Below are 57,671 nucleotides of genomic sequence, written 5' to 3'. Positions count from 1 at the left end.
CCATAATAAGTCGCTCAAAGCCATCTCTGTTTTTATGTTTAATAGTATTAAAATCATTTTCTAAACCAACGATATCACCACTATCAGCCACGCCAAGAATCAGTGTGCCACCTTTGTGATTCATAAACCCTGCAATCGATTTTGTGATAATGGGTTCTAAATCCTTGTTAATGCAATCGCGCCGAATATCCCATCGCACAGAAGATTTAAATTCCAAAAATTCACTTTCTCCAGAAGAAATAAGACTTGGAGTATCAGTCGACAGCATCTGCTCCATGAGCTGAATTTGACGACTTTGATTAAGGATTTTTTGATTATAGTAGGTAAAAATCATGCTGATACCTATGCCTATCGTTGCAAAAATAAAATTGATTAACCACTGATCATAAGAAAGAGATTGTTGAAATTGGTTTAATAAAAAACTCTGTAAGTTGCTCGCATCGCCAGTCAAACTTTCTTTAATTTCAAGCCAATAGATAACTTTTGTTATGGGGTGAAGGATGATCACACCAAACATTGACCCAATAAATATATGAGCAAAGATCATACGAAACCGACTATGGTACCATTGAATACGACGTTGACTCATTAATTTGAACTCACATTTAAAATATTTAGGTAAGCCATGCCAGCGAATGGAATGGATTACCGGTTTAAGCTCCTTGATCGGGACAGCTAGGAGTCTATCGGACTTATGAGCAAGCTACTCGGAAGCTTCTCCTGCGTTGCTCTACCTCCTGCATCCATGCAGCCGTGTGCCGTGGGCATAGCGACCAAAAGCACCCCGGTTTATCGTCACATAGTTACTACTATGCTCCTTAAACCATCGCGCAGCGGGAGCACCGCTGCTTGCTCCTGCTCGCTACAATCACCCTAAGTCCGATAGATTCCTAGTCAATATGGAAAAATGATTCGATATCATCAACCAGATCAAGCTCTATATTGGATAGTGAGACAAGTTTACCGGCATCAGATTCTTCCAGCAATAATTGAATTGTGGGATCAATTTTTTTAACCAGCTCAACACCACCTTTTTTACTATTGAGCAGTAGCTTGATGCTTTCCCATGTTGTATTAAGCTCTGCTTTTCTGACTTTTATTAACGCCTCATGGTGGGCTGACGCTGAAGGGAATTTATTCAGCAATAGCAATTCACGCCCCAGATAATCCATCCAGGCAATGTCCTTCTGATATCCATGCTCAAAGTCTGTAGCTACAATCAACTGTCCTGAAAATTGGTTGATTGCATTGGCAAGGGCTGGAAAATCGTCCATCTCTGCCATTTCGAGCGAGATCAGATCAAACCATGAGTTTTGCAGTGCGACCTGCCTGTCCTGTGCATTATCTTTGGCAGGGGTATTGTTTAGCTGCTGCATTGAAACGCTGAGATCATGATACAATGCATTCAATTTACTCATGTCTTTATGATCAATGGCATCCAGCATGTCTTCTGCCGGAGATTCCATCTGCATTAGAACACCTTTAACTTGCGACGTCGCCATAGGCATCGTATATACTGAGACAATGGAAACTCCAGCAATAAGAATGGTCGTAATAGCAATTTTTGCACCCGTTTTTATCATTTTATTCTCCTTTTTTTGAAACTTATTATTTCTAATGAAGCGCTTATTTTGTCATCTCATTTTCTTCTTTTATAAAGCCCTTTCTTTTTGATAGGTCGCTTATTTCTGGCGGGCTATAGAAAGGAGATATTCGTTGCAGGATCGGCTCACCACCTCGCGCATGCGCCAAGGTCATACATACATGCCCAATCACATATACCCACAGAAGGTTGGATAGCAGTGAATGCACTTGCATTAAAAAATCCGTATCTTCCGGAATAACAGCCAAGCTTGTGTCAGGCAGTCCGACCCAAATAGCCATACCTGTTCCTGCCATTGAAACCATCACCAGCAATCCCAGCATTTCAACAATCTTTGCCAGGCTGTTGTCCGGTGATGGCAGTTTGGCCTTGCCGATGAGCCCGGCTGGAAGCGTTCTGATTAGTGCAAAAGCTTCTTTCCACTGCTTACAACTCACTAGCACAGACAAACCTGGGTTATACTCAGACCGAACTAGGAGAGACCAGATAAAATGGCTGGCGACGATTGCAGCAATTAGCAACCCTCCCAGTTCGTGCGCCTCCATCATGGTATGACCAAAAACACCACCTTTTTCGTCAGGAGGCAATAAAACCAGACTGGTTACCAATTGATATACTGCCCCTAAAGCAACCCCGGCATGAAGCCAACGCAACAGTAGTGAATGGTCAGCCATACTTGTGTTTTGGTTTAATCCCAAAACTGCCACCATGCTTCTTCCTCTTTCTGTTCGGCGGCCAGTAGTTTTCCATTGCCAGCGTCTATTTTTAACTCCATCGGGGATCCTTTTTCAGGTATTACTTCTACCTCCCAAACAAGATAATCCTCTGCTTCTTCTAACTCGGATTTAATGATCTTCCCTTGCAGGGTTTGGTGGGCAATGGCGATGGCACGTTCGATGCCAACAGTAGCTAATTGGGATAATTGTGTTTTAGGAGTGTCTTCATCCACTGCAATCGATCCGTTCTCTACATCTTCAGGAATACCTTTAAGGCTATCAGTAAGTTTGCTTTCTATTTCATTCAAATTACCTGCATCATGTGCTATCGCAGAGATTGGCGAGGCTGCGATTAATCCTGAAATTACACATATCATCAGTGTTTTGTTTTTCATTTTCCCTCCAGATATTGAGATTATAATTGTTTGCGAAACTCTTTCTGCTGTAATAGTTCTTTTTTCAGGCCGTCTTCAACCGGATTTTTCCCCAACCAAATAGCAAGTAAGGCTTGCTGGAATTCCGAGCCATGAATAACACCTTGTACGTGTTCGTCAAAACGTATTCGAGTATCCCCATCTGAGAGGAAATCAAAAAAAAACACATCACCTTTGTTTACATCGCCAAACAGATCACTGAACTGTTCCAACCTGCCTTTTAACCGAATCATCATGGCTGCTGATTGATTGCGTTCAAAGCCTTTACGCCACCCTTTGGCCAACATGTCATGACCCGCGCCGCCATGTAAAAAATCAATCCGCAGTTGCGCTGGTCGACCCGCTTGAATAATCGATGCCGCATCATGGGATGGACTATTGAGGTAGAGTGATATCAGGTAGATATCCAACAGAAACACTGAACGTACGCCTGTACCGTTCAATATCAGTGTTTGTCCATCAACGACAGACTTGCCCGGAATTGTCATGCCCCCCATCTGCACACCGGTCCATACAGTAGTTGGCATACTTAATAATAGAATGGCCGTTATATGTATAGGATCAACCCAAAAACCGAAATAATTTTTTTATTCAACTTGTTTAATCTCATCAATTAATTGCAATAATTTTTTGGCTGTTTTCATGGTTACTTTGGAATCATGTTCACCTTGAAGAAGAGTAATAAGGTTATTCCCATGGATGGCTAATGTTTTATTCCGAAAATCTTTTTTACTGAGTTCTATTCTCAACCTGAACCATGTATCTATAAGATCAATACGTCGAGCATCCAATAATTGCCTATTCATACTGTCTCCCTCGATATTTAACAACAGTAATTCCCGGCAAAGATACCCCATCCATGCGGTATCTCTTTGAAACAAGGTGGGATAGTTTAATGATCGGATCATCGAAGCACTTAATTGATTAGCAGCTATTGCTACCCCAATGCGTGACCCTTGATTCATATCAACCGCAATAACACGCAACCATGAATATGCTAAGAGTAGTTCCCGTGATTTACGTTCATCAAAAGCATCTCCACTAAATATACGATGCAGCTGATCTAAATTTTGTTGGATATTTTCGTACAGTTTTTTGGAGTCCACTGTGTCTTTCGCGAGAATAGAATCAACCAGATTTTCTGAGTAATATTCTATATTTGAAAGCTTTTCTGTGACCTCTTGAGCATTTCCGTTTGCATATGCAGTTGAAAAAGAAAAAAGAAACACCCAACTGAACATCAGTAAAACATAACACCGCTGAACCATCATCAGCACCTCCTTCAGAGTGGGGCTACCCTATCAAAGTTACATTACCGTAAGCTACCCCCCAACATGACCATTTGGTCATGTTGGGTCAGACTGAGAAACTGACCGTAATGGTTGTTCCTTGTCCGGGGTGACTGTCGATATGAATATCGCCGCCGTGTGCTCTGGCAATGCTTTGCGCATAACTTAACCCCAGGCCGTTGCCGGGCGTGCTGCGGCTGTTATCTGCACGGTAAAATCGCTCGAAAATATGCGGCAGTGCTTCAGCCGAGACGCCTATACCCGTATCCGAAACAGTGAGTGTAATGGTGTCTTTGACCCGTTGAACGGCGCAGCGGATACGCCCTCCGGCAGGTGTGAATTTAATGGCATTATCCAACAGGTTGGCAATCAACCGCTGCAGGCGGGCAGCATCGCCCGTCAATACCATCGGCGCATCTTCAGTTTTCAGCACCATCGTAATTCCTGCATCTTCGCTAACGGGCAAAAACAGTTCATGTGCTTCGCGCAATAAACCTGCAATATCCACCCAAGCTGTCTCCATCTGCATTACACCGGAATCAGTCTGAGCGATCTCCAGCATCGTATTGATCATGGCGGATAAACGATCACTTTCCTCTACAATCGCAGCCAGTGACTCCTCTGTTGCCGCCGCTTCTTGCCCCTGTTTCATCAGGCTGCTTTCAGCCAGACCGCGAATACGCGCCACCGGAGTACGCAGATCATGGGCAATATGGTCACTGACATCCCGCATTTCACCCAACAGCCCCTGAATGCGATCCAGCATCGTATTAAACACACCGGCCAGTTCGACCAACTCCCGCCCATGCCCATCCAGTACCAGTCTGCGATCCAGATCACCCTCACCGATTTCCTTGGCGGTACGACGCACCTGATCCACACCGGCCAGCACATGCCGCACCTGCCACCAGCCAGTCAGCACACCGACGATCACCACCAGAATAAGCGACCAGCCAAACAGGCGGATAATCTGTGCTAACTGCGTATGATAACCCTGCAAGGACATACCTACCTGAATCCAGCCGCCACCCTCAATGCGGACAGTCAGAATGCGGGCGCTATCCCCACCGGCATTGACTACGACATCGAACCACTGCCGCGCACCTCCATTCATGTCCGGATCAGGCAACGGCGCCAGCCATGTTTCAGGCCGACTGATCACTGCTACATCTCCTTCTTTATTAATATAACGAGCGAAGAACTGGCCACTGTCGTGAGATAAGGACTCACTGGCCACCTCTTCCCGCAAGGAACTCACACCACCACTTCGATACAGATCAGAAAACTCCACAGCAGTATCTTCCAGGTCGGCACTCAGAGAGGCCAGCAATTGACTCGCTGCCGTCTGATAGGCAATAGCAAAAATGACCAGTGCCATGCCGGAAAAAATCAGTGTATGCCACAGAGTCGAGCGAAATCGCAGGGTCTGGAACATCAGGATTGATCTTCCAACATGTAACCGATGCCACGAACCGTATGAATCAATGGCTGTGTGAAGGGACGATCCACCTTCTCTCGCAATCTGGAAATACGCGCTTCCACCACATTGGTCTGCGGATCAAAATTATAATCCCAGACATGCTCCATAATCATTGTTTTGGAAACCACTCGGCCCGCATTACGCATCAGATATTCGAGCAGAGCGAACTCCTTAGGCTGCAAATCCAACACCTGTTCACCGCGCCATGCCTTACGCCGTTGCAGATCCAGTTGCAGAGACCCCTGTGCCAACTGCGTCGGTTCGCTCATACCTGTAGCACGCCGGTAGAGTGCTTGGACACGCGCCAATAACTCTGAAAATGCAAACGGCTTGACAAGATAATCATCGCCGCCTGCCTGCAAACCTTTAACACGGTCATCCACTGAATTGCGCGCGCTAAGCACCAGAATCGGCGTTGTAATACCTCTAGCTCTCACTTCATGGATCAATGATAGTCCATCCCGGACCGGTAACATCAAATCAAACACATAGACATCGTAAGGAGCGGCCAATGCCTGACATAGCCCGTCCTCACCATCACCTGCATGATCTACGCTTACACCTGCCTGCTTTAGTCCCTGAACAATAAATTCCGCTTGTCTGTCATCATCTTCCACCAATAAGATACGCATGTCTCAATAGTGCGCGCAGAGCTTATTCAATACAAATGGTTGCATAGCATCGATCTTTTTTCATTTTTTATGACGTAGATCACATTATGAATAAAAATTCCCACTAGATTCAGCCCATCTGAAACTACTTGGCTGCAAATGCTAAAGTAAATACGCTATCTTCCGATAGATTGTATTACAGAATTGGCCCGGCTGGATATGTTATCTCCCCCCCCCTCCCCTGATGCATATCCTCCGGGCCTAAATCTGTCTTTTGTCATTAAATATTCTGCCTGAACGCACTGCTCTGTTTTTCTTTCTTAAGCATCCATGTGCTCCGTGTTACATTGCGGCCATGACAAAAAAGTCGGTTGAACAAACCCACACACCCATGATGAAACAGTACCTGAAGATCAAATCCGAATATTCGGATTGTCTGCTGTTTTATCGCATGGGTGATTTTTACGAAATGTTTTTCGAGGATGCTGTAGAAGCATCAAAAATTCTGGATATCACACTGACCAAACGCGGCAAAGCCAATGGTGATGATATTCCCATGGCCGGTGTCCCCTGGCATCAGGCGGAGAACTATCTGGCACGTTTGGTTGCTGCTGGAAAACGTGTTGCCGTATGTGAGCAGATGGAAGCCCCGGACGGTTCCAAAGGACCGGTACGGCGTGATGTTGTGCGGGTAGTCACTGCCGGTACGATTACTGAATCAGAACTACTCGATCAAGCCAGCTCAGCTTCTCTGGTAGCCTGCTATAAAAAGAATGAACGCTGGGGTCTGGCTTCAATAGATCTATCGTGCGGCCACTGGCATCTGCTTGAAGGCAGTGGTGATGTCGCACTGGAAGAGCAACTTACCGTACTAAATCCCGCCGAGTTACTGTTGATGCATAACGAAGACTCCCCCATCCAGGCTACCCAGACATGCCCCGGTGACTGGAGCTTTTCTGCCAGCGTAGCCCGTGAGCAGTTAGAACAGCATTTCGGTGTCTCAGATTGGCAATCATTGAATCTGGATGATCATCAACAAGCCGCCGCCGCCGTTGGCGCAGTGCTGGTCTATCTGGGCCAGACGCAGAAATGCGCCTTAGAACATCTCTCTCTACCCGTATTCATTGAACAGGCCGATGGTATGCGCATTGATATGCGTTCACGCCGCAATCTGGAACTGTACAGTTCACTCAGTGGAGATCCGAAAGCAGGCATGATTGCCGTGTTAGATGAAACATCGACCCCCATGGGGGCGCGTCTGTTGCGCAACTGGATTGATCGACCACTTACCGATCTGGATGCACTGCGTGAACGCCAGAGTGCAGTAAAAAGTTTAATGGACGATAGTGAAACACTGGATGCACTACGTCAGCATTTGAATGGCGTGCGTGATATGGAGCGCATGCTTACCCGTATTGTGCTGGGGCGGGCGATCCCACGCGATTATCGTGGATTAGCTGATGCCCTGTTGGCTCTGCCAGAATTATCACACACACTTGGTGATCGCAGTGGTTTGTTTGCCAGCATCACGGCTTCACTGCATGGACTTGAAGCATTAGCCGATACATTATGCAAAGCTATTGTTGATATCACACCGCAAAATTTTCGTGATGGCGGTATGATTCGCCAGGGTTTCGATGCCGAACTGGATCGTTTGCGCGGCTTAGCCAACGATGCCAATGCCTGGTTACGTGATTATGAAACCCGTGAACGCGAGCGTACAGGCCTGCCAAACCTGCGGGTGAAATATAATAAGGTTTTCGGCTATTTTATTGAAATTTCCAAAGCTCAGGCCAAAGATGCTCCGGTAGAATATGTCCGCAAACAGACACTGGTAAATGCAGAACGCTTTATTACAGATGAGTTACACAGTTTTGAATCCGAGATTCTTGGCGCCCAAGATGCAGCCATGCAAACCGAAGCTGGGCTGATTGAAGCACTCCGCTTGCAATTATGTCAGCAGGCCACAGCGATTCAAATGGCCGCCCGTGCAGTAGCAACACTGGATGTACTGGCCTGTTTTGCACATCTGGCCCGCACTTATCATTATATACAACCTGAAATGCATACTGGCCGCGCCTTAAAACTGGTAGCAGGCCGTCACCCGGTTGTAGAACGGCATCTAAGCAGTGATGAACCGTTTGTCGCGAATGATACGCACATGGACTTAAAGTCACGTCGATTCATGCTGCTCACAGGTCCGAACATGGGTGGTAAATCCACCTATATGCGCCAGGTAGCATGGATCGTATGGCTCGCACACACAGGCTGTTTTGTACCTGCTGAAGAGGCGCGCATCCCATTAACCAAACGCATCTTTACCCGTGTTGGTGCCGGTGATGAGCTGGCCAGTGGTCGCTCCACCTTCATGGTCGAAATGATGGAAACAGCCACTATTCTCAACCAACTAGAACCACGTTCACTGGTCATTATTGATGAAATCGGACGTGGTACCAGCACTTGGGATGGTCTGGCTATTGCCTGGTCTGTAGCTGAATCATTGATCAAATCCGATGATGTACTGACGTTGTTCGCCACCCACTATCATGAACTGACTGAACTGCCCGATGAGTACAAACCAGCCTTTAATGCTTCTGTAACGGTGCGCGAATGGAATGGAACCGTGATATTTATGCATCAGGTCATCGAGGATGCAGCTGATCAATCCTATGGTATTGCGGTAGCGCAACTGGCTGGCCTGCCAAGAGAAGTTATCAAACGCGCCCGTGAACATCTATTTCGTCTGGAACATGGTTCAGAGCTAGCTGCTGAATCAGGAAAGTCACAACTTGGTCTGTTCGCTGTGGCAGAAAAGCGACAGCAGGAAGCGGAATTGCAGAGTTTACGTGCTTTGCGTGATAAACTGGCTGGCGTTGACGTGGAACATATGCGGCCACTGGATGCTTTAATGCTGCTCGATAGTTTAAAAAATGAGGTTACTGGGAAATGAGAAACTTAACATGGATTATATTGGCCACAGCTCTTCTGGCAAGCTGCACATGGGTGAAAACTACACCTGAAGCTGTACAGGTGCGTATTCTTTACCACAATCAAATTGAGCAATGTACACGCATCGGCCAAACAACGGTATCTGTGTTGGACAGCATCGCGTTTATCCCCCGCTCTGAGCAACAAGTCAGTGAAGAGCTGGAAACACTGGCACGCAACTCAGCGGCCGAAATTCATGGTGATAGCGCTGTCGCCATCAGCAAAGTGATTGATGGAGAGCAGGTTTTTAATATCTACCGATGTAAGGAGAAATAATGGCCGCAAACGCCCCTGTTGCTCTTCCGGAAAAAGAACAGATACAAGCACTCTATGAGGCTGTAGGCGATGCCTTTGATGCCGGCGCTAATGGGGCTGCTTTAAGCCAGCAGATGTGTGCAGGAGTAGATGCCTTATTGATTGAGTTATGGCAAAAACAGGCTCCGATGGCCTCGGCTTGCGTTGATCTGGTAGCTGTAGGCGGGTACGGCCGTGGTGAATTGGCGCCACATTCTGATTGGGACTTATGGTTCCTGGTACCTGAGTCACTCTCATCCGAAGTAGAAGAGGAGATGCAATCCTTTTTACGTGCTTTATGGGACATGGGAGCACATATTGGCTATGCGGTGCGTAACATCAAAGAGACCATGCAACATCTCAATGAGGACTGGGCTTCGGCAACAGCGGCGCTGGAGTCCCGTCTGTTAATGGGCTCCGGTTATTATTACAATGCATTGAATGACAATCTGAAAACCTTTTTCAAAAAAAACCGTAAGGCCTTTATTGATGCCAAACTTATTGAGCTGGAAGCGCGTTATGATCGCACGGGCCGCTCTGCTTTTATGATGGAACCGGACATCAAAGAGGCCCGTGGTGGTTTGCGTGATGTACAGACGGTATTCTGGCTCGCCAAGGCATGGTACGGCCGCGATAATGTTCATGATCTGGTACAACATGGCGCAATTTCCGAGTTAGAACGGGATCAATTATTAGAAGCTCAGGAATTTCTCTGGCGCTGCCGTGCTGCTCTGCATCTGGAAGTCAAACGTGCTTCAGATCGTTTGGGTTTCGAACAGCAAATCATATTGGCCGAACGCATGCATTATGAATCTGTAATTAAACATCTACCTGGTGTAGATGCATTTATGAAAGAATATTTCCGCCATGTCGGACGCATATCTCGCATCACCGGCATGATGCGTCTGCATTTTCAAGAGCTGCTCAACCCTCAATATTTTACATTCAAACGTGATATTGGAGATGGGTTTACACTAGAAGGTAACAGGGTTGGCATTCGTGATGCGGATGTATTCAAAGAAGACCCACTACGCTTGTTGAGAGTATTTCTTATCTCTCAGGAGGATCGTAGGCTTCTGTCCAGCCAAGTCTTGCGTCAAATTCGCGCAGATGTAGGACTAATCGATAATAAATTTCGTGACAACCCTGAAGCACACGCTCTGTTTTTGCAGATTCTGAGACATAAACGCAATGTGCACTGGACCTTACGCGGCATGAATATTACAGGGGTTCTAGGCCGTTTTATCCCGGAATTCCGCGATGTTGTTGGTCTTGGCCAGTTCAACCGTTACCACGCGTGTACCGTGGATGAGCACACCTTGCGTGCGCTTGGCGAAGCGCGTAATTTCTGGCATCGCAATCGCGATGCCCGCCTACCGTTAGCACATGATATTTGCCTGAAAATCAAGCGCCCTGAACTGCTTTATATAGCACTTATTTTTCATGATATCGCCAAAGGCATGGAAGGCGACCACTCGCAAAACGGAGCTATCATTGCGCGTCGTTTTTGCCAGCGCATTGGATTAAATCGTGATGCTACGGATCTGGTAAGCTGGCTTGTAGAAGAGCATCTGTTAATGGCCGTGAAAAGTCAGCGGTTTGATCTCTCCGATCCGGATGTGATCAATGCTTTTGCACAGCGTGTTGGTGATTCGGAACGGCTTGATTATTTGCTACTGTTAAGTGTTGCCGACATTGCAGCTGTTGGCCCGAATGTCTGGAACGATTGGAAAGGTTCGCTACTTCAAGAACTTTATCATGCTACCTCTGACTGTCTGCTCGGTGAAGATGCCGGTGGTGAAGCCGCCAAAGAACGCTACCGCACCCGCATTGAAACCGTACTTGAGCAAGATAAAAATGACACACATAGATCAAGGCTGCAAGCAGCTATGGCACTGATTCCGAAATCGTGTGTCATGCATTTTCCACCCGGTCAGTTAACTGAAATTGCATCCCTGCTGATTAAAAATAGTGGTAGCGCTATACATCTGTGGGTGGATAAAAAACGCGCGGAAACGCTGGCCATTGTAGTAGCTAAACCTCGTACTGGCCTGTTTGCAACACTTGCAGCCACGCTCACTTCAGGGCCAGCCAATATTATTTCGGCTCAGGCTTATAAACTTGCCGATGAACGCATTTTGGATGTCTTTCATTTGCAAGGTAATGAAGGAGCCCCTTTTAACATTGATTCTGATCTACAGCGCTTGCAATCACGGGTCTCCAAAGTGCTCGATCAGGATCAACTCGACAAACTCGATATCCATAAAAAGTTCAAAGTGAATGTGCTTATGAAACGTGTTCCTGTTCGTGTACGGGAACTGCCCAAAGCATCATATAGAGAAACAGCAATCGAAGTTTCAGCTGCAGATCAGCCAAGATTATTAGCTAGATTGGCGGATGCCATCAGCCGCGAAGGATACAGCCTGCATGGTGCATCTGTATCTACCTTTGGTGAGCGCGCAGTGGATGTTTTTTTCCTTGAGAGTAAGCAATCTGAACCACTATCGACGGATGATATAACAGCTTTATGCGAAAAACTTGCTCGCGTTGCAACATTACCTAAAAAATAGTCTCGTTGAGTATGTATCATGAAACATAGGTAAAGGTAAGCTGATATGAATCTACTTGAACGTATAACGGCAGCACGAAGAGTTAAAAAGAATGGCTTCATACTTGCTCTTGGTGGCGGTGGCGGCAGAGGACTTGCACACTTGGGTGTACTTGATGTGTTGGAAGCGCATCATCTTAAACCCGATGCTATTATCGGCAGCAGTATCGGAGCTCTGTTTGGTTCGATGTATGCAGTCAATCCCGATGCCAAAGCTGTCATTGCACGCGCGCAAACCATTTTAGCATCGGAACATTTTACCAATCTGTCTCTGCCAGCAGTGGATGAACCGGACAGAAATGATAAGAACTGGTTCACCAAGCTATCCACAGCAGCCCGTCAAACCGTTTTATTAGCCCGTGCCTCAACCGGACTTTCTATTGCAGATACCACTGCTCTCATCGATATCGCCCATGAATTTTGTGGAGAAAGCTGTTTTAACGACACTGACATTCCCATGTATATCACCGCCGTAGAGTTCCCCAATGGTGAATGCCATTTGTTTTCTGCTAATTCTGATATTAAACTGCCCTGCGCGATTGCTGCCAGTATGGCCATCCCCGGTGTATTTGACCCGGTAGGCATCAACAATAAAAAATACGTTGATGGTGGTTTGGGTTCAGATATTCCAGCTCAGGAGGCGCGAATGCTTGCAGCCCCTGATCAACTGGTATTAGCCGTGAATGTAGGGGCAAGGCCAGTTAAAGATATCGAACCGGGCAATGTATATGAGATGCTGGATTGGGCGACACAAATCAAGTCCTTGTATTTACGCAAATACAATAAAGACTTTGCAGATGTGTTGATTGAACCTCTGGTTGGATTTACACAATGGAATGATTTTTCTCATCCCGAGCAGGAAATCGAGATGGGACGTCAGGCTGCACTTGAAAAAATGCCTGAGCTAATGGACAAACTGGGGATTGGATAGGATTGTAGTGAATTGGAAGTCACTACGTTTTGACATGGATGTTATAGGGGACTTCAATGAGGCATATAGATCGGGCTGTAATTCTGGCCGCAGGATTAGGAACGCGTTTAAAATGGATGACGGATCACAAACCCAAGGCGTTGATGCAAATAGCTGGTGAACCGGCTATTGCTCATGTCATTCGCTCACTAGCATCTCAGGGTATTCATGAGATTGCCGTTAACGCACACCACCAGGCCGAACAGTTGGCAGACTATCTTGGTAATGGTTCACAATTTGGTTGCAATATATCTATCAGTTACGAAGAAGAGTTGCTCAATTCTGGTGGCGGTGTCAAAAAAGCACTCTCACTCCTGCCCGGTAATGGCGCTGTACTGGTTTACAATTCCGACGTGTTAGCCAATATTGATGTACAACGTCTGGCACACATGCTGCCCGAAAAAGGCGCATCTATTGCACTAGTGAATAACCCACGCCATAACCCGCTGGGTGATTTTGTCCTGCATAATGAGCTGGTGACAATGAATGGTTATGATCGCTATACTTTTTCAGGTGTATCTGTGTGGGATGATGCAGTATTTCAACATTATAAAGACCACGAACCTTTTTCGCTGGCTCGCACCCTCAGAGAGTGCATGGCCAAAAACCGCTGTTCAGGGTTCTTACATCACGGCTACTGGTATGATATTGGTCGCCCGGTGGATTTAATGCGGGCAAACAAGGAAATCAACTAGCATGCATGCACTAAAAAGAACTTCGTTTTGACTGGCGTTTCGATTGTTTAGAATCTGGATAGATGCTGATGCCTGCCCTAATGTCATCAAAGAGATTCTGTTTCGCGCCGCAGACCGCGTTCAACTGCCTTTAACGCTGGTCGCCAATAGTAAAATTCAACACCCCAGATCTGAATATATCAATGCGATTAAAGTGGCCGCCGGTGCAGATGTAGCAGATGCCTACATTATTGATCATGCCGAACCGGGTGATCTGGCAATTACGGCTGATATTCCGTTAGCAGCCGGGCTGATTGAAAAAGGTGGTTTTGCGCTGAATCCAAGGGGTGAAATGTACACATCAGAAAATATACGCAGCGCCTTAAGTATGCGTAATTTCATGGATGACCTGCGAGGGAATGGAGTAATCACCGGAGGTCCTGCTGCATTTAGTCAAACAGACCGCCAAAACTTCGCCAATCAACTGGATCGTTTCCTGACCCGTCATATCATGAGAAACAAATAATGAACAAGGTATGAGGTAGCCATATGATTCTGCACCCGCAACTGGAAAAAGACTGTGTTACTGTCGGTCGCTTCCCTCTCAGCCTGTTACTGCTGATCAATGATTCCAATTACCCATGGTTTATTCTCGTTCCACAACGTGAGCACATCCGTGAAATTCATCAATTGAGCGAAATAGACCAGCAACAATTGATGCATGAATCAAGCGTACTGGCTGAATGTATCGAACAGGCATTCAACGCCGATAAAATCAATATTGCGGCTCTAGGTAATATGGTGCCACAACTACATGTGCATCATATTGTCCGTTACACCACAGATAAATCCTGGCCAGCCCCAGTCTGGGGAAATGTACCTGCTAGCCCCTATAGTGCTGATGATAGCAACAATTTATGTATAAAAATGCGTTTACTGCTTAAAGAGAAACAACTGCAATGAATTCAAATCACAGCCCCACGGTACTACTGGTAGATGATGATGAGATGCTACGCGAAATTGGCACATTGATTCTTGAAGAGATCGATATCAACGTGATCACTGCTATCAATGGTATAGATGCGATAGAACTCTTTCAACAACATCAGGATCACATTGATATGGTTTTATTGGATTTAACCATGCCCAAAATGGGTGGGATCGAGTGTCTCAAGCGACTGCGTGCTCTTGCTCCTGAACTGGAGGTGTTGATCTGTTCCGGATATACAGAGGCCGAAGTCAAAGCCTTATTCTATAACGATAGCAGACTCAGTTTTATCCAAAAGCCTTATCAACTAAATGCGATGGAAGATAAAGTAAGACATATTTTAACCGGGCAACAGTCCTAGCCATAGCAGTCAATTAGTTTTATATCGACCATAGCTACAATCAAAAGGGGATTTTGATGACATTATCTTTTCATCCACCACAACGCACCTTAATGGGCCCCGGCCCATCGGATGTAAACCCGCGCATTTTAGAAGCTATGGCCAGGCCAACGATTGGCCACCTGGACCCCATGTTTGTCGCAATGATGGATGAAATAAAAATACTGCTTCATAGTGCCTTTCAGACCAAAAACGAGCTGACCATTCCTGTTTCCGCACCGGGTTCTGCCGGCATGGAGACTTGCTTTGTCAACTTGCTTGAAATCGGTGACACCGTAATCATCTGTCAAAATGGTGTGTTTGGTGGCCGTATGAAAGAGAATGCGGAGCGTTGCGGTGCCAAAGCTGTGATGGTGCAGGATACTTGGGGAACAGCGTGTGACCCTCAAAAACTCGAAGATGCATTAAGACAACACCCTGAAGCAAAAGTAGTAGCGTTTGTGCATGCCGAAACCTCAACAGGCGTTTCTTCCGATGTAAAAACGCTGGTAAAGCTTGCCCATCAATACGATTGTCTGGCTATTGTGGATGCAGTGACCTCGCTTGGTGGCACAGAGCTGCGGGTAGATGATTGGGAGATTGATGCCGTCTATGCCGGCACACAAAAATGCCTATCCTGCACACCGGGTTTGTCTCCTATCTCACTCAGTGCACGCGCTATCGATGTCATCACAAACCGTAAGTCCCCTGTTCAAAGCTGGTTTCTTGATCTGAATCTGGTCATGGGTTACTGGGGATCAAGCGGGGGGTCTGGCAGTAAACGCGCCTACCACCATACCGCACCAGTGAATGCCCTTTACGCTCTGCATGAATCACTACTCATGCTTAAAGAGGAAGGGCTGGAACAGGCATGGGCTCGTCATGCTCTGCATCATCACGCCTTAAAAGCAGGCATTGAAGCGATGGGACTATCCTTTGTGGTTGCAGAGAATGAGCGCTTACCTCAGCTTAATGCTATACATATCCCGGCAGGCATAGATGATGCTGCTCTGCGCACTACCTTACTCAATGATTACAATCTTGAGATTGGTGCAGGCTTGGGCCCGATGGCTGGCAACGTGTGGCGCATCGGCTTGATGGGTTATGCAGCACGCAAAGACAATGTACTGCTCTGTCTCTCAGCACTCGATGATGTGCTTAGCCGTATGCACGCCCCCATCAATCACGGTGTAGCCATTGCAGCAGCTACGGCCTTCTATGCACAGTAACGGCATTTATCACCCTTTTAAGCGGCAATACTTACCATGAAAACATGTGTCAATTTGCAACATTAGTCATAAAAAAAACACCTCTGAAATACTATTTACCCATATTTTCCAATAATCCCCTTCATTTAAAAGTGAGTCATTAAGTCACATAACGTGACTGGTTTCATTGATGCTTAATACTTACAAGGCTATCGTTCTGAAGATATAAGCAATACCAAAAACAACGGAGGTCAAACATGCCATATAAATCAACAACATTGACCACCTCCGTATTGAAAGCCATGCAGATATGTTTCTGTCTGATGCTGCTTCAGTTTACGCCAGCGCTGACTGCCTCTGCAGCCAGTGAAAGCGCAGTTGTTAGCGGAGATTTTGTTTATGTTCAGGAAGGTGATGGCAGCCTTCTGCAATATCATGTCAATATAGTTGATTATCATGGCACCGAAGCCTGGCAAATTTCATGGCAATGTGACCAATTGACCGCCACCCATTATTTACGCACCAGCGATGGCAAACCGCTGTATATAAAACGTATTAACCACGCTTTAAAACGTACCGTAGAAATCACTTACAGTCAGAATGCCGACACCCCTACGATCTATCGCAAAATAAGTGCTAATGAAACGATTGAACGCAAGATCTGGGATACCGATTTGCAAGATCTGGGCGCACTGCCACAAATTCTTATTCGTCTTGTACAGTCTCAACCCGGCTCAGATAACAATATCGAAAACATTGAATTTTCTGCCATCAATTATGATGATGGCAAAGTATATAAACTGCTCGCCGAACAGATGGGGTTCCGCCGCGTTTCAACAACCGGTAATGAGAGCATTCGCTGTGCGATTTACGATGTGAAACTCAATTCATGGTTATCCTCTTTTGTAACAAAAACACGTTTACTTATCCCGTTACAAAAAGGCAGCAGCAACTTTGTCACCTATAACGGTCCCGGCTTGGATAGCGTTGCCGATGCATGGTCACTTCGACTGGTTGGCAAAGGTCAAGCGTTGGCCATGTTGAAAAAACAAAGCAAAACACAGTAACCCCCCCCCCTTTCCAATACGTTTCGCAAACAGTTTCACACGCAGTCGATGATCTAAGCATCGATGCATGCAATAAATTTATTAGTGAGTTTTTATGAAAAAAATAATGTTGTTCATCCTGCTATTTTCTTTGAATGGATGCATAGGAACTATTGTCGGTACAGCTGTAGATGTCACAGCAGAAGTTGTCAAAGCTCCATTCAAAATTGGCGGTGCAGTAATTGATGCGGTATCGGATGATGACGATGAAATAAGCAGTGAAGAGACAAAAGATTAAACAGAATAGCATCATCCCTGTTTCATATTCACGATGTGAATCAATTCACCCTTGATCCTACCGAGGGTGCTTACTATAGAGAACAAGCACCCTCGGATCATGCATCATAAGCGGATACTATTGCCGAAACGTTGCATGGCATTGTACACAAGCATTCATAGTTCTATGCAAAGCTTTGAGTGAAAGACGCATATCGCCGGTTTTCAGTGTGTCCCCTAATACATCGGCACTTTGATGAAAAGCCAAACCCATTTTCGTAAAATCTTCATTGCCCATCATATTGCACATCTTTCTCATTTCCGGCGTTAATCCCAGTTGATTATGCGCAACCGCTGATGCCTCATCAAATTTATTCTCTGCCAACATGCCGATAATACTTTGCACCGCAACAACATGAGACCGCATATTCGCCAGTTGATGCTGTTTCATTTGTGGTGTTAACTGAAGTGAAATTCTCCCATCAACATTTGTATCCTGCATCATCTGATGATGTGACATATTGCCCATTGTTGCATCATGCTCTTTGGCATAAATCGTAACCGACACCCCCACAGCGCATAACACCCCAAATACAATCATACTTGTTTTCATCTCAATCTCCGATTTCATTAATGATCTCTGGTTCTATTTGCACAGAACGGAGAAATTATATGGCAAGGTGAATAATCGATATATGATTCAAATCATATCCACTGTATTATAATAGCTTCAAGTAACCATCCCCGCGTTGCAGCACCCCGGCCTGTTCCAGCTTTTTCAGTTCACGGTAAAATGTCTCATGTGTCATGCCAATTTTATAAGCGACATCTTTCAGAGGCATTGATAAACAGAGCTCATTATCTTCATTCATCTCGTTGCTGACAAACGTTACAATACGCTCTTTTGCAGAACGAATATTCTTTATTTCATTGACTGTACGTAAGTCCCGCACCTGTTGTGCAAACATTCTTAACAGTCCTTTCATCGCGGCAGGCTTTTGCTCCAAATAGCTCAGCAGGTCGGACTTTTTATAACGCATGATTTCAGATGCTGAAACAGCGATAGCAGAACAGTGAAACGCATTTGAAAACAGTGACGCCTCTGCAAATGTTTCCCCAGCCAGCGCGACATGGATAAGTGCCTGGCCACCCTCGACGGTATGCCTTATCAGCTTTATTTTTCCCGTTTTCAAAAAACAGAAATACTCAACCTGATCACCCTGTAGAAATAGATGCTCTCCTTTCATCAAGGATAACCCGGAAGGCTTCAAATCAGTTAAAAATTGGTCTAATAGATGTTTATTCATTGCTTACTTAAAGTGTAACGCCGCAATGGCAGGAAGCAATATCATTGGCTAATGCTATGAACCATTCATCTCAAAAACCACTTATATGCTTGTGTTTCCATAGCTCTTTTTTCATTCTGTTTATATTTCTTCACATCAGCTTGTAATAACTTATATACGCTACAGACTAATCGCGGTGAGCCACCTGACCCCTGATAATTCTATCATGAAATCATCGCCTAGCCTTGCAGTAAGAACACTCTTTTTTACTGCCATCGCATTAATTGCGTTTGCTGCAAATTCTGTCCTGTGTCGTTTAGCACTCGGGGATGGGTTGATTGACGCTTCCGGCTTCACAATCATACGCCTGCTGTCCGGAGCCATTGTCCTGTTGATTATTTTACAATTCAGCAGCGTTAAAAACAGCGTTTCAAGTAAAGGTAGTTGGTCGGCCAGTGCATTACTGTTTATATACGCGGCAGCATTTTCATTTGCTTATGTGTCACTCGATACAGCCACCGGTGCACTTGTGCTATTTGGTGCAGTACAGCTAACCATGATACTACTCTCAATGATGGCAGGAAATCGCCTGCACCCCTCTGAATGGATAGGTGCATCTATCGCATTTATCGGTTTTGTGTTTCTGATATTACCGGACATCACCACCCCCTCGGTGACGGGTTTCATGCTGATGCTTATCGCCGGCATCGCCTGGGGTATATACAGCATTAAAGGGCGTGCATCACTCAACCCATTGATGGATACAGCCTATAATTTTTTTCGAAGTATGCCGCTGATTATTATTCTGGCTGTTGTTACGCTGCAAGAGATTCAGCTCTCCACAGAAGGAATATTATTGGCCGTACTCTCAGGAGGTATCGCTTCAGGCATTGGTTATACCATCTGGTATTTAGCCCTAGCAGGCCTCTCTTCCACTCAAGCCGCAGTTGTACAGTTGCTGGTTCCAATCATTGCAGCAATCGGTGGTGTGATCTTTGTATTCGAACCGATCACCTCCCGTTTGCTGATGTCAGGGATCATGATACTTGGTGGTATTTTTATTGTGGTGATCGGCAACTACTATTTCGCTCGCCACGCAACACAATCGTCAGAGTGACCGATAACCTTCATCCAAAAAAATGAGCGTAGCAGGGAGCTGAAAAGTATTTTTTAGGATAATGGTAGAATTCAGAGATCAGTTGACGCTATTACATGATCAAATTGACTGCTCAAGAATGAACTGCTCTTTCGCTGCTTTTGATAGCTTCTTTATCTGTACTTCTTTTTTTAATGCTTCGGAGTGCGAGCCGACCTGCATCTGAAACTGCAATGCCAATGGCCCTTTTCCACGTAAAAATTTCGCACCTTTGCCTGCTTCATGGGCTGCGAAACGGCGTGCTACATCGGTGGTGATACCGGTATAAAGTTGCCCGCTATGGCAGCGAACCATGTACAAAAACCAGGTTTTGGTTTCATTGATTTTCTCTGCTTCTGATTCAGTTGGCATCGGCTTCTTCCAGCTCTTCACTGGCCAGCATCCAGCTCTCTTCCACCTCACCAAGACGCTGATGCACATCACGGTGTTGAAGGCTCAACGTTTTAAGCGCTTCTGAGGATGCATCTTCATACAGTGCAGGGTCAGCCAGTGCGGCATCCAGTTCGGATTGTTTCAAATGCAACTGCTCCAGCTCAGCTTCCAGCTTCTTCACTTTGTTTCTCAGTGGTTGCAGGGCTTTACGCTTGTCTGCTTTCAGACGACGCTCATCTTTTTTCGATGGTTTGGAGTCTGTTTTCTTTTCATCTTTCTCTTCATTGGCATCACGTTGTTGCAATAACCATGTAGAATAATCGTCCAAATCGCCATTAAACTCATCTACTGAGCCATTGGATACCAGCATCAAAGAATCACACACCGTACGCAGCAGATGCCTATCATGCGAAACCAACACCATCGCCCCTTCAAAGCTCTGCAGCGCGACAGAGAGCGCATGCCGCATCTCCAGATCAAGATGGTTGGTCGGCTCATCCAGCAGCAACAAATTCGGTTGCTGATAAACAAGCAGAGCCAGTACCAGACGGGCTTTTTCACCACCAGAAAATGGTGCCACCGGTGCCAGCGCCATATCACCCTGAAAATCAAAACCACCGAGAAACTGGCGTGCCTCCTTCTCTGAAATATCTTCATTAAGCATTTTAAGATGTTGAACAGGCGATAGCTCCCCATGCAATTGCTCCAGCTGATGCTGAGCAAAATAACCGATGGAGAGCTCCTTGGCAGCCACCCTATCACCCTTCTGAGGTATCAATGTATCCGCCATCACTTTGATCAGGGTCGATTTTCCTTCGCCGTTCGGGCCCAACAGACCAATGCGATCACCCGGCAACAAACTGAACGAGAGATCATGCAAGATCGTCACATCCCCATAGCCTGCCGATGCTTTGTTGATTCTTAATAACGGATTGGGAATTTCACCGGGATGTTTGAAACTGAATGAAAATGGTGAATCCACATGCGCTGGCGCAATCAGCTGCATGCGTTCCAGCGCTTTGATGCGACTCTGAGCCTGAGTGGCCTTGGTAGCCTTAGCCTTGAATCGGGTCACGAAGCTCATCATATGATCTCTCTGCTTTTGCTGCTTTTCGTGCGATGCCTGTTGCAGGGCCAGCTTTTCAGCGCGGATACGTTCAAAATCGCTGTAATTGCCGGTATAAACCGTGAGCTTTTCCTGCTCGATATGGGCAATGCGGTTCATGCATTTATCCAAAAAATCACGATCATGAGAGATCAACAGCAGTGCACCGCGATATTGCAGCAACCACTTCTCCAACCAGACTACAGCCTCAAGATCAAGATGGTTGGTTGGCTCATCCAACAACAGTAGATCGGAGCGACACATCAGAGCATGCGCAAGATTCAATCGCATACGCCAGCCTCCGGAAAAACTGGAAACTGGATTTTCTTCCGAACCAATGGCAAAACCCAGACCATGCATCAACCGCGCTGCCCGCGCCCGCGCTGCATAACCATCTATTGCAGCAAAACGTTCATGCAATTCAGCCACACGCACACCATTACCATCCGTTTCGGCCTGATCGATCTGCTCTTGCAGTAAGGTAAGTTCAGCATCGCCCTGCATAATATAGCTGATCGCAGCGGTCGCTAAAGCCGGTGTCTCCTGCGCCACATGCGCGATAGTGATACCCTTGTCGTGATGAAAACTACCGGCATCCTCCTCAATACCGCCTTGCACCAAGGCAAACAGCGATGATTTACCGCAGCCGTTTGCACCGGTTAAACCAACCCGGTGGCCAGCATGAATTGTCATGGTTGCATCACTGAACAATAGCTTATTACCACGGCGCAGGGATATACGGTCAAAATAGAGCATGCGCCATATTAAATCGAAATTGAAAAACTGCATCCATGCATTTTAAAACAGCGCAATGCTTGGCATCATATGGTTCGAAAAATACGTACAGGGAGTCGCAGATGTGGAAACAGCTAGCCATTCAATTACAGCCCAGAAGCAGAGGTTTTCATCTGATCACCAATGAAATCATACAACAACTGCCTGAGCTGGCCGATTTTTCTATAGGGTTGATTCATATCTTCATCCAGCACAGCAGTGCCAGCCTGACCATCAATGAAAACGCCGACCCTGATGTACGCAGTGATATGGAGAAGCATTTCAACCATTTCGTTCCGCAAAATCAGCCCTATTACGATCATGTGCTGGAAGGAGCCGATGATATGCCCGCCCATATCAAAGCCAGCACACTCGGTAGCTCAGTTAGCATACCTATCCGCGCAGGCCGTTTAGATCTGGGGACATGGCAAGGTATCTATCTTGGCGAACACAGGGACTATGGTGGCCCAAGAAAATTAGTTATCACCCTGAACGGAGAATAAAGCGATGAACATCGCAGTCTATATTTCTGGCCATGGTTTTGGTCACCTGGCCCAAATGGCTCCCGTGCTAAATCGGCTGCATCGCATCAGACCTGATATTTCATTCCTCCTGCGTTGCGCATTACCTGAACAAGAGATGCGCTCACGCTTACATTTTCCATTTGAACGGGAAGCTTCCCCTGTCGATGTTGGCGTAGTTCAAAAAAATGCCGTTGAAGAAGATCGCCATGCTTCAATCAAGCTAATGCGTGCATGGATTGAGCAGATGGATGCTCAGATTGATAAGGAAATTGCACTGCTGCGTGCTTTTAACCCTGCTTTGATTCTCTCTGATATTTCTCCATTGGCATTCCCTGTGGCAAAAGCGCTGGGCATTCCCGGCATTGGACTGGCAACACTGGACTGGCATAGCATCTACTCCTATTGGCTGGATGCTGATGACCCCATCATCACAACACTGGCAAGCGCATATGCTCAATGTGATCTGCTACTGACGCCCCCCATGGCTATGCATATGCCGGTGTTTGCAACGCAGCAACAGATCCCGCTGATTTTCACACAGGCCAACAGCGTAGCAAACCCTGTTGCGACAGATACACGTAAAAAAGCACTGGTGCTGTTTGGTGGCTGCGGCAACCCTCCTTATCATTTACACGCCCTTCAAGAAATGCATGAGTGGCTGTTTCTAGTCCCTGATATGGAGCAAGACCCCTCCACTAATCTGCCGGGCAATGTTCAGCCTGTTCGATTTGCCTCTGATCTGCGCCCTGTTGATCTGATGCCGCATGTAGATGTGGTACTATGCAAACCCGGTTACGGCATTCTGTCTGAATGCTGGACAACAGAAACGCCCATTGCCTGGGTGGAACGCCCTGATTTTCCTGAGTTCCCCATGCTTAAAGAATGGTTAGACAATGCATTCCCCGCCTGCGGCATGAGCCGTGCTGATTTTCAACAGGGGCACTGGCAAGTCGCACTCGATGCAGCACGCATTCACCCCACCCCTTTTCCTGAGTATGAAGACGGTGCGATTAAAGCCGCCGATATCATCCTCTCTTACGGATCGTAATGCAGGGCAATCACATGTAGCACATAAGCTGTTCAAAAGGCATTCACCGCAACACCCCAGGGTGGCTTCTCTCGCTTCGCGATTCACCTTCAATACGCTAAGTAGTTATTGAGAGGATTCACTCGGGGGCCGGAGGTGCGGCTTTATCCATACCAAATGGAGAGTCAGGTAGCTACTAAAGCCGATTCCTATCTATTGAACTGAAGTTAGTTTTGTTTTTCCTTTGCGTAACTCTGCGTACTTCGCGGTGAAAGGTTCTTCTGAAAGGTTTTTCTTTCCTAAGCGTCTTCACCGCGATATTGCAGGGCTTCAGCAATATGCGTGGAATTCACGGATTCTGAATCAGCCAGATCGGCAATGGTGCGTGCTACCTTGAGAATACGGTGATAACTGCGTGCAGAGAGTGAAAAATGCTGCATAGCCTGATCAAGCATTTTAGCTGATTCCGCATCAGGTCTGGCGTACTGCTCAATTTCAACATTTATCATACGCGCATTCACACGGCCTTCACCTAAGCGATCATATTGGCGTTGGCGAGCTTTCTGAACGCGCTCTGCAATTACACAAGATGCTTCACCCGGCTGCATATTCGCCAACTCTTCGCGCTCTACCGGTGGCACATGCACGCGTAGATCAAACCTATCCAACAAAGGCCCCGAAATACGTCCTGTGTAACGCCGCACTTCAGAAGGTGAACATTTACACGGTTTAGTGGGGTGGCCCAGATACCCACACGGGCAGGGATTCATTGCAGCAACGAGTTGAAAACGAGCCGGGTATTCTGCCGATTCAGCCGCACGCGCAATGCATACACGCCCCTCCTCTAATGGCTGGCGCAGCGTTTCCAGCACCGCACGTTTATGTTCCTACTGGGAAGATCCAATAATGGTGGAATCTTCCAATAATACCCTAAGAGCCTTCCAATATCGCCGTATGAGCTGCTTTTAAACATAAGCGAACCTCTCTGACAATAATATGTAAGATAGCAGGATTTCTTGTTGTATCAATTACAGATAGCTGGACTACCCTCAAAATAATAGACATAAATCAAGTTCCAAAGTTGATTTTATATAATGTTCTGAATGTCCTAAGTTGGCTGCTTTGAAATCTTAGAGGTCTCCGTAATTTGCGAAGCGTGCGGAATTGCTTTCTCGGAATTAACCAAGCGTACCGAAATAGCCTTTAAGAGATTCAAACAATAGAGTGAATCTCGACGATGGAGGAGGCGTGCACAGCTGACACTCTTCTGAGGTGGCCTTACTATGGAACAAGAATCAATACAGCTCTCCAGAACCCCTGTTTATCTCGACAGTAACGTCATTATTGATATGGCTGATGGCCGAGAGGATGAACTGATTGGACTTATCCTCAGAAGCATATATAACGGGCCATACTGTTACCCGTTTTCAGCTGAGCAAATTTCAGAAATCACCCAGCAGGAAAAACCAGAGAGAAATCAACAAAGACTGGTCTTCCTGGCCGATATAAGCAGAAGCTTATACCTTGAAAACAGCCTGAATTATCTCGGGTTCAAGCTGGAAACTACCGTTTCAGTGCATGCAACATTAAATGAGGCTCCCATGGCTCTGGAGGCAGACACTTTGTTTGCGAACATGGTTACTCATGAACAGCAAAGAGAAGCTAGGAATGCATACGGATTATCATCCGAGAACCTAAACAATCTATCAGCTCAGGATGCCATCAAGGCAATTGAAGCGGCTTTGACCACCAAGGATCATGGTGGACTTCCAGGTAATATCCAGCCACCAAGGTCGCTTACTGACTTTTTGAGACACAGTGCTGAAAACATGAGCGAACATTTCCCTGACCTGACGAATCAACCGAGCGAAAATCCTGAACTGATAGCCAAAAATAATGACTATGTGGGGTTGTTCTCGTTGATCGATACCTTCGGCTTCTGGAGTGACCTGAAAAAGACCTATGTGAAAGGATCAAGACTTGCAGATAGTCGGCATGCATTTATTGCATCGTTTTGTGCCAAGGTTGTCTCAAGAGATAAGAGGTTCTTGAAGAAAGCCGAAGCGGCATACTCATACTTTGGCTTAGCTACAGAGACGATGAGCACCGAGGAATTCAAAAGCAGTCTAAAGACTATTCTCTAATCTCCTTCAGAGGTCAGAGACTGAATCGCAATCGACTCAGTAGACAGCTCTGAGGGACCGCTGTGGCCGCATCCAGCCTGTCGCTAAGGGCAACCATCTGCCAACTTCAGACAGGCAAAAAAGTAAAGTGGTGTTTAGTTTGTTATTTTTCACCCAAAAATGGTTTTAGCCTATTATCTACGAAATGACTTGGCCGCCAACCTTGAAATATTTTATCTGAAAACAGCGAATCAAGAACTGATAGCGCTCCTCCTATAACAGGCTCTACATACGTGACACCACTGCCTAAAATATATCTAAGAATTTTCGAATCAGTTCTGTTTATCCAAGCTTCAGAGTTGATGCTGTTCATATATTCCCTAACTATTTTTTCATCGGGATTAACACCTTGAACCCAATCACGAAACTTCTGAGATTTATCCAGGATTACAAGGAACTCATCAAATGACTTCACTCCAGAATTCAAAGCTTCTCGGACGGAAGGAGCGTCATTAATGACAATTTCGTTAAATTCACCCAACTCGTTCTTTTCGATTCCGATTCTTTTTAAAAGCCCCTTATGTCTTAGCTGAATAAGGTCAGATGAAGTGTTAGATGTGTAAAACTCGCCTCCATAGTGAGCTGCTAAAACTGTATCTGTAGATGCCTCTAGAATCACATTTGCAAGATGCGCTGGGGTAAGGTCTTCATGGGATGGATCTTTTGCTTTTAAGTCAACATTCAATGCATCGAAATCGAAATTAGTAATAATTTGAAACGTAGGCTGACTTGAGATGATTTCAAACTGAAAGTCAGCAGGCACTATTACTTTACCAGATAAGCCAGCAACAGCCCTGCGCATTGCCTCATGGACAAAGTTGCTATCAACAATGTCAGAATTTACTGCATTAATAACGCCACCAGCTATAAAGTAGTCATCCGATAGTTTTTTTAATGGCACTCTGCGGCAAAAGCTTTCTGCCAAACGTTTTGATTGCCTTCTATTGTAACCTTCTCGATTAAGAATAAATTCAATTCGTTTCTTTCGGCTCTTTAATGCACCTGCCTCTTGATTGCCTGCAAGCGTCATAGCAACAAACTTGTGGTAATATTTATTACTTATATTTTCTGTGCTCGTAGCTAGACTTTCCTCACAATAAACTGCTGAGACATTCGGCTTAGATAGCAGTCGTAGAAAATGTGGCATTCCAATTTGCCGAACTAGAATCGCTAAAGTTGAATGATCAAGAATAAGGTGAACATTTTGGTAAAAAAGTAATGCTTCTGCTATCTCACCAACTGACAATGGAAGTCCATTATCAGACCTGCGTAAAACAACTTTCTCAAACATAGATTCTTCTAAAACTAAATAGTAATTGAGACTCCATTGCACCACCACTAATGACTAAAGGTTTCTTGCTAATTATAAACAGCACCTAACCATATACGCTTGCGGTATGAATGTCCGAAATTGGCCCAGACCGTGTGAAAACGCTGATCATTAATGGTATAATTATCTCATAACGTTGGTGGGGTATTTTCATGAAGCGTTTCATTGAAGGCGAGAGCCGCAACCAGAGCACATTGTTTCCTGAGCTGCTGGATGATTATGTTGCTGAAGATAATCCGGTTCGTGTGATCGATGCCTTTGTTGATGAACTTGATCTGGGCGAGCTTGGTTTTAGTCGTGTTGAACCACATGCCACAGGCAGGCCGTCTTATCATCCTGCAATCTTGTTGAAGCTATATATCTACGGATACCTGAATCGTATCCAATCAAGTCGTCGCCTTGAACGGGAAAGCCGGCGCAATGTGGAAGTGATGTGGTTGACCGGCCGCCTGATGCCGGACTTCAAAACAATTGCGGACTTCCGCAAAGATAATCGCAAAGCGATCCGCAGCGTCTGCCGTGAGTTTGTGGTGTTATGCAAAAACCTGAACCTGTTTGCTGACGCTGTTGTTGCGATTGATGGAAGCAAGTTTAAAGCGGTCAATGCTCGCGAAAAGAACTTCACCCAGGCAAAGATGAAGCGCCGTTTGAAACAGGTTGAAGAGAGCATTGATCGGTATTTCAAACAACTCGATACTATTGATCGTCAGCAGTCATCTGAACACAAGGATACGGCGACTCAGCTTCAGGATAAAATAGCAAAACTGAAAGAGACGATGCAAGGCTTAAAGAAAATAGAAGCCGAGATGCTGGCACAGCCGGATAAACAGATATCTCAGACTGATCCAGATTCTCGCTCAATGATGACAGGTGGAAAAGGGATCGTTGGCTACAATGTTCAGACAGCCGTTGATACTAAGCATCATCTTATCGTAGCGCATGAAGTCACCAATGAAGGCAATGACAAAAATCAACTGTTCAGTATGGCCAAGAAGGCTCGACTTAGCATAGGAGAAGCGAATCTTGAGGTGCTTGCTGATCGTGGGTATTTCAAAGGAGAAGAGATTCTTGCTTGTGAAGATGCTGGCATTGCAGTCTTTGTTCCTGAGCCACTGACATCAAGCAGCAAGGTACATGGTCGGTTCACGAAGCAAGACTTTCGCTACCTGAATGATAGCAATGAATATTTATGTCCCGCCAACAAGCACTTACAATGGCATTTTTCGACAGTGGAGCAGGGAAAGACTATGCACTGCTACTGGAACAGAGCTGCCTGCAGAGAGTGCCCAATAAGTTCGCAGTGTACCACTGGCCTGGAACGTCGAATCAAACGTTGGGAACATGAAGAAACCCTTGAAGCCATGAAGCTACGGCTTAATCAGAAGCCAGATGCCATGCAGGTACGCAAAGAGACTGTCGAACATCCTTTTGGAACCATCAAGGCATGGATGGGAGCAACACACTTTCTGACCAAAACTATGAAACGTGTCAGCACAGAAATGAGCTTGCATGTGCTGGCCTATAATTTGAAGCGTGTCATGAATATTATGGGCATCGGGGCGTTAATCGAAGCTATCCGGGCATAGGATGGCTTTTGCCATCTGTTTTCACATTCTGCAGTCGAATACAGATCAATATAAGGCACATAAGTCGACCAAGAGCTTCTTCTGTTTGAATCAAAGCCAAAGACGGTCATAAAATGCAGTTACATAATATTGGCGCAACAGATCGCTGTTTGATTTACGTTTTCACACGACCTGGGCCGACGACCGCCCCTGATGATCGGCAGTAGTCGGCCAACTTCGGTCAGTCGGAAATATAATATTATGAAAGCCTGGCCTCTTCACAATTTCATTCAAACTCCATCAGTTGCAAACAGACCATCTACTGTGATAAAGATTGCAAATTGAAAGTAACTTTTTATGCATGATGACTTTCTTTCGAAGCATCTTTGATTACGGCAACTCCACCTCGAATCACGATTAGTGCAATTGCAAAGCCAATCAACAAATCAGGCAAGTGAGAGTTAAACAAATAAACCAGAAAGCCCCCCAAAACAACCCCCACATTGGCTATCACATCATTCTTGGAAAATATCCAACTGGCTCGCATATGAATTTCACCATGCCTGTGTTTGGCGATAAGCAGCAGACACCAAACATTGGCCAATAATGCAAGCAAGCCAAATCCCATCATCCACATGGATTCAGGTTCACTTCCTAACAGGAACCGTCGAGTTACATCAGCCAAAACACCCAAAGCCAGAATAATTTGAAATACTCCGCTAAAATAAGCGGCTCGGTTTTTTATATGTGCAGACTTTCCCACTGCATACAGACCAACCCCATAAACCAGAGCATCTGCCAGCATATCTACTGCATCGGAGATTAAACCAGTGGACTGACCAATAACGCCAAAGGCAAACTCAACACAGAACATCACACCATTGATAGCTAGTAGCAATATCAGTGTGCGACGCTGTTCCTCGTGTTCGATCTCAATATGGCAATTGCAGTTCCCCATTTATCTACACTAAGCTTAGGGTATACATATTATTTCCTGTTGCAGCCACTTTTATGATCTGCTCTAGCATTATGGTGGTGATCAGGACCATGGCAATTCTCCATGTGTTTATTTTGTGATTCCTGCGCTCCTTCTTCCTGTTTCATAAGCATACAACTAGTCAGACTTAATAATACCAAGAAAAATATAACCCTTATCATGATAATTCACCTCTATCTTTAGTAAATAACTCATACAAACACGGCAGCAAAAACAAGGTTAAAATAGTAGAGGAGACTAGACCTCCGACTACCACCGTTGCCAACGGCTTTTGAATCTCTGAACCAATCCCTGTAGCCAATAGCAAAGGAACCAACCCAAGTCCAGCAATCATGGCTGTCATTAACACCGGTCTTAACCGGCTCTCTGCACCATTGCAGATGGCCTCCTTGAGATCGCTACAGTCATCTCGATGCCGATTGATCGCATCCACGAGCACAACACCATTGAGTACCGCTACACCGAACAGGGCAATGAATCCGATGCTGGAAGGTACGGACAGATACTGATCCGAAGCCCATAAAGCTAGGATTCCACCTATCAATGCCATCGGAACATTCAGCATGATCAAAGTGGCCTGTCCCATCGAGTGGAACATGAAATAGAGCAGAATAAAGATCATCAATAAGGACAATGGTACGACAATCATTAGTTTAGCCTGGGCGCGTTGCTGATTTTCGAATTGCCCACCAAAGACCACGGTATAGCCAGGTGGTAGATCAATCTCGTTCTGGATACGCTGATCAAGTTCGGCGACCAATGAGCCCATATCGCGATCTTCGACATTGCTTTGAATCACCACGCGGCGCTGCACATCATCGCGTTTGATCATCGGTAGCCCTTGCTCCACGCCAATCGATGCAACATCTTCCAGACGAACCCAGGCACCTCCTGGCGCTTGTAAGATAAGACTGCCAATAGCCTCAGCACTATCACGAAAATCTTTAGCTAGGCGGACATAGATATTATAACGTTCATTACCGGAAATCACTTGTCCTGCAACAGCTCCGCCAATGGCGTCTGCAACCAGACTCATGACATCATCAACCGGAATACCATAACGATCCAGCTTGGTGCGATCAGGACGAATCACCAATTGCGCTTCACCTTCAATCTGTTCCATCGCCACATCACGCGTACCGTTAACGCTTTTGGTTAATGTTTCGATCTTTTTACCCATCTCAGCCAACACCTTGAGATCAGGCCCGAACAGCTTAATGGCAAGAGCGGCTTTGACACCGGAGATCAACTCATCAACACGCATGGCAATCGGCTGAGTAAAGGCAATTAACAGACCCGGCATCACTTCCATTTTTTCACGCATAAGTTTTTGCAGTGCCTGTCGATCATGAGCACTTGTCCATTCATCTACCGGTTTGAGGCCGACAAAGAGTTCGACATTAGAGACCGGTTCAGGATCACCACCGATTTCAGATCGTCCGACACGGGCAGACACGTAGGTTACCTCAGGAAAGGCTTCAATTAATAAGCGTTCCAGTTTCTCGCCAGTATCTTTGGCATAAGCCAGAGATGAAGACGGAGCCAGAGTCACCCGAATAGCCAACGTTCCTTCCTCCAGTTCAGGCACAAACTCCGTACCTAAAAACGGAACCACCGCAAGTGTAGATATGAATGCTACCGCAGCTCCCGCAACCACTCGTTTGCGTGCGTTGAGAGCCGAATGAAGCAGCCGATGATAAAGCCGAGCAATAGGTGCCAATACTGGGCTATCTTTATGAACCACACCTTTGGTGAATGCAAAGGTTGCCAGTACCGGCATAACAAATAGAGCTACCAACAATGATGCGAACATTGCAAAACAAATGGACAGAGCCATTGGCGTAAACATTTTACCTTCCACACCTTCAAGGGAGAATAACGGCGTAAAGACAAGCAGAATGATTAACACCGCAAAGAGTACAGGTCGTGCAACTTCTTTGGAGGCTTCGGTGATACGCAGCGCGATGCCATGATCACCTGCCTGTGTCTTCTCCAGGTGTTTGAAGATGTTTTCCACCATCACTACCGAGCCATCGACCATCATGCCGATGGCAATCGCCAAACCACCCAAGCTCATTAAATTGGCTGAAATACCATAATGCTGCATCACAGCCAGAGCTGATAACACTGAAATTGGAACCGACAATAGAACCAGTGTTGCGGCTCGTACGTTCATCAGGAATAAAAACAATACAATGATGATCAGTACAAAGGCTTCGAGCAGTGCCTTTTCAACCGTCCACACGGCTTTATTGATCAAGTCTGACTGATCATAAAACGGTTGAATGGTGACCCCTTTAGGCATGGACTTCTGCACAATTTCCAATCGTGACTTCACATCATCAATGGTATTTTTGGTGTTCGCACCAAAGCGTTTAAGCACAATACCCACGACGACTTCACCAAGCTGCTTGATGTCACCATCAGATGTACGTTCAATCATGGTGACAGAGCCCTGACGAATTTCTCCACCAAAAGCCACATTTGCGACATCACGAACACGAATCGAAGTGCCGTTGACGGTCTTAACGGGAATAGCTGCTATTGCAGCCAAGCCATCTTTTCCACCAGGCACCCAGCCCACGCCACGAATTACCAGTTGCTCGTCACCCTGAGGCAGATACCAGCCACCTGCATTGCGATTGTTGGACTCAATGGCCGTCACAACATCGGCGACATGCAGTTTGTAGGAGAGCAGCTTTTCCGCATTGAGTTGCACCTGATATTGGCGTACCTGTCCACCGTAGGAAAGGATGTCGGTCACCCCTTCTACAGGCATCAGCATTAGCTTCACTACCCAGTCGTTCAAGGCGCGCAGTGTCAATGCATCAAAGCCTGCAGTTGGATCGGATTTAATAATATACTGGAATACCTGACCAAGCCCTGACGTATTCGGCCCGACTTTGGGTGTGCCTGCCCAGGCTGGAACCGTTTGACGGGCATCTTGCAGTTTTTGGAATACCAACTGGCGGGCAAAATATATATCCGTGCTTTCTTTGAATACCACGGTAATTACAGAAAGACCCGTCTTGGAAATTGAGCGCACTTCTTCAACATCAGGCAATGAATACATCACCGCTTCAATCGGATAGGTAATCAGTTGCTCGACTTCTTCGGAAGCCAGCCCTTGCGCTTCAGTATTAATCTGCACCTGCACATTGGTCACATCTGGAAATGCATCGAGATTAAGTTTTGGCACCACAAACATGGCATAAGCCATTGAACCAATTAGCAACATAAGAATCAGTAGACGGTTATTGATCGCTGCATCAATTAATTTTGCAAACATAGTACTTACCTCAATGGTTGTGCACTTCAAAGCCAGCCTTAGCCAACTCTGAAGCAAGCACAAATGCGCCTTTCACTACAACGGATTCACCGGGTTTCACACCTTTGAGTATGGATACCATGCCCATACTGGCCTTGCCTGTTTCTACTTCACGGCGTTCAAAATGACCGGCTTCTTCCTCTACGAACACAATCAATTCGCTGCCCTGTCGTTGAACTGCATGTTCTGAAACCAATAGCGACGGTTGCCCTGAGCTGGTGCCTATTTCAGCGCTAACAAACATACCCGGATGTAGTTGATCACGAATATTATGAATATTCAGACGCACACCGGCAGTGCGTGTAATGGCATCAAGTTGATGATGAATATTGATGACAGCACCTTGATAATGCTCTTTTGTACCCTTTGGATTTACCGAGGCAGTTTGTCCGACATGAATCTGGGATAGCTGAGTTTCAGGTATCTTAACTTCTACCCAAACCTGAGATTCATCGACAATCTGCATCAAACGTGTACCTGCAGATAAATGCTGTCCGATACGGAAATCATCTGCGACAACGGTGCCAGCATGTGGTGCCCGTAGTGTGAGTAATCCGTAAACTTCTTGTTTCAATAAACTAGTAATATCAGCTTTGCTCAAACCATAGGAATACAGTGTGGCCCGGGCAGCAGCAAGATTGGCGTGCATGGCCTGATAGGTGCTCTTCACCTGTTGCAAGCGAGCCTGAGACACAATCTTTTGCTGCGCTAGTTTTTTCAAACGTGCCAATTCCTGTTTGCTGCGAGTGTGTTCAGCATGGGTTTTAATATAGTTTGCTTCAGCCTGTGCCAAGGCTGTACTATTTAACGTAACCAGTTTCTGTCCCTTTTTCACCTGATCACCCAAACGTACATGGCGACCATATACCACTGCATCGACTAGGGTAGTAATGTCAGCTAGTGCATAAGCATTAAAAGCCACAGTACCGGGGGCAGTTACAGTTTTCATTTCCGCCTGCATCTGCAGTGCTTCTGTGACAATGCCAGCTTGTTTGATTTGGGCCTGACTTAATTTGATCAAGCCGCCTTCTTCATGGTCGCCATGAGATTGCCCTTCGGAAGCTTGAACGCCATGGTCTCGGCCATGTTCGGCAGCGTTCACCGTAGAGCTTATAAAAACTAGCATTGTAGTTAATATTATTGTGATTTTTTTCATGATTGAGTTCCTTTAATAATATATTCTGGGTGACCGAATACTTCGGCCAGTCGAATACGGGATAACCATCCCTGATGAATAATTTCAAGCGCTGTCATGCGGGCATCGAGCCCTTGTCTGATGTGTACTACCAGCTCTTCCAGGTCCAGTTCTCCTGCATCATAGGCTTTTTGGGCAAGAGAAATGGTATCTTTGGCACGCTGTTGCATATCTGTTTTGATCATACCCGACAGCGAGGCCATGGCATTGGCATGGTTATCCAATGTGCTCTGAACAGCATAACTCAGTTGCTGTTCTGACCACTTTAAACCGGTACTCACCCGCTCTTTCTCTGCCAGGGCAGCACGATAAGCACCCCGGTGGCTATTCAACACAGGCAGTGGCACCGAGATACCCAGCTTGATCAATTGCTCGCCCGCTTCTCGCCCGCTCATTGCACTGAATGTTATATCGGGAATACGTGCGGCACTGGCCAGATCAGCCTGCGCACCGAATTGCATCTGCTTTGCACGCAAGGCCGCAAGATCGGGGCGTGATAGAAGTGCTACCTCGTAGGCATCTGCCGGTGGCTGCCATGCTGTATCCAGAGCAGGTAGTAACAGTTGCGGTATATTTCCCGCTACTTGTGTTTTGCCCAAAGCAGTCAGGTAGCGTTGTTTTGTTTGCGTTAATACCCGTCTGGCAGCAGTGGTAGCATTTAGTGCGGATGCAAAGGCGGATTGTGCAAGGTTAGCATCGAGCTGACTGGATTCGCCCAGAGCTAATTTCTTTTCCACTGCATGGCTGACTTTTTTAAGCATGTCGCTCTGTTGCCTGCGCAGTTCAAATGCTTGACCTGCAAAATAGTGTGCCACATAAGATCTAGCCGCCTCTACCATCAATTGCTGGCGTGTGCTCTCACGGCTCTGGTTGGCTGCATTCAGTGCGGCCTGAGCCGATTGTTCTCTGAAACCTCGTTTGCCGCCCGTTTCAATACCCTGAGAGAGGGTAACATAATAATCATTGGATGTGCCTCCGCTATTGAGGCGACGGCGTTGGGGTTCCAGCGATATTTCCGGGTTATAGGCATACGCGCCCTGTTCTTCGAGGTTGCCTTTATCTATATCTACTTGTTGCTCTGCCATTTGCAGCATGGGATGCTGTTTGGCAGCACTATCCATAGCCTCCTGCAAACTTTGTGCATGGCTATAAAATGGGTGAATGCATAACAGCATTCCAGTTATGAAAAATCGTGTGCGCACAGTTTCCCCCTGTGATTGAAAAAAATTATTAATTGATGGGGATGCTGATTATTTCTGAAATAGACATTTTAATTTCAGCCCATGATCCATAAACAGATCAAGCAGGCGCTTCAGTCAGAAAAAATCAGCTGTGCAAAAACTTGGGAGGTTGTTCGATTAAGTTGAAAATCTCAGGAAGGTTTAATGAGGCCAAAAGATTGACTGGTTCAATATGCATATCCTGTTGGTTGGGCTGAAATGTTAGCTGGCCAAGGAATGTATGCGCGGCATGGGCGCTACATACTTCAATGGGGGCAGTCTGATGGTCGGTATCCGATTGTGATGGGGATAGCTGAATTTGAGCAGGTGCATCGGCTGCATGACAGACATCAATGCCCGCTCCGCAGACAAACATGCCCAGTTGTAGAGAAAAAACAGCAATTAATGCCAGATACCGCATGTGGGGAACGTTAGATAGTAATCTTGCATTTGCAAGCGCGCATGATTATTCAGACCACTGTTGCATACGATATTTGCCCAGCCCATCACATAAAACTGGTCATTGTAACTTACCGCAACTCCGGCTGGCTCGGATAACTGACCTGTTCGATGAACTGGCCGTTATGATCAAAGTGCTGAATACGGTAGTTGTAGAAATCCACCACGAACAGACTGCCGTCCGTACCTGTTATAATGCCTGAAGCCACACGGAAGCAACTACCCCACAGGCCCATACCACCGGTGCTGCATGAAGTGGGGGCGGGGGAAGTCTTTCATATTATTATATTTCCGACTGACCGAAGTTGGCCGAACTCAGCCTGTCACCATTTACAGCAGGATGTCGTTTTGGGTTGTAATAACCTACAGAATTTAATTACAATGGAGTGAAGGATTCAAGTTGATTTCAGCTAAACGCCAAGTGGTATAATTCTTAGTTTTAAATTACCGCCATAGCCCCTCAAATCTCTTTGCATTAGTTTGTGTATATCGAACTGTATTCTGGATGTTTTTATGCCCAAGGTACTCTTGGATCAGGCGAGTATCACAACCTTTATCAGCTAAATAGTAGCCACATGAATGTTTTAACATGTGCGGGCGAACATTAACTTCCAACCCGGCTTTTTCCCCTGCATCTTTGAAAATTCTCCAGGCAGATTGTCTGGTGATTGGTGTTCCACGTTCTGATACGAATATGAATTCAGAATGCGGGTTTGAATTGACACGTAGCCATCGTTTGATCAAGCGTAGTTCATCTCCTTCCAACGGGTGAATGTTATGAGTTGAACCTTTTAGTCGCCGGCAGTTAATGCGCCCAGATTGCAGATCAATATCTGATAGTCGAAGGTCAACAAGTTCGGAGATACGCAGTCCATGGCGATATGCCAGAAGAATCATGAGATTGTTCCGGACACCGTGCCTTGGTGACTTCTTAGCAGCGGCGATAAGGCGTTCGATTTCAGTTGGGAATAGGTAATCTCGCATAACTTGTTACATTACAGTGTTTAGGTTGCATTTGCAATCGACTCAGAAGTTCAATGATAGCAACAGGTCAGTCTATTAACATATTACAGTATAGTCATATTGTAACAATAGTGATGTGCTATACTTTTAATAAGCATTTTAATTGGCATCAATGGTATAAAAGCATGATAATCCTCCTATATTTACTCGACCCTGAGTGCTCTTGGAGCTTAGATGATAATCGCAAGTCCAATTTCCGACGCTTTGGGTCTTGATTTGTGCCCACTGTTTTTTAACTGGAGTCCAATTATCTATTTTGCTTAGAAGACAGTTTCCTCTATATGGTCTATAGTAGACTCATCCTATCGGGAGAGAGGTGTTAGAAGCATGATTAACTTTCCAGTAATCACGAATTTATCTATCGACAATTATGAGCTATACCCTGGTAAGGATGGCAATGGACTATCTCATTCCTTTATGCCCGGAGTAACTGTAATTGCTGGGGTAAATGGATTAGGTAAAACAACGCTTCTGAATGTATTGTTCAGATTGTTGGTAGGCCCCAGTGACTGGAGAGCAAACAACACGGCCAATGGCATCGGAAACATAAGACATATGCTTACAGGATGGAAAAACAAAAAATACTTTGCTGAACGAGTTATGGATGAAGCTCATAACTCCCGAGTTTCAGCAACGATAAAATTTGGTAAAGATAAAATTGAAATTGTTAGAAAATTAAAAGATCTATCGATTGTAGAGTTTTCACATAATGATGTTCCTCAATCAACAGATCACAACCATTACCAAAATATAGTTTGTGGAATTTCCAATGTAGGCAGTTTTTTTGATTTTTATTTCGTACTCAAGTATCTCGTATTTTTTCTTGAAGACAGAACATCTTCTATATGGGATAAGAAGGCCATGGATGGAATCTTACGAATACTTTTCTATCCAAGAGGCGAGGCTAAAAAGTTCGCTGAGTTAAGAGATAACATTCAAATTGTAGATTCCGATAGACGAAACTTTCAAGCACATGCATCCAAGCTCTCTAAAGAGTTGCTTGAAGCTTTAAAAAAAGAAGGCCAAGGAGATTCTTTTGGCAAAGAGCTTGGCTCGCTCTCAATACAAATAAATGCTCACTTGGAAAGAAAAAAAGAACTGGAAGGTTCTATTGCTCAGGCTGATGTTCATCGAAATGAAGCTCGCCAAAAACATGCTAGGGCCAAGTTGGACTTAGAAGAAAAGCAGAGGAACCACCAAGAGCTGCAGGAAAACTATTTTTCAAACCTATTTCCATCGATTGAAAACATCGCTAATTATGTTTTGGTAAACCTTGATTCAGGTTCTGGTTGTTTGGTTTGTGGAAGTAGAGAAATTGGACTTGTCGAGCATATTCACAGAAAAATAGAAGATGGAAAATGCCCTGTTTGTGATACTTCATCTGAACATCATGAGAACGTAATCCCTACACAAAAAATCGAAGCGGTAAGATTAGATAAAGTCGCGTTGGAAATTGAACACAAACGTGAAACTTTGAAAGGCTTAAATGAGGAAATTTCTAGAATTTCTTCGGATTATGATGCTCTTTTGAAGGAACAGCTTGATGTAAATCAACAACTCCGTTCTGCCCAAGAAAAAGAAGCACTGATGCAATCTAAGATGCCGACCTCAAGTGATAAAATTGAGCGCTTAAAGAGGCAGGTCAAAGATAACACAGAAACCTTAAACGAACGTCTTTCAAACCAGCGTCAGCTCGAAACTGAAAGTAAGGCTATGTTGAAGATTGGGTTTGAAAAGGTAAAAGGTATTGCCAATGAGATCGAAACCAATTTCAACAATTACATTCAAAGCTTCCTAGCTGAAAAATGTGAACTAAGATTTCAGCCTATGATGGATAAAGTAGCCAACGATGCTGAAAGAATAGAGTTCCCAAGATTTACTATTCGAATGACTTCGAATACCTCACCAAAAAGTCCGCAGCCAAGAAGTGATCGCAACAGTGTATCCGAATCTCAAGCTGAATTTATTGACCTTGCCTTTAGAATGGCCCTGATCAAAACAGTTTCTACTCATAGCGCAGCGATGATGATCTTAGAAACCCCCGAAGCCAGCCTCGACTCAATTTTTATTGGTAAAGCTGGAATGTTACTAAATGGCTTCGCAGATGATGGAAAGGGATCTGGAAATCGTCTCATTGTAAGCACAAATCTAAATAAAGAAGATATGATACCTGCATTATTCGGTGTTCCTCCGGAAGATGAGGTTAAGCGCTGGCATGAATCATCTCCATCAAGTCCATTTCCCATGGCACGAAGTGTTATTCCGAGAGATGAAAGAGAAAGAAGAGTAATAAACCTGATAATAGAGGCGCGAGAAAGCGCTTCGATTCAACAATACAGAGCAGATTACGAATATCGATACAAAGAGGAAGTTTTCCCTAGCTGGGAAGCGTTGCTTTCAAGCTTCAATGAAGGCCATGAAAATGAGTAATACTCCAAATTACTTTCAGCGCATCTGGCTATTGCTGCTGATGGATGCAGTAGAAAGAAATGCCATAGCACCAATTGCACAATTACGTTTTCATCGTCTCGTATTTCTAACGAACACTCTTGCCCCTGTGTATGATTTAGACCCATGCAAAGGCTCGTTAGTAAAGGATCAACGTGGTCCGTTTTACCCTGATATTCAGTGGGATATAGACCGTATGGTTATTAGTGGCCTCCTCAGTATGGATACAACTAATAACCGTATTAATAAAAAAGACTATTGGATTGATGCCTCATATGGCCTGACAGATAACGGCTATCAACTTGTCCGGGAGGCGCTTAAACGAGTTGGTTACAAACCTCTTCATAACTTTTTGTGTGAAGTCGTTGCTGCTTACGCTCCTCTTAAGGATGAGGAACAACAACTCGCCGCATTTGCAGATGCTACTTTCTCTGATTCAAATATAAAAAATGATGAAGTTATCGACTTCGGAGAGTGGAGGGATCTTCGTCATAATTACTCATTTCAAGCCACTGAGCTTTTTGATCAGCTAGCACAACGTCCTTTTCCATTTCTGAACCGAGATAAAATTCATTTATACTTCAAATACCTTGCCAGAGTCGCAGATACTTTTCCTAAGAGAGCTGCGTGATGTGTACTGGTGGAATTAACAAGGAAATCTTACAGGACGTTGTAGGGGCTTCAGACTTACTGGAGCTCCCCTCATCAAATGCAACGGCACCGAGTCTTTTACCAATTGAGATTGCTCATTACATTAGAAATTATATGGAAAACCATTCTGTAAATTCGGGTGCTCCTGATTGCTGCGCTTTTGTAAATATTGATCAATTAAGAAAGACCGCATCGAATCTCGACACTAGCAAACACATTAGTTTTAATATTGATTACAACATTGATATTCAGGGGAAAATATTTCTTACAACTCCCAGTCTAGGGGCTGCATATTCAATTAACACAGCCATTACATCTATAGGCGATATTGATCATTATATTCATGAAAACAACCTTGAAGATTCCCCTACGGTAATAGTTTCATTAAGTCAGAACAAAATTCATTGGTATCCAGATGGAATAGAAGATGATTCATCTCTCAAACAATATGAAATACACTATGTTCAATATGCTACTGAAGCTGAAATTGATATTGCCCTTAAACATTTTCATGAAACTCAAGTTTTAACACCAAGCTGTTCAAAAGGAATCTGGTCTAAACCAGAAAAATATATTCCTGGAGAGAATTTAGAGCAAACGATACAAGAGTTGTTAAAAGTCGCCCTTTCTTTCTATTTTGACAAAAGCCTTGTTGCAAAGGAAGGTTCATCCCAAGTTGGACGATATGATCTTCTTATTGAGCAAAAGTTATCCAATCACAATTTTCATCGCTATGCATTACTTGAATTAAAGGCTATCAAATCATATGCATATTCAGAAAGTGATAATCCAACCCAGTATACTGTCAAGTACGCTAAAGAAGCACTAGTAGATGGCGTGGATCAAGCTGATATTTATAGAAACAAATGGGACGCAAAACTTGGGTACCTGTGTTGCTATGATGCAAGAAAAGATGCCTCAAAAGAAATCATGGACGAAGTGTCTGGTGTAGCAGATGATAAAAACGTCATATTAAGGCATTATATTCTGTACAACTCTTCTAAAAATTTCAGACGCTCTCAGCCAGGATCTGCTTATTCGACCGTGGATTAGTAAACCGGTTTATATTTAAGAAGCCATTCACCCAACATTTTCTTTCTCCCTTGCTGGGCGCTAGATCTCATTGATCGAACCTCAAATTTTTCTACCTGAATTAAGCCTGCTCTTGGGGCCAATTCAGATAGAATTCTTGGGACGTCAATGTAGACGTTCGCATAGCAGCTATCTCCTACGATAGCGACGACTTCTCCTTCATCTGATAGACATGCTCTTGATCCAGCCAAGATACGGGCCATGTCGGAGAAATATGAACCAACCATTTCAGGAATGTGCTTACTCCACAGCTCACTTCGAACAGCATTGAGATCCTTTAATGTTTTTAAAAGTGTCTCTGATTCTGGAGCATTTGCCTGCTCCCTTACAATTGAAACGTGTGATCTTAGCGTTGCTTCTCGAAGGTTTCTGTTGTCTTCACCGATTCTAAAATAGCCAAGAGCCCACAATTCAACATTATAAATATCTGTATAGTCGAAGGAATTTGGATATGGAGGTGAAAAGAGGCACAAGTCGGTCATGTTGCACTCTGCGATCCTGTCTCTTGAGTCTCCCCGGAGGAGTTCATAATCCCATTCTGCTCTATGCGGGAATTTACAGATATCAAAAAACACTATTTCAAATTGAGACTGGAATGCATCATCAACATGCATCGCATCCTTACGTCTATTCTCCCACCCCTTTCTGTAACGACGTCCTTTTCCATCAATATGAACATTGCTTAAGCCGATAAGAGTTGCCCCAAGGACTACTTTGAAAAGACGTTTGTGATTTTCATTTAGTTGATTAATTGCCTCTAAATACTGGGCTATACGTTCTATCACCGGTCTATCAAATATCCATCGATCTTTATTCCCTGGTTCAAATAATGTCTTGGGAGCACCTGCATAGATGGTGGTTATATCCACGTGAATCTCTCTGACCACATCACATATATGCGCATAATCATGCCGAAGGTTGCTAATGCTGTATTGAGTCAGTTTAGATTCAATCAAATCGGCCAAAAATGGATTTACCTCTATGGTAGTTGGACGAGCCCCTAAAAATTGTGATGTGACTGCCGTTGTTCCCGATCCGCCAAATGGATCTAAAATATGCCTTGGGCGCGTATCCATAGAGTTCACAACATCTGACACAAGCTTGGGAGAGAAGGCTTCCTTGAAATTATACCAACGCTGAAAGGATACACCTTTGGTCCCTTGGGCTGTGCTTGACGGCTCCTCAAGAGATTGGCTGGAGATAAAGCTGTTCAGATCAAAATTCTGTAAAGTTGTTAATTCATTCGAATCCATATGTTGCCCTCCAGCCTTTATGCGCATATAGTACCATAATTATGCGCATATATAAAGGATTTCATGAACTATAAAAGTATAGGTCAAAAGCTTCGAAAGCACTACGAAGAGATAGGAATGACCCAAACTGATATTGCTATAAAACATAAATGCACTCAGGGGCAAATTAATCGTATTTTTTCAGGTCAGTTCACGAGCAAATCAGAAATTGCTAAAAAGCTATCAAAAGAAGCAATGATTGATTTGAAATCAACAGTTGCAACTGATTCTTTAATTAGCGTTTTTAACGAAGTATATCGCTTATGGGATGGATCTCCAGAAGGAGCAAGAAAGTTAAAAACAATTCTTTCATCAATACGCTCTCTTAAATAATCCAACGCCACAATATGCAATCAGCATAAAAAAAGGCAGCGGATTACCGCTGCCTTAGCTTTCCTGCGAAGCCTTTTACAATAGCCTAGGTTAGCCCTTATCGCCCATTAACCTTTTCACTGAATGCCTTAGCTATATCAATAGAAGCAACGTTGCTTCTTTCGGATTGCGATCACAGCAAGCCACAATGAATAAATTAACCTTGTGGATAAGACTCTTCCAACTTCATTTTCACCTTTTTACCGATTTCATCTGAGAACATATCAAACCATTTTTTTGTATTACCTTCTATTCCACCATCTTGTGAATCAAGTGTTGCACGCGCCAAAGCTGCGCCAAGTGCTGCTGGATCAAAGATATTAGATGCACCTCTCTGATGCCTCGCTGTCATTACTAATTGAACTGAATAGCCGTCTTTATATGGGTAAATACCTGCAACCCAATTCATACTAGTACCTCGTGAAGAATTATCGCTGCCTGAACGAACGGAAACAGTCGCTCCTGGTGTTTGGGGGAACTGCATTGTCACAGGCCCAAAAGCCATATCTTTGATCTGGAAACGACCAGGTTTTTCAGGCATTGGATGAGGTGGTATTCCACTCACTACTTGTGCGTTGTTGTTTAATTCTTTTGCTGCATCAACAACTGCATTTCTTACCTGAGTTAAGTTGTAGTCATTTGATACATGATATATTCGATATCCAGTGTAAGTTTCAGTTGTTGGTGCGACACTAGCACAGCTTGTGATAAGAGCGATTGAGGCAATTGCCAACACTCTCCATAATTTTTTCATAAAATACTCCCTCCAAACTAGTTGTTTGATGGCAGATATTATTACCCCAAAATAGGGTATTACAAGTATAAAGATACCGTGCATTGCATGGATCGAGATAAATGGAGCGCACGACAGGAATTTCTATGGAAATTACTGCGTGATATACGCAAAGAAAGTAATCAAACACAGACTGAATTGGCCTTGAAGTTAAAAAGGCCACAGACGTATGTAAGCAAGTATGAATTGGGCGAGCGCCGGCTAGATATGCTTGAGATCTACGATATTTGTAATGCCTGTGATGTGACATTGGCTGAATTTGTAGAACGGGCCGAACCAAAGCTTCAGAAGTATTCTGCTCTGAAAGGCTGATTATAATAGTTTACATGGGGCTGAATAACTTGTGAGCAAAAGCAATCCTATTTATTCAGTGCGCCGCATTTACAAACGCGGCCCAACCGGAATTACTAGCCCTCGATTTTGCGCTATGAATGCAGTTCTAAAAGCTGATAACGTAGAATCTCCTCAATGTGTGTATAACGAAAAAGTAGCTACAAATCTTGCTCAGACACTACATATACCTAATGCAGCAGGAGTTCTTGCTGACACCTCTGGATCTACTTCATTTGCCAGCTTGGAGATTGCGAGCCCAGGTATATCTCTTCCAAACATACGCAAGTCATGGATCTCAGGAGCTGCAAAACTTTACCCTGATTATGTAGCTGCTCTTATCGTATTCGATATACTAATTGGTAATAATGATCGGTATCAGAACTTAAAAGTCAGCCTTTTCACTCCGCATATGGATATATTCACTGCTTTTGACCACAGCCATGCCCTTCTTCACCCATGGCACGAGCCCCATAAGGCTGTCGAGTTACTTATGTCAGATAGCTTAATCGCTAAGAAGCACACATTTTATGGCCATGTCTCTCATGAAAGGCTACTGCATTGGGGGCGGCGTATTAAAGAAACACGGAACTACCTTATCAAAGAATGCTGCGAGTTTGGGAGGCCAATTAATACTGTCGATGTAGCCATGCAGAAGAAACTTGGGGTTGCGTTGGCATACAGAAAAAAACGACTTCTTCACATTATTGCTGATCATGAGGATGTGATCAGGTGGACTACATAAACATCATGGAATACCGGCTCATCCAGTTTTCTCGCAACCCATTGCGTGAAGAGGGAAAGAATATTGGTGTAATTGCATTTGACGGCTCATGGGCTGGCTTTAAGGCAATTGGAATGCTTGATGGTGTGGAACGAGCTGAGCTTTATGGCTATTCCTCAATTGCAGGCCCCGATTATCGAGAAAGCCTTTGGGTGTTTGGAGAGTGGATTGAGTGGTTTAAGTCTCTTTGCATGGAGTCTGAAGGAAACAGAGAGAGAATTAACGCTGAACTTAGTGAATTAGAGAATCAGACACTTCATTTCATATCCACCAAGGGTGGATACTATGAAACGACTGGAGAGCACCCTGAGACTGCTTTAGCCGAACTTTTTGAAGAACTGGTAGGTAAGCCCCCGAGCGGGCCAAAAGAAGGATTTAAAGAGCTTCTAGAGAAAATTCTGCACAGGGCTGAAATTATCTTTTATCCTGAATTTGATAGAGATGTTGAAGTTACTATTGATCCTGAAAATGGAGCATCACCTATTGTATTCACCCTCGATTATTATCTTGGTGGTGAGAAACGAGTAGGATTTAAAAAAATTCGATTCCAGAATGCTCGAGTTGCAGCATTGGATGCAAAAGTTAACGATGCCATTTATACATTTAGTGAGGCACAGAAAACTGGGTTCCTTGATAAAGAAAGATGTGTTGTGCTTTGTGATACGCCATCGGCGAAGAGAGCTAACTACATAGATCGGTTACAGTCAGTTGCAACCGTAATCGATATCTCAAAACATAGAGCTTATTGGGATATCTCTACCATCTGTTCCTAATGCATTGCACCACTGCCGCTTTTCATAGGGCGTGAGTTTCTTCATGGCCCTTTCAACTCGTATGGCATCTCCATGGGACCCAACTTTTACCTTCGCGATAATTTGGATGGGAGTATTAATTTTGGTAAACAGAGACCCGCGTCCGGATTCATGTACCTTGAACCGCTTTTCAACATCTTTGGCTATGCCAACATAAATACCGCCGCCCCTGCATTCGAGCATATATAGCCACCAGCTATCAGTTTGCGACATACTGCTGTGACCGGCTAGCGGAATCTGCTTCATCGTACATGCGCGGATCCAGCAACTTTAAGTATTTGATGGCAGTAAGTGTCGAGATTCCATAAGCATTTACTAACACTTTTGGGTGTCGCATACCTGATTGATATGCGTTGTAAATTGATGTTGCAAACAACTGGTCTGCGGAAACTCCCATATCTTTTAGAGCGTATGATACGGCTGAAGAAGTCATGTGGCAGCCATATTTCCGCCCTGGGAACAACCATTCATTCTGAAGGTCGTCTTCCATCATGGAAAGTGCATGACGGTGTTCCAAATACCTGTCAAACAAGGCGCTAATTCTTGGATCAAGTTCAAGTTCAGTTGATCCGAAAGCTACGCTATAAATGCCCTTTTCATTTCTTTGGATTTCTGACATGCGAAGTCGTACAAGCTTGCTTGGCTGCTGGGCATACATGAGCATGAATATGCCAATCACTCCTTTCTTGGTTTCTTTTCCCTCAGAGCATAACCAGTTTTTAATTAGCTCATTGCATTTGTCAGGGGCTAAAAACATATCTGTTGGGATGTTTAAATTAACCATCTCAATTTTCAATTTCCTGAACACTTTTCCGTGCCTGTTTAAGTAGGTGACAAGTGTGCGCAGTGGCTGTTTATAGCCGGGGTTTTGGAAAATAAACCCATCAACAATATCCTGATGGATTTGCCTATGGCTAATAATTCCACATGAATCGACATGATTATAAAATCGGATTGCTACCTGCAGAGCACTAGATAAGGTTCTTGGCCTGAACCGAGCATTCTTTCCTTTCCATCCGCGATCAGCATACCGCTTTGCAATGGTTTCAAGGTGCTCTTGAAAGGCGATCATTTCCTTTTCAAACCATTTTCCACGTGCCTGAGTTACATACATATTTTGACGGCGCTTCTCCGCTTCGGCTCGGATTTCATCGCGGGTTAGTGGTGTGAATATCCCAAGACTTGCAAGATAGTCATACGGAGTTGTAAATATACGGAGACCATTCGGCCCAAAGGTTTTTAGTAACTTCTGACCGCAAACTGAGTCACGGCTCGTAAACATAGTATCGACCTTCATGAAAAAAGGGAAATACTGTTCGACTTTCATTGCAGCATAATTGGGAGTCTGCAGCTCCATTAGTGATTGAATGAAATCCGCAAAACATTCTTTGGTCCACTCGTTACTCAATAGGGCTTGGCAGCGGATAACTCGCTTAATTGCGTAGTCGCGCCAGTAGCAGTCTTCGCATCTGGTCTTGCTATGCGCTACTCCTTTCTCTCCGCACTGAGGGCAGATAAATGGATTCGTTCCACGTTCATGGCACTTTTTACATATCTGCCGTCCCTGAGAATCAAGAGCTTCCGGGCTTCGATGTTTGTGGCACCCTGGACATGTAATGCGAGCATTTTTCCTGCAGCTTGGGCAAATAGATTCATGGATACCGGCCGCTGAATCAGCTTGCGTAAACAGGCTGTAAGTACCGCAATGTGCACATGGTTTGGCTTTCTTTACTCTCTCCCTGCAGGACGGGCACATTGGCCGGCTTTCTGGCCAGTCGGCTGTTCCAGTGAAGTCATTGTGACAAATAGCACATGGTCGCTTTACAAGCACCCTGTAAGCACATTTTGCACAAACAGGCTTTCCATCAATCATTCTTCCACCTGAATATGCACTTTCACCACAATGGGTACATATTCGTGATTTGGTTTTACAGCCATGACAAATGAAGTTGTCTTGAGGCATCGTGTTACATTCCTTTCCACAGGTTGAACAAGAAACTTTAGGAAGCTTCTTATAGCACCCTTTGCAGAACCCATTCTTTGGTGCATTCCTGAATGAATAGACGCGCCCTATCATAGGGCGGTCACAGAAATCACACGGAAGAACGGAATTGATACACACTGTTATTTACTGTCCTTTTACAGGCATAGGTCGAGCCTTCCCACCAGTAAGAGATAAAACATTATCTACTTCTCTGGGTTCAGTGTTTTTTTGTCTGGTTTTTGGTTTGGCGGTTGGTATAGCTGCGCCTTTGTCAGCATGTATTCTGCTTACCGGTGCATTTGAGTTCTCAGGCTCATCATGTTCAACAACAATCAGGTCATTGGGATAGCAGTGAAAAATTTCCATTAGCCCACGTAAAACAGTAACACTAATTCTGTCAGGCATCTTGTTAACAATTCTGGTTACTTGAGCGGTGGATATCTCAACGCCCCGTGCATCCAATTGGCGAGCAAGTTCCGTAGCAGATCTAATATCATGCTGTGCCATCATTACTCTAAGGTTCCATATTATTTTCATTTTTCCCCTCCTCCGTTGGTATCTTTACTTTGTAATGCGTTATCGATTTGTGACCTGTTGTATTCATTGAGTTGTTTGTTTACGAACTCATCACCACAATGGGTATAACCCTGTGTGGTTGCCGAGTATTCATGTCCCAATTTGCGCCTGCTGTATTCAACACTATAGCCCGCTTCAGCCGCATGGGTTGTGTATGTGTGTCTAAGGCAGTGTGGAACAAAGCCCAAGCCTTCAAGACCGGCATATTTCAAAATTTTATTGAAACGATAAATAAGGCTCTTTGGACTCAGGTGAGTGCCACGTTCAGTCAAAAAGAATACTTCTGTGTTCGGGTCACAGTGCGGTTTTTCAAGGAATCTGGGGCGAACCTCATCAACATACCATTGAAGAATTGGAGGTAAGTTAACATTGTCTACAGGAACGGTTCGAATTTTGGGACCACTACCATTACTGCCTTTTCCAAATACTGTGGCAAAACCAAAATCACCAAACTCTGGAGTACCAGGATTTTCTCTAAAGGATTTAGTAGTTAGCCCACAGCACTCTGAATTCCTCAATGCTAAAATGTAAAGTGCATAAAACATGGCTTTATCACGCTGCAGTATTAAAAACTCTTTGGATCTGAATCTGTATGCTTCGACTATCTGTTCATCAATAGTATCAAAGAACTGTTCAATCTGTAGATGTGTAAAAGCAGGACGTTCATTCGTATTCTGGTTTTCATTCTTATGGGGGATCTTATTTTCTTCTGTGACGATCTGGCGAGCCTGCACGCCAAAGCTATTCATGATTTCAGCACGAAATTTCACATTGTTGGCGAAGTATCTAAAAAACTGCTGAATAGCTGTCTGATACTTTCTCTGACTTTCAGTTGCGAGCTTCCGTTCGATACCAATGTGGTAGCACCAAGCATCAAAATCGTCTTCATCTGCATTCCAGGGAGCTTTCTGGATGTAAGTCAGGAAATCATTCAGCGTCCTTAAATCACCTTGGACTGCTTTCTCAGTATGATTCAATGCACCGAGTCTGCGCTGCTCATAACCCTTGATGATGGCATTCAGTAGGGCTTGCTCCTTTTCAGGAATATTAAGAGGGTTGGCTTGAGTTTGGACAACCTGCACGTGCTTACGAGGCATGGTTGCCTCCTAATCGACTTAATTCACCAGTGCGGAATCTCCAATATCTAACTTGCATGAGGAGCATGATATCCGCATTAAATGCAATAGTCAATCTTTTAATGCGTGATTCCCGCATGTTGGCATTAAGAGGATAGGTGAACTTTGCATTAAACGTAACCTTTTGAACTGAAAGGTTTTTTAAGTGATAGGTGGAAATTCTAATGCTCAGAACATACTTGCATTTAATGCAATATTCAGAGTGGCAGGCGAACTTTTTTAGGTTGAATATTTTGTTTATAAACGGACACTTAGGGCGTGTATTGACGACCTTGATTTGAATACTGGTAATATTGGAAGGTTGGCAATTCATCAAGAAATAGAATGCCATGATCAGCCTTGGATATTTCACCCGGTTTCGGGTTACTTCCTCCACCAATGATTGCCACATCGGAAGCAGAGTGATGCGGCTGCCGCAATGGCGGCTGTCTGCTCATTGCAGGTCGGGAAGTATCACCGGATACACTATAAATACGTGTAACCTCAAGTGCCTGCTGCATCGTTAAGGGCGGCATTATACCGGGCAATCGATGTGCCAACATGCTTTTACCAACACCCGGCGAACCTGTAAAAAGCATATCGTGGTACATTAGACCAGAATTGTTTGAATGGCTGAAACCGGCCACAAAAGGACAGTCGGCAATCTTTCTGTAAAAGTTTATAGTGTCACCCTGACAGGTAATGTGAAATTCCTTATTTTCGACTTAATATTCAATATCAAGGAAATCAAGGGCGTAGATAGGAGCGTAATACATGGAAAATCAAGTGCACGTATTACCAATTTAGGGGGCAATATGACTGAGCAAATAGCGTACACATTAGTATCGGCAAGTTTCGGCTTCATTGCCGCAATTTGTTTTTGCATTGGATCATCATTTCTCAGTAAAAATAAAATCGTTCTTTTGGCAACAACATTCTGGAGTTACAATGAAGAGCAGGCGAAAGCAATAATTTCTCAATCAGCACAATACTTAACTGGTGCGCTATTTCTTATCGCCGCTTTTGTCTTTCAAGTTGTGGCAACTCAAGCATCCCAAGCCACTGTGCAAATGCTTCATCCAGCTCTTGAATGCGGTTATGCATTCGTAATATTCGTTCTTGTTCCGAGCGGTATTTTTGCTTTTTGCTTATTTCGCGTTCTGATCCTGCGAGAAAAAACAATATTAGAAGAGCTGAAAAAGAATTAAATTATTACCCACGCTAAACCAGACGTTAGTTGAAAATGTGACCGTCTGAAGTTGGCCGACTCTGCCGATCACGACAGGCGACTCACGGCCAGAAGTGGCCATTCAGTGCGCGTCTTTTAATATTTAGCTGTCGAGTTTTTTCCTGATCAGGCGACTCAGACTCTCTATGGAAAACGGCTTACTAAGCACTGTTTCATTCTCCATATCAGATTGGATATTCTGATCGTAACCGGAAATAAAGATGATATGCACATTCGGATTGATATGCCGAATATTCTGCGCAGCTTTGACCCCACTCATCACCGGCATAACAATATCCATGATGCATAGATTAATCTCTTCAGCATGGGCTTTGAACAAATCAACAGCCTGCTGGCCATCTGTTGCGGTCAGCACCTGATAGCCAAGTGATATCAGCACTTCCTTACTTGTCTCAAGAACATTTGCTTCATCATCAACCAGAAGAACCATTTCACCATGTCCTTCAGAAGGCACATTCTCCTGCTCTGATGAGGGAACTACCTCCTCCTGCCCCAGCACTGGCAGGTAAATGTGAAATGTCGCCCCCTCACCTTCAATGCTATCCACTTCAATGAAACCATGGTGGGTTTTGACAGCTCCAAACACCATTGCCAATCCCAGCCCTGTGCCTTTACCCACCTCTTTGGTCGTAAAAAATGGTTCAAACAAATGCTCAATCTGATGCTTAGGAATGCCGCATCCATTATCTTGCACACTTAAGTGGGCATAAGATCCGAGCTTGAAATATGCATGGGTATCAATAAATGACTTATCAGCATGGAATGTTTCAAGTTTAACAGTGATGCATGGGCTTTCTACTTCCTCAAGTGCATCTCGGGCGTTATTGATCAGGTTCATCAGTACCTGATGAAGCTGGGTTGCATCCCCTTCGATTAGCACCGCGTCACTACAAACATTCTGATGTAACTGAATATTTTCAGGCACGGATGTGCGTAGAAATTTAAATGTTTCTTTGACAAATGGAGAGAATGGAAGCTGCTTCACTCTGACTTTGTCTTTGCGAGCATAGGTAAGCAATTGATGAATCATATCTGCAGCACGAAAAGTGATATCTTCCACATTTGATAGCTTATGGATTACATCCGGACTGTCCTGCAACTTCTGCTTAGCCAGATAGAGATTTCCCGTTATGCCTGCCAGCATATTGTTAAAGTCGTGAGCAATACCTCCGACTAGTGTTCCTATAGCCTCCATCTTCTGAGCCTGATGAAACTGCTCTTCAAGGCTTTCATAGGAACTTAAATCCTGCTGGATGCCGACATAGTTAGTGATGTCCCCGGATCTGTTTTTGATGGGGGAAATAGTAAGTATGGCCGGATAAAATTTACCGCTCTTAGTTCTGTCGATCAGCTTATCACACCATACTTTCCCGCTCGTGATTGTGGCCCACATATTTTCATAAAATGCGTCATTTTGATTGCCACTTTTGAGGATTCTGGGTGTTTTACCGATAGTATCTTCGCCGCTGTACCCTGTGAGTTCTGTAAAAGAGGGATTTACATATTCGATAATGCCATTGCAATCGGTTATTGTGATGGATTCGCCAGCCTGTTCAACAGCTTGCGATAGCTTTCTCAGCGACTCTTCTGCATTCTTACGATCAGAAATGTCTTCCACAACAGCAATATGGAAATTCGGTGATTCGCCTGGTTCCCACATCGCCGAAACAGTCAGATTCACCCACACGATCAAATCATCTTTGTTGCAGTAGCGTTTTTCCATCGTAAACTCACGAATCTTACCTGCTTTTAATAGCTCCATATTGGCTAAGTCTTCTGCAAGATCATCTGGATGGGTGATAGTCTGAAAATCTAACTGTTCAATCTCTTCTTTCGGATAGCCTACAATGTCGCAAAATTTCTGATTAACTCGAATAAATTCACCAGTGTGATTGTTAAGTTGAGCAACACCGATAGCGGCTTGTTCAAAGAGCGCCCGGAAGCGCTGCTCGCTATCTTTCAGCTCACCCTCGATGCGCTTGTGCTCAGTAATGTCGTCATAGCAACCCAACACACCAATAATGTTATGATCAACATCAAGCAGCGGCACCTTGGAGGTACGTAACAAGAGCGTATTGCCATCCGGCGTGGCCTGCAGCTCTTCATGAGCCAGCTTGGGAGAGCCTGTGGTCATGACGGCTTGGTCGTCGGCACGGTACAGATCAGCTCGATCTTTCCATACTATTTCATCATCCGTTTTGCCAATCATATCTTCAGGGTTGGAAAACCCGGCATCTTGTGCAAACAGAATGTTGCAGCCCAAATAACGCGAATCACGATCTTTCCAGAACACACGAACAGGGGCTGTCGCAATAACAGTCTGAAGCAGGTCAGCGGTAGCTGCCAGTTTTTCATTGCTTTCAATCAGCCGCCTTTCAGACTGTTTCATGGAGCGGCGCTCCAGCTCCAGCTCCCACACTTTTTTATCCAGCTTACGACTCAGAGCACGCACATGCATCAGCTCCAGTTCATCCTCCGGCTTTAAAGGAGCAACTGGCACGTCCAATCGTTGCTGATCAAATTCGTTCATCACGTCGCGCACGATGTCCATAAACTCCGACCTATCCATCGGCTTGATGATAAATCGTGATCCTCCGGCCGCCATAGCCAGCTCCCGGTCAGCCTCCTCCACGTAGCTTGCTGTATAGAATATGAATGGGATATGGCACAGCGCCGCATCTGTTTTGATCCGCCTGCATAGGTCGAAGCCATCCATCTCCGGCATGAGAATATCCGAAATAATGAGATCCGGTTTATCAGATAGTGCCATCTCCAACGCCTCACGGCCATTTTCAGCGCATGTTACGGTATAACCTGAAGACTCCAGGTTAGCCTGCAGGATCAGGCGGGTATCTTCGTAATCATCTACAATTAGTACTTTCATATTCTACCTCTCTGTTTCACCACTCAGAGTAATTGTTCATCAGGATGATCGCCTCATACTGATTCCCCGATCGCTTCCCGAATTTGCTGGATCACCAGACTGACATCGATGGGTTTTTCAATGTAAGCGTTGCAGCCAGCAGTCAGCAGCAATTCACGGTCGCCAAGCATGGCAAAGGAGGTCATGGCAATGATCGGAATGCGACCATTGGCTTCGGAAGCACGAATGCGCCTGGCCACCTCCAGCCCGTCAATGTCCGGTAACTGGATATCGAGAATGATAAAATCAGGCCGGTGTTCAATCGCCATGGCGACACCCTGTTCGCCGCGCATTGCCTTAAGAACAAGATAGCCATTTTTTTTCATAATAAAGGAGATCAATTCCATATTATCATCATTGTCTTCGATGATCAGCACGGTTTTGCTCATGCCTTACCTCCTGATATTCCCCTGTTTTTTTCATCAATCAGCCTGCGCGGTAAGCGCAGTTTGAAGCAGCTGCCAATACCCGGCTGGCTATCAACGCTTATCGAGCCCGCCAGTACTTCTGTCATCAGTTTTTTGGTAAGATATAGCCCCAGGCCTGTCCCGCCAGCCTTGATCGTCAGTTCAGAATCGAACCGTACGAACGGCTGGAACAGTTTCGATACCTCATCCCCAGACATACCAATGCCGACATCCCTCACCTCGATAATCACCTCTTCACCTAACTGCTCCGTAGTTAAGGTGATTGTTCCCTGCACAGAATATTTCACTGCATTGCTGAGCAGGTTGAGCAGGCATTGCAGCAAACGCTGCCGGTCCGTGGACATCAAAATAGTCGGAGTAGGTGAGTTCAGTACAATGCTGATGTTCTTCTTGCGAGCAGCAATGAGATTGCCCTGCATGGCCTCATCCAGCAACCCATGCAGCTCAAAGTCCTGCCCGGTCGCTTCGATCTTGCCAGCCTCAACCTTGGAGAGGTCGATAATATCCGAAATTAGCAACAGCAGATGTTTGCCAGCACCATGTACCCGCCGCAACTGATCACGTTGCAGTTCGTTAATCTCCCCAGACAGCCCCTGCAAAATAAGATCGGTAAATCCAAGGATGGAATTCATTGGCGTACGCAACTCATGTGACATGGAAGCGATGAACATGCTCTTCAGTTTGTCCAGTTCCTGCAAATGCTCATTGGCCTCAGCCAACTCATGCGTTCGATTATCAACCAGAGCCTCAAGATGATCCCGGTACTTCACAAGTTCAATTTCACTCTGTTTACGCTCAGTGATATCGGTAAAGAAAACCGACAATCCAGATTCAAATGGGTAGATGCGATTTTCAAACCAACGATCAAACGGTTCGTAATGATCCTCGAATATGACCGGGTTTTGGGTTGCCAGCGAACTCTCATAAGCATTGGCAAAGGGTGTTCCTTTCGCTTCAGGGTATTCCTGCCAATAGTTCTTGCCGATTAGATCTTCGGGGTTACGGCCCAGAATCTCGCCACCATTCGCGTTAACATAGGTATAATTCATTTCCGCATCGAATGAGACGAACCCATCACTCATCGTTTCAAAAACATTAATCAGTCGCGCATTCAACTCGCGCATTTGGTCTTCCGCCTGACGGCGCTTAGTGATGTCTACAATGGCGGCGATAAAACCAATAACATGACCGAATTCATCAAGCTCCGGTGAATAGTGAACAGAGACCACCAGTAGATTTTCTGATGCTGGCCGTAACACAAGGTCATAGACTGATGGTTGCCCAGAAAGGGCTGTATCCATGTGAGGGCAGGCTTCGACGAAAGCCTCTGCGCCAAGAATCTCTCGAGCGTGTTTCCCTATCAAGTCAGCCGGATCTAATCCAAATATTTCAGCATAGGACTGATTCACGAACTTATAGCGTTTATCACCATCGCATTGAGCAATAAGAACCGGCGCGTGATCTGTAATAAAGCGAAGCTGCCCCTCTCTCTTGCTTAGCGAGAAGGTCAGATTACGAGCCAACAGTTCTGCCTTGCGCTGGGTGTTGAACAGATTCCATGTAAGCACGATCAGCAGCAAACCGATCAGCAATGCGCCAGCCACCTCCTCATGCGGCGAATAGATACCGATTGAATGTGCGTAGGAAGGCATGGCTTCGAAATTGAGTCGCCAGGTGCGCCCCCAAGCCTGAAGATGCAGATCGCGTTGGATCAGGGGCGTATCAGCCTCTTCCTGTGCGGGAAAACTATCATAGAGCAGGTCCTCAGAGTTTGTGACGCTCTGGTCGTAGATGCGAAGGCGGAAGTCATTAATATGCCGCCCCAGCATGCCTTCAATCAGATCGTTCATACGATAGGGACTATAGATCCAGCCGATCAGAGCCTGTCGCCGCTGTTGCACAGTCTCCAGTGAGTTATCTTTCTGGTACAGTGCTACATAAAGCAGGCTGCCCGCCTGTGGTTCCTCTCTGGTTTCCTGCACCAGTAGCACTTTACCAGTAAGAGCGAGGGTGCCGCTGTCGCGCGCGCGCGCCATTGCTTCGTGGCGGACAGGCTCTGAAAACATATCGTAACCGAAGGCGCGCTGATTCCGCCAGTCAAAAGGCTCCAAATAGACAATTCCGCTATAAAGGTCGCGCTTGCCTTCAGGCCAGATGTGATAGTTATCAAAGCCTTCGCTGTTAATTTCCTTCTCGTGAGCAGCAATACTGGCCGGGTGAATGGTGATGGAGTAGCCGACGCCCTGAATTCCTGGATAATCCTTATTCAGCTCCAGGTTTGAGACATATTCATGCCACTCCTGCCGTGTTACATTTTGCGAGCCCAGAAACAGACTGCGCCCTCCTTTTAATATCTGTCCGTAGGAGGTCATACGCTCGGCGATTTTGGTCTTCACTTCAGTGATATCTGTCTTAAATTCACTCTGTAGACGTTGCTCTTGCTGCTCTTGTAAAAAAAACCATAAATAGAAAATGCTTCCCGAAACCAGCACAGTCACCAACAGCGTCGCAATCAGCGCCTTTTGAGAGGTGATATTATTTAAGTCTGAAGCAATCGACAAGCGGGCCCCTTTTTCTATACCCATTTCGAGTATTCAGTGATTAGTATAGACCATAATCGATTTAATCGAAAGTTATTTACAATAAAGGCCACTAGTTTTGATTAGATTGGATTCCTCCCGAGGCAATAGATACAAATCAACTTCGAATGACTGCTTCTGGCCGGAAACGGCCATTCGCCCCTCTTCGTACTGTGATTTTCTAATCTAACCTTGGGGAGTACACCATTAGCATATGGTGCTACATTAGACCAGAGTTGTTCGACTGACTGAAACCGGCCACTTATGGACACTCGCGCTGTCTATAGATGAGTGGCGATTAAGGCAGGTATGAAACAATCACCCTCCATACCTACCCTAATTATCAACTTTTAAAAATGAGAATTATTATCCACTAAAAATAATCCAGTTTACGTTAGCATTTTTTGGCCTTGTTTCCGGTTCCGTGCCAGCCTCTTTAAGCTGTATGTCAAGTGAGTGCTTTTGTGCTTCCCACCCTCTATCATTAATTATTCCGGCGCCCCCTGTTTCGAAAAAATAATTATTATTATTATAAGTCACTTCATGATTATGCTTTTCAAATGCATCTTCCTGCACTGACCCGACTTGATCACCAGCCAGCCCACCTACATTTGAAGGCAGCCGTTTATTTGAATTAACGTCTCGACCTATTCCGCCATCAACACCTCTAAGAAAGCGCCCCCGGTAGTCAGGCAAGTTGAACGTTTTTACTGCATCACCTCGGCCATGTATATCACCGATCACATCATAAAGTTTATTATATTTCTTTCTATCAACCGCGGCCCCATCACAAAACAGCCAACCACTTTTCTCTAAATCAGCCATTTGTTCGGGCCCCATTGATCCTGCATACGGAAGAACAGAACCAATAGGAAACCGTGATTTGGCCATTCCAACTTTGCCCACATTAGAATCAACCATTAGATTCAACCTCATTATTCAACGCTGGAAATGCCTTGGTTATTTCTATTAAAAGAATATTTTTCATACTTCCTCCCTAAATTGAAATCACATTGTCGATGGATAATAGGTATAACCTTCACCACCTTATCTCAGTATAGACAAAAAAATAGCACATTGCTTAGGTGGTTATATTTTCTCCAGAAGGTTCAATCTGAACGACCGCATTTGGCCG

54 protein-coding genes and 1 pseudogene (1 of these 55 running past the window's edge) are annotated in these 57,671 nt (G+C 45.0%); 24 read left to right on the top strand and 31 right to left on the bottom strand.

Features of this window, described 5'->3' with window-relative positions; translation table 11 throughout:
- From D8Y20_RS08735 to D8Y20_RS08700, 8 genes are all read right to left on the bottom strand, one after another.
- Nucleotides 1-589, bottom strand: partial view of a helix-turn-helix domain-containing protein gene (locus D8Y20_RS08735; protein WP_121542805.1) — the 5' portion only. Its footprint begins 218 nt before the window's first position; only the first 589 of its 807 coding nucleotides appear in the window; it begins with the start codon at nt 587-589; its stop codon lies off the left edge, out of view.
- Nucleotides 590-890: 301 nt separating this feature from the next.
- A complete protein-coding gene (locus D8Y20_RS08730; RefSeq protein WP_121542803.1) occupies nt 891-1,583 on the bottom strand; it encodes a hypothetical protein in 693 nt (230 codons plus the stop codon).
- Nucleotides 1,584-1,626: 43 nt separating this feature from the next.
- A complete protein-coding gene (locus tag D8Y20_RS08725) occupies nt 1,627-2,313 on the bottom strand; it encodes a cytochrome b/b6 domain-containing protein (protein WP_121542801.1) in 687 nt (228 codons plus the stop codon).
- Entirely contained in the window at nt 2,292-2,714 is a 423-nt protein-coding gene (locus tag D8Y20_RS08720) for a PepSY domain-containing protein (protein WP_121542799.1), read from the bottom strand. The genes D8Y20_RS08725 and D8Y20_RS08720 overlap by 22 nt, the downstream gene beginning before the upstream one ends.
- A 20-nt stretch (nt 2,715-2,734) precedes the next feature.
- The gene (locus tag D8Y20_RS08715; RefSeq protein ID WP_121542797.1) at nt 2,735-3,280 is read right to left on the bottom strand and encodes a chalcone isomerase family protein; all 546 of its coding nucleotides are present in this window, start codon (nt 3,278-3,280) and stop codon (nt 2,735-2,737) included.
- A 60-nt stretch (nt 3,281-3,340) separates the two neighbouring features.
- Complete coding sequence (locus D8Y20_RS08710) at nt 3,341-4,024, bottom strand: hypothetical protein (RefSeq protein ID WP_121542795.1); 684 nt, start codon at nt 4,022-4,024, stop codon at nt 3,341-3,343.
- A gap of 85 nt (nt 4,025-4,109) precedes the next feature.
- On the bottom strand, nt 4,110-5,420 hold the full coding sequence (locus tag D8Y20_RS08705) for a cell wall metabolism sensor histidine kinase WalK (RefSeq protein WP_236075361.1): 1,311 nt from the start codon (nt 5,418-5,420) through the stop codon (nt 4,110-4,112).
- Nucleotides 5,421-5,476: 56 nt separating this feature from the next.
- Nucleotides 5,477-6,154 carry a response regulator transcription factor gene (locus D8Y20_RS08700; RefSeq protein WP_121542791.1) on the bottom strand — a complete coding sequence of 226 codons (678 nt, stop codon included), beginning with the start codon at nt 6,152-6,154 and terminating at the stop codon, nt 5,477-5,479.
- Nucleotides 6,155-6,488: 334 nt separating this feature from the next.
- Between D8Y20_RS08700 and mutS the strand changes: the two genes are divergently transcribed.
- The 11 genes from mutS to D8Y20_RS08645 all read left to right on the top strand — a co-directional run bounded on the left by mutS (nt 6,489) and on the right by D8Y20_RS08645 (nt 17,586).
- Complete coding sequence (mutS, locus tag D8Y20_RS08695; protein ID WP_236075360.1) at nt 6,489-9,083, top strand: DNA mismatch repair protein MutS; 2,595 nt, start codon at nt 6,489-6,491, stop codon at nt 9,081-9,083.
- Nucleotides 9,080-9,397, top strand: coding sequence for a DUF4156 domain-containing protein (locus D8Y20_RS08690; protein ID WP_121542789.1), 318 nt, complete (start codon nt 9,080-9,082; stop codon nt 9,395-9,397). Before mutS ends, D8Y20_RS08690 begins: the two co-directional genes overlap by 4 nt.
- Nucleotides 9,397-11,985, top strand: a complete 2,589-nt coding sequence (glnD, locus tag D8Y20_RS08685; RefSeq protein ID WP_121542787.1) for a [protein-PII] uridylyltransferase — start codon at nt 9,397-9,399, stop codon at nt 11,983-11,985. The genes D8Y20_RS08690 and glnD overlap by 1 nt, the downstream gene beginning before the upstream one ends.
- Before the next feature lie 45 nt (nt 11,986-12,030).
- Nucleotides 12,031-12,954 carry a patatin-like phospholipase family protein gene (locus D8Y20_RS08680; protein WP_121542785.1) on the top strand — a complete coding sequence of 308 codons (924 nt, stop codon included), beginning with the start codon at nt 12,031-12,033 and terminating at the stop codon, nt 12,952-12,954.
- A gap of 56 nt (nt 12,955-13,010) precedes the next feature.
- Nucleotides 13,011-13,688 (top strand): nucleotidyltransferase family protein, encoded by a 678-nt coding sequence (locus tag D8Y20_RS08675; RefSeq protein WP_121542783.1) that lies wholly within the window; start codon nt 13,011-13,013, stop codon nt 13,686-13,688.
- Between the two features lie 43 nt (nt 13,689-13,731).
- Complete coding sequence (locus D8Y20_RS08670) at nt 13,732-14,193, top strand: YaiI/YqxD family protein (RefSeq protein ID WP_201265593.1); 462 nt, start codon at nt 13,732-13,734, stop codon at nt 14,191-14,193.
- A 23-nt stretch (nt 14,194-14,216) separates the two neighbouring features.
- Nucleotides 14,217-14,630 (top strand): HIT domain-containing protein, encoded by a 414-nt coding sequence (locus tag D8Y20_RS08665; RefSeq protein ID WP_121542779.1) that lies wholly within the window; start codon nt 14,217-14,219, stop codon nt 14,628-14,630.
- Nucleotides 14,627-15,016, top strand: a complete 390-nt coding sequence (locus D8Y20_RS08660; RefSeq protein WP_121542777.1) for a response regulator — start codon at nt 14,627-14,629, stop codon at nt 15,014-15,016. Before D8Y20_RS08665 ends, D8Y20_RS08660 begins: the two co-directional genes overlap by 4 nt.
- A 56-nt stretch (nt 15,017-15,072) precedes the next feature.
- Nucleotides 15,073-16,263, top strand: coding sequence for an alanine--glyoxylate aminotransferase family protein (locus D8Y20_RS08655; protein ID WP_121542775.1), 1,191 nt, complete (start codon nt 15,073-15,075; stop codon nt 16,261-16,263).
- 236 nt (nt 16,264-16,499) lie between these two features.
- Nucleotides 16,500-17,309 (top strand): hypothetical protein, encoded by an 810-nt coding sequence (locus tag D8Y20_RS08650; protein WP_121542773.1) that lies wholly within the window; start codon nt 16,500-16,502, stop codon nt 17,307-17,309.
- 94 nt (nt 17,310-17,403) lie between these two features.
- Nucleotides 17,404-17,586, top strand: a complete 183-nt coding sequence (locus D8Y20_RS08645; protein WP_121542771.1) for an NF038104 family lipoprotein — start codon at nt 17,404-17,406, stop codon at nt 17,584-17,586.
- A 117-nt stretch (nt 17,587-17,703) separates the two neighbouring features.
- Here D8Y20_RS08645 and D8Y20_RS08640 read toward each other — a convergent pair whose 3' ends face one another.
- Both D8Y20_RS08640 and D8Y20_RS08635 read right to left on the bottom strand, forming a co-directional pair.
- Entirely contained in the window at nt 17,704-18,177 is a 474-nt protein-coding gene (locus D8Y20_RS08640; protein ID WP_121542769.1) for a cytochrome C, read from the bottom strand.
- Nucleotides 18,178-18,283: 106 nt separating this feature from the next.
- Nucleotides 18,284-18,871: a Crp/Fnr family transcriptional regulator gene (locus tag D8Y20_RS08635; RefSeq protein WP_121542767.1), complete on the bottom strand. Its 588-nt coding sequence runs from the start codon at nt 18,869-18,871 to the stop codon at nt 18,284-18,286.
- Nucleotides 18,872-19,076: 205 nt separating this feature from the next.
- On the opposite strand from D8Y20_RS08635, the gene D8Y20_RS08630 reads away from it, so the two are divergent.
- Nucleotides 19,077-19,967, top strand: a complete 891-nt coding sequence (locus tag D8Y20_RS08630; RefSeq protein WP_201265592.1) for a DMT family transporter — start codon at nt 19,077-19,079, stop codon at nt 19,965-19,967.
- A 99-nt stretch (nt 19,968-20,066) separates the two neighbouring features.
- Here the strand turns inward: D8Y20_RS08630 and D8Y20_RS08625 are convergent, their stop codons facing one another.
- Nucleotides 20,067-20,357, bottom strand: coding sequence for a GIY-YIG nuclease family protein (locus D8Y20_RS08625; protein WP_121542765.1), 291 nt, complete (start codon nt 20,355-20,357; stop codon nt 20,067-20,069).
- The gene (locus D8Y20_RS08620) at nt 20,347-22,239 is read right to left on the bottom strand and encodes an ATP-binding cassette domain-containing protein (protein WP_121542809.1); all 1,893 of its coding nucleotides are present in this window, start codon (nt 22,237-22,239) and stop codon (nt 20,347-20,349) included. The genes D8Y20_RS08625 and D8Y20_RS08620 overlap by 11 nt, the downstream gene beginning before the upstream one ends.
- Before the next feature lie 101 nt (nt 22,240-22,340).
- On the opposite strand from D8Y20_RS08620, the gene D8Y20_RS08615 reads away from it, so the two are divergent.
- Both D8Y20_RS08615 and D8Y20_RS08610 read left to right on the top strand, forming a co-directional pair.
- Nucleotides 22,341-22,760 carry a secondary thiamine-phosphate synthase enzyme YjbQ gene (locus D8Y20_RS08615; protein WP_121542763.1) on the top strand — a complete coding sequence of 140 codons (420 nt, stop codon included), beginning with the start codon at nt 22,341-22,343 and terminating at the stop codon, nt 22,758-22,760.
- 4 nt (nt 22,761-22,764) lie between these two features.
- Nucleotides 22,765-23,829 carry a hypothetical protein gene (locus D8Y20_RS08610; protein ID WP_121542761.1) on the top strand — a complete coding sequence of 355 codons (1,065 nt, stop codon included), beginning with the start codon at nt 22,765-22,767 and terminating at the stop codon, nt 23,827-23,829.
- Nucleotides 23,830-24,107: 278 nt separating this feature from the next.
- Here the strand turns inward: D8Y20_RS08610 and D8Y20_RS14040 are convergent.
- Nucleotides 24,108-24,683 (bottom strand): annotated as a pseudogene (locus D8Y20_RS14040) (ATP-binding protein); the annotation flags it as partial.
- A 408-nt stretch (nt 24,684-25,091) separates the two neighbouring features.
- On the opposite strand from D8Y20_RS14040, the gene D8Y20_RS08600 reads away from it, so the two are divergent.
- Nucleotides 25,092-25,952: a hypothetical protein gene (locus tag D8Y20_RS08600; protein WP_121542757.1), complete on the top strand. Its 861-nt coding sequence runs from the start codon at nt 25,092-25,094 to the stop codon at nt 25,950-25,952.
- 142 nt (nt 25,953-26,094) lie between these two features.
- Here the strand turns inward: D8Y20_RS08600 and D8Y20_RS08595 are convergent, their stop codons facing one another.
- On the bottom strand, nt 26,095-27,282 hold the full coding sequence (locus D8Y20_RS08595) for a hypothetical protein (protein ID WP_121542755.1): 1,188 nt from the start codon (nt 27,280-27,282) through the stop codon (nt 26,095-26,097).
- A gap of 191 nt (nt 27,283-27,473) precedes the next feature.
- On the opposite strand from D8Y20_RS08595, the gene D8Y20_RS08590 reads away from it, so the two are divergent.
- Nucleotides 27,474-28,907: an IS1182 family transposase gene (locus tag D8Y20_RS08590; protein WP_121542753.1), complete on the top strand. Its 1,434-nt coding sequence runs from the start codon at nt 27,474-27,476 to the stop codon at nt 28,905-28,907.
- Nucleotides 28,908-29,241: 334 nt separating this feature from the next.
- Here D8Y20_RS08590 and D8Y20_RS08585 read toward each other — a convergent pair whose 3' ends face one another.
- The 6 genes from D8Y20_RS08585 to D8Y20_RS08560 all read right to left on the bottom strand — a co-directional run bounded on the left by D8Y20_RS08585 (nt 29,242) and on the right by D8Y20_RS08560 (nt 37,069).
- Nucleotides 29,242-29,844 (bottom strand): cation diffusion facilitator family transporter, encoded by a 603-nt coding sequence (locus D8Y20_RS08585; RefSeq protein ID WP_121542751.1) that lies wholly within the window; start codon nt 29,842-29,844, stop codon nt 29,242-29,244.
- Between the two features lie 196 nt (nt 29,845-30,040).
- Nucleotides 30,041-33,172, bottom strand: a complete 3,132-nt coding sequence (locus D8Y20_RS08580) for an efflux RND transporter permease subunit (protein WP_121542749.1) — start codon at nt 33,170-33,172, stop codon at nt 30,041-30,043.
- 10 nt (nt 33,173-33,182) lie between these two features.
- Nucleotides 33,183-34,337 (bottom strand): efflux RND transporter periplasmic adaptor subunit, encoded by a 1,155-nt coding sequence (locus D8Y20_RS08575; RefSeq protein ID WP_161957604.1) that lies wholly within the window; start codon nt 34,335-34,337, stop codon nt 33,183-33,185.
- Nucleotides 34,338-34,363: 26 nt separating this feature from the next.
- Complete coding sequence (locus D8Y20_RS08570) at nt 34,364-35,581, bottom strand: TolC family protein (RefSeq protein WP_121542745.1); 1,218 nt, start codon at nt 35,579-35,581, stop codon at nt 34,364-34,366.
- 151 nt (nt 35,582-35,732) lie between these two features.
- Nucleotides 35,733-36,047, bottom strand: a complete 315-nt coding sequence (locus tag D8Y20_RS08565) for a hypothetical protein (protein WP_121542743.1) — start codon at nt 36,045-36,047, stop codon at nt 35,733-35,735.
- A 482-nt stretch (nt 36,048-36,529) separates the two neighbouring features.
- The gene (locus tag D8Y20_RS08560) at nt 36,530-37,069 is read right to left on the bottom strand and encodes a tyrosine-type recombinase/integrase (protein WP_121542741.1); all 540 of its coding nucleotides are present in this window, start codon (nt 37,067-37,069) and stop codon (nt 36,530-36,532) included.
- A 366-nt stretch (nt 37,070-37,435) separates the two neighbouring features.
- Between D8Y20_RS08560 and D8Y20_RS08555 the strand changes: the two genes are divergently transcribed.
- From D8Y20_RS08555 to D8Y20_RS08545, 3 genes are read left to right on the top strand one after another with little or no spacing between them, the layout of a single operon-like run.
- Complete coding sequence (locus D8Y20_RS08555) at nt 37,436-39,538, top strand: AAA family ATPase (protein ID WP_121542739.1); 2,103 nt, start codon at nt 37,436-37,438, stop codon at nt 39,536-39,538.
- On the top strand, nt 39,525-40,187 hold the full coding sequence (locus tag D8Y20_RS08550) for a hypothetical protein (protein ID WP_147434048.1): 663 nt from the start codon (nt 39,525-39,527) through the stop codon (nt 40,185-40,187). Before D8Y20_RS08555 ends, D8Y20_RS08550 begins: the two co-directional genes overlap by 14 nt.
- A complete protein-coding gene (locus D8Y20_RS08545; protein ID WP_147434047.1) occupies nt 40,184-41,260 on the top strand; it encodes a hypothetical protein in 1,077 nt (358 codons plus the stop codon). The genes D8Y20_RS08550 and D8Y20_RS08545 overlap by 4 nt, the downstream gene beginning before the upstream one ends.
- Here the strand turns inward: D8Y20_RS08545 and D8Y20_RS08540 are convergent.
- Nucleotides 41,257-42,552: a hypothetical protein gene (locus D8Y20_RS08540; protein ID WP_201265591.1), complete on the bottom strand. Its 1,296-nt coding sequence runs from the start codon at nt 42,550-42,552 to the stop codon at nt 41,257-41,259. The two genes, D8Y20_RS08545 and D8Y20_RS08540, sit on opposite strands and share 4 nt — an antisense overlap.
- Before the next feature lie 63 nt (nt 42,553-42,615).
- Here D8Y20_RS08540 and D8Y20_RS08535 point away from each other — a divergent pair, with 63 nt between their 5' ends.
- Nucleotides 42,616-42,924: a helix-turn-helix transcriptional regulator gene (locus D8Y20_RS08535; RefSeq protein WP_121542733.1), complete on the top strand. Its 309-nt coding sequence runs from the start codon at nt 42,616-42,618 to the stop codon at nt 42,922-42,924.
- Between the two features lie 196 nt (nt 42,925-43,120).
- Here the strand turns inward: D8Y20_RS08535 and D8Y20_RS08530 are convergent, their stop codons facing one another.
- Nucleotides 43,121-43,717: a hypothetical protein gene (locus D8Y20_RS08530; RefSeq protein ID WP_121542731.1), complete on the bottom strand. Its 597-nt coding sequence runs from the start codon at nt 43,715-43,717 to the stop codon at nt 43,121-43,123.
- An 87-nt stretch (nt 43,718-43,804) separates the two neighbouring features.
- Between D8Y20_RS08530 and D8Y20_RS08525 the strand changes: the two genes are divergently transcribed.
- The 3 genes from D8Y20_RS08525 (at nt 43,805) to D8Y20_RS08515 (ending at nt 45,643) form a co-directional block, all read left to right on the top strand.
- Entirely contained in the window at nt 43,805-44,068 is a 264-nt protein-coding gene (locus D8Y20_RS08525; protein WP_121542729.1) for a helix-turn-helix domain-containing protein, read from the top strand.
- Between the two features lie 115 nt (nt 44,069-44,183).
- Complete coding sequence (locus D8Y20_RS08520; protein ID WP_236075359.1) at nt 44,184-44,831, top strand: hypothetical protein; 648 nt, start codon at nt 44,184-44,186, stop codon at nt 44,829-44,831.
- Complete coding sequence (locus tag D8Y20_RS08515) at nt 44,819-45,643, top strand: hypothetical protein (RefSeq protein WP_121542725.1); 825 nt, start codon at nt 44,819-44,821, stop codon at nt 45,641-45,643. Before D8Y20_RS08520 ends, D8Y20_RS08515 begins: the two co-directional genes overlap by 13 nt.
- On the opposite strand, the gene D8Y20_RS14035 is transcribed toward D8Y20_RS08515, so the two are convergent.
- From D8Y20_RS14035 to D8Y20_RS08490, 5 genes are all read right to left on the bottom strand, one after another.
- Complete coding sequence (locus D8Y20_RS14035) at nt 45,599-45,865, bottom strand: GIY-YIG nuclease family protein (protein WP_370050653.1); 267 nt, start codon at nt 45,863-45,865, stop codon at nt 45,599-45,601. The genes D8Y20_RS08515 and D8Y20_RS14035 overlap by 45 nt on opposite strands.
- A 16-nt stretch (nt 45,866-45,881) precedes the next feature.
- Nucleotides 45,882-47,039, bottom strand: a complete 1,158-nt coding sequence (locus tag D8Y20_RS08505; RefSeq protein ID WP_121542721.1) for a hypothetical protein — start codon at nt 47,037-47,039, stop codon at nt 45,882-45,884.
- A 771-nt stretch (nt 47,040-47,810) separates the two neighbouring features.
- The gene (locus D8Y20_RS08500; protein ID WP_121542719.1) at nt 47,811-48,203 is read right to left on the bottom strand and encodes a helix-turn-helix transcriptional regulator; all 393 of its coding nucleotides are present in this window, start codon (nt 48,201-48,203) and stop codon (nt 47,811-47,813) included.
- Nucleotides 48,200-49,339 (bottom strand): tyrosine-type recombinase/integrase, encoded by a 1,140-nt coding sequence (locus D8Y20_RS08495; RefSeq protein WP_121542717.1) that lies wholly within the window; start codon nt 49,337-49,339, stop codon nt 48,200-48,202. The genes D8Y20_RS08500 and D8Y20_RS08495 overlap by 4 nt, the downstream gene beginning before the upstream one ends.
- Before the next feature lie 290 nt (nt 49,340-49,629).
- The gene (locus tag D8Y20_RS08490; protein WP_236075358.1) at nt 49,630-49,968 is read right to left on the bottom strand and encodes an ATP-binding protein; all 339 of its coding nucleotides are present in this window, start codon (nt 49,966-49,968) and stop codon (nt 49,630-49,632) included.
- A gap of 18 nt (nt 49,969-49,986) precedes the next feature.
- On the opposite strand from D8Y20_RS08490, the gene D8Y20_RS08485 reads away from it, so the two are divergent.
- On the top strand, nt 49,987-50,565 hold the full coding sequence (locus tag D8Y20_RS08485; RefSeq protein ID WP_121542715.1) for a hypothetical protein: 579 nt from the start codon (nt 49,987-49,989) through the stop codon (nt 50,563-50,565).
- A gap of 123 nt (nt 50,566-50,688) precedes the next feature.
- On the opposite strand, the gene D8Y20_RS08480 is transcribed toward D8Y20_RS08485, so the two are convergent.
- From D8Y20_RS08480 to D8Y20_RS08465, 4 genes are all read right to left on the bottom strand, one after another.
- Nucleotides 50,689-53,490, bottom strand: coding sequence for a PAS domain S-box protein (locus D8Y20_RS08480; RefSeq protein ID WP_121542713.1), 2,802 nt, complete (start codon nt 53,488-53,490; stop codon nt 50,689-50,691).
- Between the two features lie 53 nt (nt 53,491-53,543).
- On the bottom strand, nt 53,544-53,918 hold the full coding sequence (locus D8Y20_RS08475; protein WP_121542711.1) for a response regulator: 375 nt from the start codon (nt 53,916-53,918) through the stop codon (nt 53,544-53,546).
- Nucleotides 53,915-56,542 carry a CHASE domain-containing protein gene (locus D8Y20_RS08470; RefSeq protein WP_121542709.1) on the bottom strand — a complete coding sequence of 876 codons (2,628 nt, stop codon included), beginning with the start codon at nt 56,540-56,542 and terminating at the stop codon, nt 53,915-53,917. Before D8Y20_RS08470 ends, D8Y20_RS08475 begins: the two co-directional genes overlap by 4 nt.
- Nucleotides 56,543-56,902: 360 nt before the next feature.
- Complete coding sequence (locus D8Y20_RS08465; protein ID WP_161957603.1) at nt 56,903-57,457, bottom strand: phage tail protein; 555 nt, start codon at nt 57,455-57,457, stop codon at nt 56,903-56,905.
- Between the last annotated feature and the right edge of the window lie 214 nt (nt 57,458-57,671).

It is taken from the genome of Mariprofundus sp. EBB-1, assembly GCF_003665155.1.
Taxonomy (GTDB): Bacteria; Pseudomonadota; Zetaproteobacteria; order Mariprofundales; family Mariprofundaceae; genus Mariprofundus.
Note: the sequence above shows the minus strand (reverse complement) of the source record. Positions and strands in the feature narration are given on the sequence as shown.

Excerpts from the sequence above, each read along its gene's own strand:
- D8Y20_RS08730 (WP_121542803.1), bottom strand. The coding sequence starts at position 1,583 with ATGATAAAAACGGGTGCAAAAATTGCTATTACGACCATTCTTATTGCT.
- D8Y20_RS08725 (WP_121542801.1), bottom strand. The coding sequence starts at position 2,313 with ATGGTGGCAGTTTTGGGATTAAACCAAAACACAAGTATGGCTGACCAT.
- D8Y20_RS08720 (WP_121542799.1), bottom strand. The coding sequence starts at position 2,714 with ATGAAAAACAAAACACTGATGATATGTGTAATTTCAGGATTAATCGCA.
- D8Y20_RS08715 (WP_121542797.1), bottom strand. The coding sequence starts at position 3,280 with ATGCCAACTACTGTATGGACCGGTGTGCAGATGGGGGGCATGACAATT.
- D8Y20_RS08710 (WP_121542795.1), bottom strand. The coding sequence starts at position 4,024 with ATGATGGTTCAGCGGTGTTATGTTTTACTGATGTTCAGTTGGGTGTTT.
- D8Y20_RS08705 (WP_236075361.1), bottom strand. The coding sequence starts at position 5,420 with ATGGCACTGGTCATTTTTGCTATTGCCTATCAGACGGCAGCGAGTCAA.
- D8Y20_RS08700 (WP_121542791.1), bottom strand. The coding sequence starts at position 6,154 with ATGCGTATCTTATTGGTGGAAGATGATGACAGACAAGCGGAATTTATT.
- mutS (WP_236075360.1), top strand. The coding sequence starts at position 6,489 with ATGACAAAAAAGTCGGTTGAACAAACCCACACACCCATGATGAAACAG.
- D8Y20_RS08690 (WP_121542789.1), top strand. The coding sequence starts at position 9,080 with ATGAGAAACTTAACATGGATTATATTGGCCACAGCTCTTCTGGCAAGC.
- glnD (WP_121542787.1), top strand. The coding sequence starts at position 9,397 with ATGGCCGCAAACGCCCCTGTTGCTCTTCCGGAAAAAGAACAGATACAA.
- D8Y20_RS08680 (WP_121542785.1), top strand. The coding sequence starts at position 12,031 with ATGAATCTACTTGAACGTATAACGGCAGCACGAAGAGTTAAAAAGAAT.
- D8Y20_RS08675 (WP_121542783.1), top strand. The coding sequence starts at position 13,011 with ATGAGGCATATAGATCGGGCTGTAATTCTGGCCGCAGGATTAGGAACG.
- D8Y20_RS08665 (WP_121542779.1), top strand. The coding sequence starts at position 14,217 with ATGATTCTGCACCCGCAACTGGAAAAAGACTGTGTTACTGTCGGTCGC.
- D8Y20_RS08660 (WP_121542777.1), top strand. The coding sequence starts at position 14,627 with ATGAATTCAAATCACAGCCCCACGGTACTACTGGTAGATGATGATGAG.
- D8Y20_RS08655 (WP_121542775.1), top strand. The coding sequence starts at position 15,073 with ATGACATTATCTTTTCATCCACCACAACGCACCTTAATGGGCCCCGGC.
- D8Y20_RS08650 (WP_121542773.1), top strand. The coding sequence starts at position 16,500 with ATGCCATATAAATCAACAACATTGACCACCTCCGTATTGAAAGCCATG.
- D8Y20_RS08645 (WP_121542771.1), top strand. The coding sequence starts at position 17,404 with ATGAAAAAAATAATGTTGTTCATCCTGCTATTTTCTTTGAATGGATGC.
- D8Y20_RS08640 (WP_121542769.1), bottom strand. The coding sequence starts at position 18,177 with ATGAAAACAAGTATGATTGTATTTGGGGTGTTATGCGCTGTGGGGGTG.
- D8Y20_RS08635 (WP_121542767.1), bottom strand. The coding sequence starts at position 18,871 with ATGAATAAACATCTATTAGACCAATTTTTAACTGATTTGAAGCCTTCC.
- D8Y20_RS08630 (WP_201265592.1), top strand. The coding sequence starts at position 19,077 with ATGAAATCATCGCCTAGCCTTGCAGTAAGAACACTCTTTTTTACTGCC.
- D8Y20_RS08625 (WP_121542765.1), bottom strand. The coding sequence starts at position 20,357 with ATGCCAACTGAATCAGAAGCAGAGAAAATCAATGAAACCAAAACCTGG.
- D8Y20_RS08620 (WP_121542809.1), bottom strand. The coding sequence starts at position 22,239 with ATGCTCTATTTTGACCGTATATCCCTGCGCCGTGGTAATAAGCTATTG.
- D8Y20_RS08615 (WP_121542763.1), top strand. The coding sequence starts at position 22,341 with ATGTGGAAACAGCTAGCCATTCAATTACAGCCCAGAAGCAGAGGTTTT.
- D8Y20_RS08610 (WP_121542761.1), top strand. The coding sequence starts at position 22,765 with ATGAACATCGCAGTCTATATTTCTGGCCATGGTTTTGGTCACCTGGCC.
- D8Y20_RS08600 (WP_121542757.1), top strand. The coding sequence starts at position 25,092 with ATGGAACAAGAATCAATACAGCTCTCCAGAACCCCTGTTTATCTCGAC.
- D8Y20_RS08595 (WP_121542755.1), bottom strand. The coding sequence starts at position 27,282 with ATGTTTGAGAAAGTTGTTTTACGCAGGTCTGATAATGGACTTCCATTG.
- D8Y20_RS08590 (WP_121542753.1), top strand. The coding sequence starts at position 27,474 with ATGAAGCGTTTCATTGAAGGCGAGAGCCGCAACCAGAGCACATTGTTT.
- D8Y20_RS08585 (WP_121542751.1), bottom strand. The coding sequence starts at position 29,844 with ATGGGGAACTGCAATTGCCATATTGAGATCGAACACGAGGAACAGCGT.
- D8Y20_RS08580 (WP_121542749.1), bottom strand. The coding sequence starts at position 33,172 with ATGTTTGCAAAATTAATTGATGCAGCGATCAATAACCGTCTACTGATT.
- D8Y20_RS08575 (WP_161957604.1), bottom strand. The coding sequence starts at position 34,337 with ATGCTAGTTTTTATAAGCTCTACGGTGAACGCTGCCGAACATGGCCGA.
- D8Y20_RS08570 (WP_121542745.1), bottom strand. The coding sequence starts at position 35,581 with ATGCTGTTATGCATTCACCCATTTTATAGCCATGCACAAAGTTTGCAG.
- D8Y20_RS08565 (WP_121542743.1), bottom strand. The coding sequence starts at position 36,047 with ATGCGGTATCTGGCATTAATTGCTGTTTTTTCTCTACAACTGGGCATG.
- D8Y20_RS08560 (WP_121542741.1), bottom strand. The coding sequence starts at position 37,069 with ATGCGAGATTACCTATTCCCAACTGAAATCGAACGCCTTATCGCCGCT.
- D8Y20_RS08555 (WP_121542739.1), top strand. The coding sequence starts at position 37,436 with ATGATTAACTTTCCAGTAATCACGAATTTATCTATCGACAATTATGAG.
- D8Y20_RS08550 (WP_147434048.1), top strand. The coding sequence starts at position 39,525 with ATGAAAATGAGTAATACTCCAAATTACTTTCAGCGCATCTGGCTATTG.
- D8Y20_RS08540 (WP_201265591.1), bottom strand. The coding sequence starts at position 42,552 with ATGGATTCGAATGAATTAACAACTTTACAGAATTTTGATCTGAACAGC.
- D8Y20_RS08535 (WP_121542733.1), top strand. The coding sequence starts at position 42,616 with ATGAACTATAAAAGTATAGGTCAAAAGCTTCGAAAGCACTACGAAGAG.
- D8Y20_RS08530 (WP_121542731.1), bottom strand. The coding sequence starts at position 43,717 with ATGAAAAAATTATGGAGAGTGTTGGCAATTGCCTCAATCGCTCTTATC.
- D8Y20_RS08525 (WP_121542729.1), top strand. The coding sequence starts at position 43,805 with ATGGATCGAGATAAATGGAGCGCACGACAGGAATTTCTATGGAAATTA.
- D8Y20_RS08520 (WP_236075359.1), top strand. The coding sequence starts at position 44,184 with ATGAATGCAGTTCTAAAAGCTGATAACGTAGAATCTCCTCAATGTGTG.
- D8Y20_RS14035 (WP_370050653.1), bottom strand. The coding sequence starts at position 45,865 with ATGCTCGAATGCAGGGGCGGCGGTATTTATGTTGGCATAGCCAAAGAT.
- D8Y20_RS08505 (WP_121542721.1), bottom strand. The coding sequence starts at position 47,039 with ATGGAGCTGCAGACTCCCAATTATGCTGCAATGAAAGTCGAACAGTAT.
- D8Y20_RS08500 (WP_121542719.1), bottom strand. The coding sequence starts at position 48,203 with ATGAAAATAATATGGAACCTTAGAGTAATGATGGCACAGCATGATATT.
- D8Y20_RS08495 (WP_121542717.1), bottom strand. The coding sequence starts at position 49,339 with ATGCCTCGTAAGCACGTGCAGGTTGTCCAAACTCAAGCCAACCCTCTT.
- D8Y20_RS08490 (WP_236075358.1), bottom strand. The coding sequence starts at position 49,968 with ATGTACCACGATATGCTTTTTACAGGTTCGCCGGGTGTTGGTAAAAGC.
- D8Y20_RS08485 (WP_121542715.1), top strand. The coding sequence starts at position 49,987 with ATGGCTGAAACCGGCCACAAAAGGACAGTCGGCAATCTTTCTGTAAAA.
- D8Y20_RS08480 (WP_121542713.1), bottom strand. The coding sequence starts at position 53,490 with ATGAAAGTACTAATTGTAGATGATTACGAAGATACCCGCCTGATCCTG.
- D8Y20_RS08475 (WP_121542711.1), bottom strand. The coding sequence starts at position 53,918 with ATGAGCAAAACCGTGCTGATCATCGAAGACAATGATGATAATATGGAA.
- D8Y20_RS08470 (WP_121542709.1), bottom strand. The coding sequence starts at position 56,542 with ATGGGTATAGAAAAAGGGGCCCGCTTGTCGATTGCTTCAGACTTAAAT.
- D8Y20_RS08465 (WP_161957603.1), bottom strand. The coding sequence starts at position 57,457 with ATGGTTGATTCTAATGTGGGCAAAGTTGGAATGGCCAAATCACGGTTT.